The organism is Ottowia sp. (assembly GCF_047975795.1).
Taxonomy (GTDB): Bacteria; Pseudomonadota; Gammaproteobacteria; order Burkholderiales; family Burkholderiaceae_C; genus Ottowia.
On the sequence record NZ_JBKEEE010000022.1, the window covers coordinates 1 to 46361 of the forward strand.

37 protein-coding genes, 3 tRNA genes and 1 pseudogene are annotated in these 46361 nt (G+C 61.4%); 17 read left to right on the plus strand and 24 right to left on the minus strand.

Annotation, left to right across the window (positions count from 1 at the left end):
• From ACK5NW_RS02950 to ACK5NW_RS02965, 4 genes are all read right to left on the minus strand, one after another.
• Window positions 1-118 (minus strand): GTP-binding protein (locus ACK5NW_RS02950; RefSeq protein WP_416924963.1); only part of this gene is annotated, 118 nt, incomplete at its 3' end.
• 83 nt (window positions 119-201) lie between these two features.
• Window positions 202-276 (minus strand) — tRNA-Thr (locus tag ACK5NW_RS02955).
• 41 nt (window positions 277-317) lie between these two features.
• A tRNA-Gly gene (locus ACK5NW_RS02960) sits at window positions 318-391 on the minus strand.
• A gap of 138 nt (window positions 392-529) precedes the next feature.
• Window positions 530-615: transfer RNA gene (locus ACK5NW_RS02965), tRNA-Tyr, on the minus strand.
• Between the two features lie 168 nt (window positions 616-783).
• Between ACK5NW_RS02965 and dnaA the strand changes: the two genes are divergently transcribed.
• The 3 genes from dnaA (at window position 784) to gyrB (ending at window position 6184) form a co-directional block, all read left to right on the plus strand.
• Complete coding sequence (gene dnaA, locus ACK5NW_RS02970) at window positions 784-2211, plus strand: chromosomal replication initiator protein DnaA (protein ID WP_416924893.1); 1428 nt, start codon at window positions 784-786, stop codon at window positions 2209-2211.
• 163 nt (window positions 2212-2374) lie between these two features.
• Complete coding sequence (gene dnaN / locus ACK5NW_RS02975) at window positions 2375-3505, plus strand: DNA polymerase III subunit beta (protein ID WP_416924895.1); 1131 nt, start codon at window positions 2375-2377, stop codon at window positions 3503-3505.
• Window positions 3506-3601: 96 nt separating this feature from the next.
• Window positions 3602-6184 carry a DNA topoisomerase (ATP-hydrolyzing) subunit B gene (gene gyrB, locus ACK5NW_RS02980; protein ID WP_416924897.1) on the plus strand — a complete coding sequence of 861 codons (2583 nt, stop codon included), beginning with the start codon at window positions 3602-3604 and terminating at the stop codon, window positions 6182-6184.
• 17 nt (window positions 6185-6201) lie between these two features.
• Here gyrB and ACK5NW_RS02985 read toward each other — a convergent pair whose 3' ends face one another.
• From ACK5NW_RS02985 to sucC, 14 genes are all read right to left on the minus strand, one after another.
• Entirely contained in the window at window positions 6202-6753 is a 552-nt protein-coding gene (locus tag ACK5NW_RS02985) for a YXWGXW repeat-containing protein (RefSeq protein ID WP_416924899.1), read from the minus strand.
• A gap of 194 nt (window positions 6754-6947) precedes the next feature.
• Window positions 6948-7361: a YchJ family protein gene (locus ACK5NW_RS02990; RefSeq protein ID WP_416924900.1), complete on the minus strand. Its 414-nt coding sequence runs from the start codon at window positions 7359-7361 to the stop codon at window positions 6948-6950.
• Entirely contained in the window at window positions 7358-8845 is a 1488-nt protein-coding gene (locus ACK5NW_RS02995; protein ID WP_416924902.1) for a TrkH family potassium uptake protein, read from the minus strand. The genes ACK5NW_RS02990 and ACK5NW_RS02995 overlap by 4 nt, the downstream gene beginning before the upstream one ends.
• Window positions 8846-8862: 17 nt before the next feature.
• On the minus strand, window positions 8863-10251 hold the full coding sequence (trkA, locus tag ACK5NW_RS03000) for a Trk system potassium transporter TrkA (protein ID WP_416924904.1): 1389 nt from the start codon (window positions 10249-10251) through the stop codon (window positions 8863-8865).
• 115 nt (window positions 10252-10366) lie between these two features.
• Window positions 10367-11503 (minus strand): acyl-CoA dehydrogenase family protein, encoded by a 1137-nt coding sequence (locus ACK5NW_RS03005; protein ID WP_416924906.1) that lies wholly within the window; start codon window positions 11501-11503, stop codon window positions 10367-10369.
• A 144-nt stretch (window positions 11504-11647) separates the two neighbouring features.
• Window positions 11648-12025: a hypothetical protein gene (locus ACK5NW_RS03010; RefSeq protein WP_416924908.1), complete on the minus strand. Its 378-nt coding sequence runs from the start codon at window positions 12023-12025 to the stop codon at window positions 11648-11650.
• 14 nt (window positions 12026-12039) lie between these two features.
• Window positions 12040-12726 (minus strand): SDR family oxidoreductase, encoded by a 687-nt coding sequence (locus ACK5NW_RS03015; protein ID WP_416924910.1) that lies wholly within the window; start codon window positions 12724-12726, stop codon window positions 12040-12042.
• 29 nt (window positions 12727-12755) lie between these two features.
• Window positions 12756-13946, minus strand: a complete 1191-nt coding sequence (locus tag ACK5NW_RS03020; protein ID WP_416924912.1) for an acetyl-CoA C-acyltransferase — start codon at window positions 13944-13946, stop codon at window positions 12756-12758.
• Window positions 13947-14154: 208 nt separating this feature from the next.
• Entirely contained in the window at window positions 14155-14961 is an 807-nt protein-coding gene (locus ACK5NW_RS03025) for a 3',5'-cyclic-nucleotide phosphodiesterase (RefSeq protein ID WP_416924913.1), read from the minus strand.
• A 24-nt stretch (window positions 14962-14985) separates the two neighbouring features.
• Window positions 14986-17187 carry a CHASE2 domain-containing protein gene (locus tag ACK5NW_RS03030; RefSeq protein WP_416924915.1) on the minus strand — a complete coding sequence of 734 codons (2202 nt, stop codon included), beginning with the start codon at window positions 17185-17187 and terminating at the stop codon, window positions 14986-14988.
• A gap of 71 nt (window positions 17188-17258) precedes the next feature.
• A complete protein-coding gene (locus tag ACK5NW_RS03035; protein WP_416924917.1) occupies window positions 17259-17924 on the minus strand; it encodes an FHA domain-containing protein in 666 nt (221 codons plus the stop codon).
• An 88-nt stretch (window positions 17925-18012) separates the two neighbouring features.
• Entirely contained in the window at window positions 18013-18798 is a 786-nt protein-coding gene (locus ACK5NW_RS03040) for a Stp1/IreP family PP2C-type Ser/Thr phosphatase (RefSeq protein WP_416924919.1), read from the minus strand.
• Window positions 18799-18953: 155 nt separating this feature from the next.
• Window positions 18954-19850, minus strand: coding sequence for a succinate--CoA ligase subunit alpha (sucD, locus tag ACK5NW_RS03045; RefSeq protein ID WP_416924921.1), 897 nt, complete (start codon window positions 19848-19850; stop codon window positions 18954-18956).
• A 10-nt stretch (window positions 19851-19860) separates the two neighbouring features.
• The gene (gene sucC / locus ACK5NW_RS03050; RefSeq protein ID WP_416924923.1) at window positions 19861-21021 is read right to left on the minus strand and encodes an ADP-forming succinate--CoA ligase subunit beta; all 1161 of its coding nucleotides are present in this window, start codon (window positions 21019-21021) and stop codon (window positions 19861-19863) included.
• 188 nt (window positions 21022-21209) lie between these two features.
• On the opposite strand from sucC, the gene argC reads away from it, so the two are divergent.
• The gene (gene argC / locus ACK5NW_RS03055; protein ID WP_416924925.1) at window positions 21210-22121 is read left to right on the plus strand and encodes an N-acetyl-gamma-glutamyl-phosphate reductase; all 912 of its coding nucleotides are present in this window, start codon (window positions 21210-21212) and stop codon (window positions 22119-22121) included.
• A gap of 26 nt (window positions 22122-22147) precedes the next feature.
• On the opposite strand, the gene ACK5NW_RS03060 is transcribed toward argC, so the two are convergent.
• The 3 genes from ACK5NW_RS03060 to recA form a co-directional block, all read right to left on the minus strand.
• Window positions 22148-22783, minus strand: coding sequence for a hypothetical protein (locus ACK5NW_RS03060; RefSeq protein WP_416924927.1), 636 nt, complete (start codon window positions 22781-22783; stop codon window positions 22148-22150).
• A gap of 210 nt (window positions 22784-22993) precedes the next feature.
• Window positions 22994-23509: a recombination regulator RecX gene (recX, locus tag ACK5NW_RS03065; RefSeq protein WP_416924929.1), complete on the minus strand. Its 516-nt coding sequence runs from the start codon at window positions 23507-23509 to the stop codon at window positions 22994-22996.
• Window positions 23510-23560: 51 nt separating this feature from the next.
• Window positions 23561-24613 carry a recombinase RecA gene (recA, locus tag ACK5NW_RS03070; RefSeq protein ID WP_416924931.1) on the minus strand — a complete coding sequence of 351 codons (1053 nt, stop codon included), beginning with the start codon at window positions 24611-24613 and terminating at the stop codon, window positions 23561-23563.
• A 143-nt stretch (window positions 24614-24756) separates the two neighbouring features.
• Between recA and ACK5NW_RS03075 the strand changes: the two genes are divergently transcribed.
• A complete protein-coding gene (locus tag ACK5NW_RS03075; protein ID WP_416924933.1) occupies window positions 24757-25233 on the plus strand; it encodes a MarR family winged helix-turn-helix transcriptional regulator in 477 nt (158 codons plus the stop codon).
• Between the two features lie 132 nt (window positions 25234-25365).
• Here the strand turns inward: ACK5NW_RS03075 and ACK5NW_RS03080 are convergent, their stop codons facing one another.
• A complete protein-coding gene (locus tag ACK5NW_RS03080; protein WP_416924935.1) occupies window positions 25366-26439 on the minus strand; it encodes a homocysteine S-methyltransferase family protein in 1074 nt (357 codons plus the stop codon).
• Between the two features lie 98 nt (window positions 26440-26537).
• Here ACK5NW_RS03080 and ACK5NW_RS03085 point away from each other — a divergent pair, with 98 nt between their 5' ends.
• Window positions 26538-28553 carry a RecQ family ATP-dependent DNA helicase gene (locus ACK5NW_RS03085; RefSeq protein ID WP_416924937.1) on the plus strand — a complete coding sequence of 672 codons (2016 nt, stop codon included), beginning with the start codon at window positions 26538-26540 and terminating at the stop codon, window positions 28551-28553.
• A 239-nt stretch (window positions 28554-28792) separates the two neighbouring features.
• Entirely contained in the window at window positions 28793-29779 is a 987-nt protein-coding gene (locus tag ACK5NW_RS03090) for a restriction endonuclease (RefSeq protein WP_416924939.1), read from the plus strand.
• A 19-nt stretch (window positions 29780-29798) separates the two neighbouring features.
• On the opposite strand, the gene ACK5NW_RS03095 is transcribed toward ACK5NW_RS03090, so the two are convergent.
• Window positions 29799-32150 carry an ATP-binding protein gene (locus ACK5NW_RS03095; protein WP_416924941.1) on the minus strand — a complete coding sequence of 784 codons (2352 nt, stop codon included), beginning with the start codon at window positions 32148-32150 and terminating at the stop codon, window positions 29799-29801.
• A 311-nt stretch (window positions 32151-32461) separates the two neighbouring features.
• Between ACK5NW_RS03095 and ACK5NW_RS03100 the strand changes: the two genes are divergently transcribed.
• From ACK5NW_RS03100 to ACK5NW_RS03140, 9 genes are all read left to right on the plus strand, one after another.
• Window positions 32462-33955 carry a mechanosensitive ion channel gene (locus ACK5NW_RS03100; RefSeq protein ID WP_416924943.1) on the plus strand — a complete coding sequence of 498 codons (1494 nt, stop codon included), beginning with the start codon at window positions 32462-32464 and terminating at the stop codon, window positions 33953-33955.
• A 143-nt stretch (window positions 33956-34098) separates the two neighbouring features.
• On the plus strand, window positions 34099-34236 hold the full coding sequence (locus tag ACK5NW_RS03105; protein WP_416924945.1) for a hypothetical protein: 138 nt from the start codon (window positions 34099-34101) through the stop codon (window positions 34234-34236).
• Between the two features lie 240 nt (window positions 34237-34476).
• A complete protein-coding gene (locus ACK5NW_RS03110) occupies window positions 34477-36357 on the plus strand; it encodes a phosphoenolpyruvate carboxykinase (GTP) (protein WP_416924947.1) in 1881 nt (626 codons plus the stop codon).
• A 187-nt stretch (window positions 36358-36544) separates the two neighbouring features.
• Window positions 36545-37978: a pyruvate kinase gene (pyk, locus tag ACK5NW_RS03115; RefSeq protein ID WP_416924949.1), complete on the plus strand. Its 1434-nt coding sequence runs from the start codon at window positions 36545-36547 to the stop codon at window positions 37976-37978.
• 158 nt (window positions 37979-38136) lie between these two features.
• Entirely contained in the window at window positions 38137-39024 is an 888-nt protein-coding gene (locus ACK5NW_RS03120; protein WP_416924951.1) for a fructose bisphosphate aldolase, read from the plus strand.
• 14 nt (window positions 39025-39038) lie between these two features.
• Window positions 39039-39941 carry a phosphoribosylaminoimidazolesuccinocarboxamide synthase gene (locus ACK5NW_RS03125; RefSeq protein WP_416924953.1) on the plus strand — a complete coding sequence of 301 codons (903 nt, stop codon included), beginning with the start codon at window positions 39039-39041 and terminating at the stop codon, window positions 39939-39941.
• A gap of 440 nt (window positions 39942-40381) precedes the next feature.
• Window positions 40382-41416, plus strand: coding sequence for an ATP-binding cassette domain-containing protein (locus ACK5NW_RS03130; protein ID WP_416924955.1), 1035 nt, complete (start codon window positions 40382-40384; stop codon window positions 41414-41416).
• Between the two features lie 128 nt (window positions 41417-41544).
• The gene (locus ACK5NW_RS03135) at window positions 41545-42216 is read left to right on the plus strand and encodes a TetR/AcrR family transcriptional regulator (protein WP_416924957.1); all 672 of its coding nucleotides are present in this window, start codon (window positions 41545-41547) and stop codon (window positions 42214-42216) included.
• A 63-nt stretch (window positions 42217-42279) separates the two neighbouring features.
• Entirely contained in the window at window positions 42280-43446 is a 1167-nt protein-coding gene (locus ACK5NW_RS03140; RefSeq protein ID WP_416924959.1) for a phosphoserine transaminase, read from the plus strand.
• 386 nt (window positions 43447-43832) lie between these two features.
• Here the strand turns inward: ACK5NW_RS03140 and radA are convergent, their stop codons facing one another.
• Window positions 43833-45320, minus strand: coding sequence for a DNA repair protein RadA (gene radA / locus ACK5NW_RS03145; protein WP_416924961.1), 1488 nt, complete (start codon window positions 45318-45320; stop codon window positions 43833-43835).
• 154 nt (window positions 45321-45474) lie between these two features.
• Here radA and ACK5NW_RS03150 point away from each other — a divergent pair.
• Window positions 45475-46249 (plus strand): annotated as a pseudogene (locus tag ACK5NW_RS03150) (transposase).
• Window positions 46250-46361: the final 112 nt, after the last annotated feature.

Below are 46361 nucleotides of genomic sequence, written 5' to 3' on the forward strand. Positions count from 1 at the left end.
ACTTGGCCGACAGCACGGTGGCAATGGCCGCCGTCAAAGTGGTCTTGCCGTGATCGACGTGACCAATGGTGCCCACGTTCACGTGCGGCTTCGATCTCTCAAATTTCTCTTTTGCCATTTCTTCGACTCCGAAAAAATCAACACAAACAAACACAACAAAAGCGGCGCGCGAGGCTTGTCGCCCGCACGCTGCCGCATGCCTGGTGCCCTTGGCGGGAATCGGACCCGCGACCTCTCCCTTACCAAGGGAGTGCTCTACCACTGAGCCACAAGGGCAATCAACCGCTTGATCGCACACCAACCTGCGTCACCAACACTGGAGCGGGAGACGGGAATCGAACCCGCGTCATTAGCTTGGAAGGCTAAGGTTCTACCATTGAACTACTCCCGCAAAGATCCCCATCAGATGACGGATGCCTTGCGAGACCAATGACTTTGAACCTCAAAAAGTTCAAAACCCGCCTGTTTCCAAGCCTGCTCGCCGTGTCAGCCGCGTGAGACTGGCTTCGCGCTATTTTCAAAATTCCGCTGGTGGAGAGGGCTGGATTCGAACCAGCGTACTCGTAAGAGGGCAGATTTACAGTCTGCTGCCATTAACCACTCGGCCACCTCTCCGGCAGAGAACCGCAGATTATGCCACTAATTCGCCAAAGCTAACAAGTCCGCCATCCAACCCCGATCACCAGAGACCTTGCATACTTCATACGAAATTGTTGATAAGCTCTGGCAAGACTACAATTTCACCCCCGGCCAAATACGGTTTATCCACAGTCCGCTGCCAACATGTCCGCACATTTTTCTGTCGCCGAAACGACTCCAGTCGGCACTGCCTTGTGGGCGGCCTGTCTTGAGCGCCTGGCGCAACAATTGCCCGAGCAGCAATTCAACACATGGCTCAAGCCCATGGTCATTCAATGGGCACCAGACGCATCAAAGATGACACTGTATGTGGCCAACCGCTTCAAGCTGGATTGGGTGCGCGCCCAATACGTCCAAAGCATTGCATCTGTGTTGGAGCAAATTGCAGGGCACGTTGTTGCTGTAGAGTTGGCAATCACTCCTCGTCAATCACCTGAAAATTCGCCACTTAAAGCCAGCCGCAATGAGAAGGCATCGACCTTTGAGTCTATGGAGTCGCTCCACACACAAGCGGACAACGTTGCAGCGCAGCCCCTCACGCCCAGCGATCATCGTCACCGCTTGAATGCAGCGCTTACTTTTGCCCATTTGATTGAAGGCTCGGCCAACCGCATGGCCCGGGCTGCCGCCTTGCATGTGGCCAGCCACCCTGGCCAACTCTATAACCCGCTTTTCATTTACGGTGGAGTTGGGCTGGGCAAAACCCATTTGATGCATGCAGTGGGCAATCATCTGCTGGAAACCCACTCAGAGACCAAAGTTCTCTACATTCATGCGGAACAGTTCGTCTCGGATGTGGTCAAGGCGTATCAGCGCAAAACTTTTGATGAGTTCAAACAGCGCTACCACTCGCTGGACTTGCTGCTGATTGACGATGTGCAGTTCTTTGCCAACAAAGAGCGCACGCAAGAAGAGTTCTTCAATGCCTTTGAAGCCTTGCTGGCCAAAAAAAGCCACATCGTGATGACCAGCGACACCTACCCGAAAGGGTTGACCGACATTCACGAGCGCCTGGTGTCGCGCTTTGACTCCGGTCTGACCGTGGCGCTGGAGCCACCAGAGTTGGAAATGCGGGTCGCCATTTTGATCAACAAGGCTGCCGCAGAGGGTGCTGAAATGCCTGAAGAAGTAGCCTTTTTCGTCGCCAAAAACGTGCGCTCCAACGTGCGTGAACTGGAAGGCGCGCTGCGTAAAGTCATGGCTTATTCGCGCTTTAACCAGAAGGAAATTTCTATCCAACTGGCACGTGACGCGCTGCGTGACCTGCTGTCCATTCAAAACCGGCAAATCAGCGTCGAGAACATCCAAAAGACCGTGGCCGACTATTACAAGCTGAAGGTGTCGGACATGTACAGCAAAAAACGCCCCGCCTCTATCGCTCGGCCGCGCCAGATTGCCATGTACCTGGCCAAAGAACTGACGCAGAAAAGCCTGCCCGAAATCGGAGAGATGTTTGGCGGGCGCGATCACACCACCGTGTTGCACGCCGTGCGCAAGATCACGGCAGAGCGCCAACAATTGACCGAACTCAACCAGCAACTGCACTTGCTCGAACAAACCCTCAAGGGGTGACAAAGGCACTGCTTAAAAGCACTCTTTAGCATTCATTGCTGGCCTGATTTCCGGCGACAATATGAGGTTGCTCAGAGGCATCTTCATCTGAGAGGAATCCAGACCGTGGCTTTATGCTCATACAGCCACACGCGCATGATGCGCCAAGGAATTTGAGGTAGACATGATCATTTTGAAAACCACCCAGAGCCAGTTGCTGTCCGCACTGCAATCGGTCGCAGGCATTGTGGAGCGACGTCATACGCTGCCGGTACTGGCCAACGTGCTGCTGCGCAAAAACGGCAGTGCGCTGCAACTCACCACGAGCGATCTGGAGATTCAGATTCGCACCGCTGCCGATCTGGGCGGCGATGATGGCAGCTTCAGCACCACTGTGGGCGCGCGCAAGCTGATCGACATCCTGCGCACCATGCCCGCCGACCAAACCGTGAGCCTGGAATCGCAGCAAGCCAAGCTGATCCTCAAAGGCGGCAAAAGCAAATTCACGCTGCAAACCCTGCCTGCCGAAGACTTCCCCCTGGTGCAGGAGGCCCCCAGCTTCGGCACCGCCTTCAAGGTGCCGCAAAAAACCCTCAAAAACCTGCTCGACCAGGTGGCTTTCGCCATGGCCGTGCACGACATCCGCTATTACCTGAACGGCATTCTGTTCGTGGCTGAAGGCAAACAGTTAAGTCTGGTTGCCACCGACGGCCATCGTTTGGCCTTCACCAGCGCCACACTGGACGTCGAAGTGCCCAAACAAGAGGTCATCCTGCCCCGCAAAACCGTGCTGGAATTGCAGCGCCTGCTGTCCGACGCCAGCACGCCAGAAGGACAAGATGCCCCCACCATCGAAATGCAGTTTGCAAGCAACCAGGCCAAGTTCAGCTTTGGCGGCATGGAATTCGTCACCAAGCTGGTCGAGGGCAAATTCCCTGACTACAACCGCGTGATTCCCAAGAACCATCAGAACCATGTGACTCTGGGCCGCGCTTCATTGCTGGCCTGCTTGCAGCGCACCGCTATTCTGACCAGCGAAAAATTCAAAGGCGTGCGCCTGAACTTCGAGCCTGGCACGCTGCGCGTAGCCTCCAGCAATGCCGAGCAGGAAGAGGCGGTGGACGAACTCGATATCGACTACGGCGGTGATTCGATCGAGATCGGCTTCAACGTCACTTACCTGATCGACGCACTGGCCAACATGAGTCAGCAGGAAATGATCACGCTGGAGCTGCAAGACGCCAACAGCTCCGCGCTGGTCACGGTGCCCGACAACGCCCAGTTCAAATACGTGGTGATGCCCATGCGGATCTGATGGCGCTTCAGTTTCAAGAGCGCACAACGCTGACAACCCGCCCGCCAAGGCGGGTTTTGGCTTTCAAATGAGCGGAAAAACAAGCGAAAGAATTTCATGACCGATTCCAACCAGACCCCTGACACCCCTGCCCACCAGCCCGCCAGCACGGGGGGCAGCGGCTACGGCGAGGGTGCCATTCAAATCCTGGAAGGACTGGAAGCCGTGCGCAAACGCCCCGGCATGTACATCGGCGACACCTCAGACGGCACTGGACTGCACCACCTGGTGTTCGAGGTGGTCGATAACTCGATCGACGAAGCGCTGGCCGGTTACTGCGACGACATCGTCGTCACCATCCACACCGACAACTCCATCAGCGTCGTCGACAACGGCCGCGGCATTCCCACCGGCGTCAAGATGGACGACAAGCACGAGCCTAAGCGCTCAGCGGCCGAAATCGCCCTGACCGAACTACACGCTGGCGGCAAGTTCAACCAAAACAGCTACAAGGTTTCGGGCGGTCTGCACGGTGTGGGCGTGTCTTGCGTCAATGCGCTGTCCAGCACCTTGCGCCTGGTGGTGCGCCGTGACGGCAAAAAGCACGAGCTGGAATTCAGCCGCGGCTTCGTGCAAGGCCGTGTGCTTGAGTCGGTTGAGGGGGTCGAAGTCTCGCCCATGAAAATTACCGGCAGCACCGAAAAGCGCGGCACCGAAGTGCGCTTTCTGCCCGACACCGAGATATTCAAAGAAAACCACGAATTCCATTACGAAATTCTCAGCAAACGCCTGCGCGAGCTGAGCTTTCTGAACAACGGCGTGCGCGTCCGCCTGGTGGACGAGCGCTCGGGCAAAGAAGACGATTTCTCCGGCGCTGGCGGTGTCAAAGGTTTTGTCGACTTCATCAACGGCGGCAAGCGTGTGCTGCACCCCAACGCCTTTCACGCCACCGGCACCCGTCCGGCCGACAGCTACGGCGGTATTCCCGGCACCGAGATCGGCGTCGAAGTCGCCATGCAGTGGAACGACGGCTACAACGAGCAGGTGCTGTGCTTCACCAACAACATCCCGCAGCGCGACGGCGGCACCCACCTGACGGGCCTGCGCGCGGCGATGACACGCGTCATCAGCAAATACATCGCCGACAACGACCTGGCAAAAAAAGCCAAGGTGGATGTCTCGGGCGACGACATGCGCGAGGGCCTGACCTGCGTGCTCAGCGTGAAAGTGCCCGAACCCAAATTCAGCAGTCAGACCAAGGACAAGCTGGTGTCCAGTGAGGTGCGCGCGCCGGTCGAGGACATCGTCGCCAAGTCCTTGACCGAGTTTTTGGAAGAGCGCCCGGGCGACGCCAAGATCATCTGCGGAAAGATCGTCGAAGCCGCCCGCGCCCGCGAAGCCGCGCGCAAGGCGCGTGAGATGACGCGCCGCAAGGGCGTGCTGGACGGCTTTGGCCTGCCCGGCAAGCTGGCCGACTGCCAGGAAAAAGACCCGGCGCTGTGCGAAATCTACATCGTCGAGGGCGACTCTGCCGGCGGCTCGGCCAAGCAGGGGCGTGATCGCAAGTTCCAGGCCATCTTGCCGCTGCGTGGCAAGATCCTGAACGTCGAGCGCGCCCGCTACGAAAAGCTGCTCACCAGCAACGAAATCGTCACCCTCATCACCGCCCTGGGCACCGGTATTGGCAAAACCGCCGCCGATTCCGGCAAAAGCGGTGCCGACGACTTCAACGCCGACAAGCTGCGCTACCACCGCATCATCATCATGACCGATGCCGACGTCGATGGTGCCCACATCCGCACGCTGCTGCTCACCTTTTTCTACCGCCAGATGCCCGAGCTGGTCGAGCGCGGCCACATCTACATTGCTCAGCCACCGCTGTACAAGGTCAAGGCGGGCAAGGAAGAGCTGTACCTGAAGGACAATTCGGCGCTCGACAGCTTTTTGCTGAGCGTGGCACTGAAAGATGCACGCGTGCTCACAGGCGGCGGTGAATCGCGCGAAATCAGCGGCGACACCCTGACCGAGCTGGCCCGCAAATACCAGTTGTCTGAAGGCGTGATTGCACGCCTGTCGGGCTTTATGGATGCCGAGGTGCTGCGCGCCATTGCTTCAGGCGTAGCCTTGAATCTGGACGACATGGCCGCCGCTGAAGCCAGCGCCCAGACGCTCAAGGCTTATTTGCTGGAAACTGGCCAAAACGGCAGCGCCCCCGACGTGGTGAGCGAATTCGATGCCCGCACCGACAAACCAATTTTGCGCATCAGCCGCCGCCACCACGGCAACATCAAAAACAGTGTATTCACACAGGATTTCGTCGATGGTGCCGACTATGCAGCCCTGGCCGACGCCGCGCAAACCTTCACCGGCCTGTTGGGCGAAGGAGCCAAAGCGGTGCGCGGCGAAGGCGAGCGCCAGCGCGAATCACAGGCGGGCGATTTCCACCAAGCCATGCAATGGCTGCTGAGCGAAGCCGAGCGCACCACCAGCCGCCAGCGTTACAAGGGCCTGGGCGAAATGAACCCCGAGCAGTTATGGGAAACCACCATGGACCCCGAGGTGCGCCGCCTGCTGCGCGTGCAGATCGACGACGCCATCGAGGCCGACCGCGTGTTCACCACCCTGATGGGCGATGAGGTCGAGCCGCGCCGTGATTTCATCGAAACCAACGCCCTGCGCGCGATCAACATCGACGCCTGATGTGAAAGCCCGCCGCTTCAACGCGGCGGACGCCGGTCATCCGCTTGCTGTTGCTGTGGCAAGGGGCGACGGCGATCGTCGCCACGCTGCGGCGCGCTTTGCGGGCCATTGCTGCGATACGCCGTGGATCGGCTGGCGTTATTGCGGCTGGCGTTGCTGCGGCCTTGATTGTTGTACCCGTTATGGCTGTCGTAGCCACGATTCTGGCGGTGGTGCGAAGACCGTGTGCTTGACGGCGGCGTGCGACGTTCCCAGCGCTCGGGCTGGTACACCCAGCGCGGGCCGTCAGCCACCCAGGCCGGTTCAATGTAGGCGTACCCCGCACGCGCTTTCATCCAGTGGCCACGACGCCAGATGTACTGACCGTGCAGCCACTCGTAGTGCCCTGCGGCCCACACATAACCCTGCCGCGGCGGCGGCACGTGTTCAGCACGCCGCGCAGGCGGCGGGCCAATCTGCACCGAAATGGCGACTTGCGCCTGCGCAGCAGCAGGCCATAAAAATGCAGTGCTGCCACCCAGCAATGCAGCGCCAGCCAATACAGCGGCAGAAAACTTGGTACGAATCATGGTTAATCGACTCCTCAAACAAAAACGATGACCCTTTTTCAACGCGCCAGCCCGTCCGCAGGATGTGTCCGCCGTGCAAAGCTGGGGCAAATTTGCGTCACACAAGAAACCGAGTTCCGGCGCAAAGACGCCATCGGCACCGTCACACGCTTTATCCAGCTATTTGGCGCTCGCACTCAACATGGCGCTCACACTCAACAGCCCCGATCCTTCACATCACCTTCGGTATACAGCCAATGGCCGCCCTGGCGCACGAAGCGGCTGCGCTCGTGCAAGCGCACCGCGCAGCCTGCCACGCGGTAGCGGGCAACAAACTCCACCTCGCCATGGGCATCACCCAGCCAGCGCGCGCTCCTGACCTCCAGCCCCAGCCATTGCGCGTCAGACTCCAAAGTCAAATCAGCCGGGCGGAATTCGGGGTGCCAAGTGGCCAGCAGGTAGTCAGCGCGCCCATGCACAAAGGCGCTGTAGCGCGAACGCATCAGGCTTTCGGGGTCGGGCGCAGGCACGTGTGGCCAGTGCTCCACATAACGGCCGCAACAAGTCGCATAAGGCGAGGGCAAGCCGCATGGGCAGGCGGCTTCGGCAGAGGAACGGCGCTTTTTCATCGCCGCCAGAACTGTGGCGTGAACAGCACCAGCATGGAGATCAGCTCCAGCCGCCCCAGCAGCATGGCGATGGTCAGCACCCAGGTCTGAAAATCGGTCAGCACGGCAAAGTTGCCCGAAGGTCCTACCTTGCCCATGCCGGGGCCAATGTTGTTCAGACAAGCAATCACGCCGGTAAAGGCCGTCACCATGTCCAGCCCCGAAGCCAGCAGCAGCAGCGTCAGCCCCACCATGCAGCCGCCGTAAATCAGCATAAAGGCCATGATGACCCACACCACCTGCTGCCCCACCGTGTTGCGGCCCAGTGTCAACGGGTTGACCACACGCGGGTGCATGGCGCGCACCAGCTCATGCTTGGCCAGCTTGATCAGCACCAGCATGCGCACCATCTTGATGCCGCCGCCGGTAGAGCCTGCACAAGACATGAAGCAGCCCAGAAACAGCAGCAGCACCGGCCCGAACGCTGGCCACAGCAGGTAATCGGTGGTGGCATAGCCGGTGGTGGTGCCAACCGACACCACCTGGAACGCGGCCATGCGCAGTTTGTCACCCACGCTGGCTTCGTCACGACCGTGCAACGCCAAAAGCAGCCAGATGGCCAGCACTGACAGCACGATGGTTAAAAAGTATGCCCGCACCTCGCTGTCTTGCCGCAGCGGCCTGAGCGTGCGCAGCCGCCACACCATGAAGTAGCGCGCAAAACTCACCCCCGCCAGCGTCATGAAAATCACCGCCGTCCATTCCAGTTGCGGCGAATTCCAGTAGCCAAAACTCTGGTCGTGTGACGAAAATCCGCCCAGGCCCACCGTGGTGCACATGTGCATGAAGGCGTCCAGCCACGTCATGCCCCCCCAGCGATAAGCCAGCAGACAAGCCCCTGAAAGCAAAAAGTACACACCCCACAGGCCGCGCGCAGTCTCGGCAATGCGCGGCGTCAGGCGCGTGTCTTTCATGGGGCCTGGCATCTCGGCCTTGAACAGCTGCGTGCCCCCCAGGCCCAGAAACGGCAGCACAGCCACGGCCAGCAGCATGATGCCCAGCCCGCCAATCAACTGCAAAAAACAGCGCCACAAATTGGCCGCCGGGTCCAGCAAGTCCAGCCCGGCCAGTGCCGTGGCCCCGGTGGCGGTCAGGGCGCTGACGGCTTCAAAGTACGCATCAGTCCAACTGATGCCCGGCACCGCCGTCATCAACGGCACAGCGGCAAAAGCGGGCAGCACCGTCCACACCAGATTGACGAGCAAAAAACCGTCTTTCACCGACAGCTCGGCCGTGTGCTTGCGACACGCGGCCCACAGCAGCACACCGGCCGACAGCGTGAGCACCATGGCGCGCAGCCAGACATGCTCTTGCTTCAAGTCCTGATCCAGCCAGCTCCAGATCAAGGGCACTAAAAAGGCGAAGGAAAACCCCATCACCAGCCACGACAGCACCAGCAACACGTGGGCGTGGCGTCTGAAAAGCGTGCGCAATCCCTGCAACATGAATCACCCGCCACACATCACATGAACGTAGCACTGACCTGGAACATCTTTTCCACGTCGCGCAACATGCGCTTGTGCGCCATGAACACGATCACGTGGTCGCCCGCCTCGATCACCGAATCGTGGTGCGGCATCAGCACGCGGCACTCGGCCTTGGCTCCGCGCACGATGGCCCCCATGCGTGCGCCGCGCGGCAACTTGACTTGATCGATGCGCTTGCCCACCAGCTTGCTGGTGCGCGCGTCGCCATGCACCACGCCTTCCAGTGCCTCGGCGGTGCCGCGCCGCAGGCTGTGCACGGCCGCCACCGCGCCGCGCCGCACGTCGGCCAACAGCTCGCCAATCACGGCGTGCGCGGGCGACACGGCAATGTCGATGGTGCTGCCCTGCATCATGTCGGCGTAAGCGCGGCGGTTGATCAGCGCCAGCACGCGGCGTGCGCCCAGGCGCTTGGCCAGCATCGAGGCGAGGATGTTGTCCTCGTCGTCGTTGGTCAGCGCCAAAAACAAATCCATGTCACCCACGTTTTCGTCGGTGAGCAACTCTTCATCCGACACGTCGCCGTGCAGCACCAGCGCGCTGGCGTGCAGCTCGTGCGCCAGTTGCTCGCAACGCTGGCGGTCGCGCTCGATCAGCTTGACCTCGTACTGATTGGCCAGGCTGCGCGCCAGTCGCAGCCCGACCCGGCCACCGCCCGCAATCATCACGCGGCGCACGGCGCGCTCCTGCCCGGCAATCACGGCCAGCGTGTGGCGCACGTTGTCGCGGTCGACGATGACAAACACCTCATCGCCCGCACGCACCACGGTGTCAGGCGCATCGGTCAGTTCAAAGTCAAGGCGGTACACCGCCACGATGCGCATTTCCACCTCGGGGTGGCGTTCGGCAAACGCGCCGATGGTCGAGCCAGCCAGATCGCTGTGCTCAGACACGCGCACCGCGACCAGATAGGCACGGCCCTGCGAAAAGCTGACCACCTGCAACGCCTCGGGGTATTCGATCAGTTGATGGATGTAGCGCGTGACCGAATCTTCCGGGCAAATCACCCGGTCGACCGCAAAGCCTTCTTTGTCCAGCAACGGGCCTTTTTCCTTGAAGTCGGCCGAGCGGATGCGCGCCACCGTGGTGGGAATGTTGAACACGGCGTGCGCCACCTTGCAGGCCACCAGGTTGGATTCGTCCGACGCAGTGGCGGCAATCAGCATGTCGGCATCGTCAGCACCCGCCTGGCGCAGCACCGATGGCTGCACGCCATCGCCCACCACGCCACGCAGCTCCAGCCGGTCTTCCAGCGTGTGCACGAAGTCGGCATTGGGGTCGATGACGGTGATATCGTTTTGCTCCAGCGCCAGGCTTTCCGCCACGCTTTCGCCCACGCGGCCCGCGCCGAGAATGATGATGCGCATGGTGCGTTCAGCCCCTGAAGCGATTCATGATGGTCAATTTGCTGCCTTTTTTATAGCTGTTTACGCAATCCACACTTGCGTCAAACACTTATTTGACCACAAACACTGCCCCTTCTTACAGCCCTCGTGCGATGATAATTTTCTGCACATCGCTGGTGCCCTCGTAAATCTGGCACACGCGCACGTCGCGGTAGATGCGCTCGAGCGGGAAGTCCTGCACGTAGCCGTAGCCGCCCAGGGTCTGGATGGCCGCCGTGCACACGGCTTCGGCCGTTTCGCTGGCCAACAGCTTGGCCATGGCCGCTTCTTTCAGACAAGGCAAACCCGCGTCACGCAAGCTGGCGGCGTGCCAGATCAACTGGCGCGCCGCCTCCAGCCGCGTGGCGCAATCGGCCAGCCGAAAGCTCACCGCCTGGTGGTTGAAAATAGCGGTGCCAAAGCTCTCGCGCTCTTTGGCGTAGGCAATGGCCACGTCCAGCGCGCTGCGTGCCATGCCCACGCTTTGTGCGGCGATGCCAATGCGCCCGCCTTCCAACGACGACAGGGCGATCTTGTAGCCCTCGCCTTCCTCGCCAATCAGGTTCTCGGCCGGCACGCGGCAGTTGTCCAGATTGATCTGCGCTGTGTCGCTGCTGTGCTGGCCTAATTTTTCTTCCAGACGCGCCACCTGCCAGCCCGCGTTGCCCTGCTTGTGCGTGGGCACGATGAAGGCCGACAAGCCTTTTTTACCCGCCGCCTTGTCGGTGACGGCAATCACCACCGCCACGTCGCCGTTCTGGCCGCTGGTGATGAACTGCTTGACGCCGTTCAGCACGTAGCCATCGCCCTGCTTGACGGCGGTTGTCCTGAGTGCCGATGCATCGCTGCCCACGTGCGGCTCGGTCAGCGCAAACGCGCCCAGCAGCTCGCCGCGCGCAGCCGGGGCCAGCCACTTCTGCTTTTGCGCCTCGGAGCCGTAGCGCATCAGGATGGCGTTGAAGGGGCAGTTGGTCACGCTGATGGTGGTGCTCACGCCGCCGTCGCCCGCGGCAATTTCTTCCAGCACCAGCGCCAGCGTCAGATAGTCCAGCCCGGCACCGCCATATTCCTCCGGCACGCAGATGCCATACGCGCCCAGCGCGGCCAAGCCCTGATGCGCAGCAGCGGGGAAGGCGTGGTCCTTGTCCCACTGCGGCGCCTGCGGCCACAGCTCGGCCTGGGCAAAGGCGCGCACGGCGTCGCGGATCATGGTTTGGTCTTCGGTCAGCAGCATGGGGGGGTCTCCAGGGTCGTGTACTCGTGACGGTCAGGTGCGTGCCGGGTCACGGTCAACTTGCCATGCACGCACTTCCTCGCCAGAACGGGCCAGGTAGGCTTGCAGGCGTGCAAAGCGCCTGCGGGTGGCGCGCTCGAACTGTCATGCCACCCACGGCTCCAGCCAGGACCAGCGGGCCTGCAAGGTGTAGGTGTAGACCATGCGTGAGTGCTCGGCATCCATCGCTTCATGCCGCATCGACGCCGCCCAACGACGAAACGGAAACGCCTCGCCCACCATGGCGGCGGCAGCCAACCGAGGCCGCACGTACGATACGAACTGCGTGCGCATCGACAGCCCACGCAGCCAACCGCCTCCGCGGTTGGTGCTGACCACGCCGACCGACGGGCATTCATCGCCATCACCCACCGTGGTGGCGCTCACCAGCGAGTCCCAATACGGTCGCCAGCGGTGGTAATGAAACGCATCGAACACTACTGGCGCAGAGGCGGGCATGTCGAACACAAGGCGTCGATGCACGGTCACAGCAGCGCCTACCAATCGCCCATACGGGTGCCGTCAAAGTTGAAGAACGCGCCGTTGTCCTCGGCCCTGGCCGCAGCCAGCGTGGTGCGCAGGCCGGTGGCGCTGTCGGGCACCGTGATGGGCGCCTTGTCGCCACCCATGTCGGTCTGCACCCAGCCGGGGTGAAAGCACAACAGCAGCGCCTTGGGGTAGGCGTGGCGCGCCGACACCACCGCCATGTTGAGCGCCGCCTTGCTCACGCGGTACAGCCACGCGCCGCTGCCGGATACAGTGCCGATCTGCCCCATCGCGCTAGAGAAAAAGCCAAAGCGCCCACCGCCCGGCGCCCGGCTGGCTTCCACCAGTGGCGCGACCTGCGGAATCACCTGCATGGCACCCAGCACGTTGGCGTGCATGACGCGGTCAAACTCTTCCTGCGTGGGCGGTGTGGTGGCGTCGGCGCGGTTGCAGATGACACCGGCCACATACCAGGCGGTGTCGATGGCCTCGCCCTCCAGCTGCCAGGCCAGACCGCTGACGCTGGCCGGGTCGGTCACGTCCAGGCGCAGCGTCTCGCAGCCCAGCGCGCGCAGGCGGGCCAGGCCGTCGTCGTCGCGCGCGGTGGCGATCACGCGCACGCCATCGGCTCGGTACTGGCGCGCCAGCTCCAGGCCGATGCCGCGCGAGGCGCCGAGAATCAAGGTGGTGTTGGACATGTGGACGCCTCCTTCTCAAGCAGGGCCGATCAAAGCATCTCCACGGCCATGGCCGTCGCCTCACCACCGCCGATACACAGCGTGGCCAGGCCTTTTTTCAGGCCGTGGGCCTTCAGTGCGTACATCAGCGTGACCATGATCCGCGCGCCGCTGGCACCAATCGGGTGACCCAGCGCGCAGGCACCACCGTGGACGTTGACCTTGTCGTGCGGCACCTTCAAGTCGTGCATCAGTGCCATCGGCACCACGGCAAAGGCCTCGTTGATTTCCCACAAATCCACGTCGCCGACCTGCCAGCCGATTTTCTTCAGCAGCTTCTCGGTGGCACCGATGGGGGCGGTGGAAAACCACTCCGGCTCCTGCGCGTGCGTGCTGTGACCAGCGATGCGCACCAGCGGCTGGCAGCCCAGTTTTTTGGCCCTGCTCTCGCGCATCAGCACCATGGCGGCAGCGCCGTCGTTGATGCTGGAGCTGCTGGCGGCCGTGACGGTGCCGTCTTTCTTGAACGCGGGTTTGAGGGTGGGAATCTTGTCCAGCTTGATCTTGCCCGGGCCTTCGTCGGTATCGACCACGCGCGCGCCCTTGCGCTCCTTGACGGTCACTGGTGTGATCTCGGCTTTGAAGGCACCGGACTGGATGGCTTTTTGCGCCCGCTCCACGCTGGCGACGGCAAAGGCGTCCTGCTGCGCGCGGCTGAACTTGTATTTCGCGGCGCAGTCTTCACCAAAGGTGCCCATGCTGCGGCCGGGTTCGTAGGCGTCTTCCAGCCCGTCAAGCATCATGTGGTCGAAGATGCGGTCATGACCAAGCCGGTAGCCGCCGCGGCCTTTTTGCAGCAGGTAGGGCGCGCCGGTCATGCTCTCCATGCCACCGGCCACCAGCACCTCATGCGTGCCCGCCACCAGCATGTCGTGCGCGAACATGGCCGCGCGCATGCCCGAGCCGCACATCTTGCTGAGCGTGACCGCGCCCGCACTCTTGGGCAGCCCGCCTTTGAACGCCGCCTGCCGCGCCGGGGCCTGGCCCTGGCCTGCCAGCAGGCAGTTGCCGAACAGCACTTCGGTGACCAGCTCGGGCGCGATGCCGGCGCGCTCAATGGCGGCCTTGATGGCTGCACCACCCAGATCGTGTGCGGCCAAGTTGGCGAAGTCGCCCTGAAAACTGCCCATGGGGGTACGGGCGGCGGATGCGATGACGATGGGGTCAGATTCGTGCTTCATGGCTGGCCTCTAGGCTGAATTGGAAATAGATGGCTTGAGGGGCCAAATTCGAACGATCGCCTGGCAATATTCCAACGCAATGATCGCCAGTAAAGACGCATATTCCACGCGGCATCTTGTTGGTCATTCGTTGACCCAGCAGACAGTATCGCATCCCATCAACGCGAACCACTGACATTGCACACCCCGTTTCTGGGGCAAGAACCCCTCAGATGTGAAACACATGGCTGGCGCTGAGCCAGCGGATGTCGTGCGCCACTTCACGTTGGCCGGGGCGCACCTGGTCGAGTGCGGCAATCTCGCGCATGATGGTTTCGGTTTCGGCTGGTTTGGTGTGGGTGATGTAGATGGGGATGCGGCGTGTAGGGTCAAGCTGGTCCAGCTCGTCGGCCAGCACTTCGGGCGAGAGGTGCCGCGCCAGGCGCGCCAGTTCGCGCTCGCGGTTGCTGAAGGCGGTTTCAATCACCAGTGCGGCCACGTTCATCTGGTTGACGCGCGCCCAAAAGCCAGGATTGCGTTCGGTGTCGCCGCTGAAGACCCACCAGGGCGCGGCGTCATCTGCGGCGCTGCGCAGCGCATAGCCCACAGCGGGCACGGCGTGCTGGGCGGGCAGCACTTCGATGCAATGCTCATCCAAGGTGAGCACGTCACCGACAGCCAGTGGCTTGAAGGTGAGCAACGGGTAATCGGAAGAAGGCAGGCGGCTGAAGTCGGGCCAGATGACGCCGTTGAAGATGTGCTGGCGCAAGGCGGTCAGCGTTTCTGGCAGCGCATGCACACGCAGCGGGCGGCCTGCGCGCGCTGCGGCCACGGTATCGACCATCAGGGGCAGGCAGGCGATGTGGTCAAGATGGGCGTGGGTCAGCAGCACGTCGTCAATGCGCAGCATTTCGTCACGCGTCAAATCGCCGGCGCCGGTGCCTGCGTCCACCAGCAAACTTTCGCCTGCCAGAAACGAGGTGGTTTTGCAGCCCCGGGCAATGGCACCAGAGCAGCCGAGTACGCGCACCCTCATCGAGCCACCTCCCTATGTCTGTGCTTACTTGTCTTCAAATTTGGCCGTACCTGCCCAATTGGGATCGGGCGGCTGATGAAGGTACGACACTACCCGTTCGGCGTACAGACGGTAAAGGTAATAGTTGACGTTCTGTTGCTGTAATGACTCAACGATGGTTTTGCATTCTTCAAAGCGACTGGCGCGCCAGTGCGCCAGTGCGGTGTTCCACAACACCAGCTCTTGTGTCAACTCTTTCGCCTGCTCAGGCGTCGATTTCCCCGCCTGCGCCCTGACGGTGTAGATGTGCACTGCATTGGATTTACCTTTGACGCGCACGCGGTCCAGTTCTTGCCAAATATGGCCTGCCGCTGCGGCCTGCTCCACGGTGGCCTGGCTGGCAACCAGATCGACCCCGTAGATACGCGACAAGCCTTCCAGCCGGGACGCCAGATTGACCGCGTCGCCAATCACGGTGTAGGCGCGCCGCACGTCCGACCCCATGTTGCCGACCGACATCAGGCCGGTGTTCAAACCTATACCGACTTCTACCGTGGGCTGCTGCCTGGCGGCGCGCTCCACATTCATCTGACGCACCGCCTGGCGGATGTCCAGGGCGGCATCCACGGCGCGCCGGGCATGGTCGTCCATGGTGATAGGCGCGCCCCAAAAAGCCATGACGCAGTCGCCCATGTATTTGTCAATGGTGCCACCATGCGCGCGAATGACCTGTGTCAGACGGCTGAGCACGTCGTTGAGCAGATTTTGCAGCACCACAGGGTCCATGCCTTCGGACAGGCTGGTAAAGCCCCGCAGGTCGCAGAACATCACTGTCAACTCTTGTGTGCGCGCCTGCATGCTGTAGCGCTCGGGGTTGCGCAACATTTGCCGCACCAGCTCAGGTGGCACGTAGGTGGCAAACTGCTGCGCCAGCTCGCGCTTGGCCCGGCTCTCGTCCATGTAGCCCAGTACCATGTTGACCACCAGGGCCACAAAGCTCATAACCAGCGCAGATGCCAGCGGCAACACCAAGTCCGCCCCCACATACAAGGCCGTGTTGCCCACCACCAGTGCCAACATCACGCCCACGCCCAGCACCAATGCCCGCACCACAGGCAGCCGAGGCAAGCCCACCACCAGTATCACGCCAAGGCCCAGCAGCAGCAGCAGCTCAATCGCAGCCACGTCATGCGGCTGCCTGGGGATACGACCATCGAGCATGCCCGAGATCAGGTTGGCGTGCACTTCAACGCCGGGATAGGCCTCGCCCACAGGCGTGGTGCGCAAATCCATCAAGCCTGGGGCCGTGAAGCCGATCAGCGCATAACGCCCCTTCAGGCTGCCTTCAGGCAGCTTTCCCTGTAAAACATCGACAGCGGAGATGTAGCGAAACGATCCGCCATGCACGCCGCCGGGGCCACGGTAGGACACCAACGCGGCACCGCGCTCGTCCATCGGCACGCGCAGGCTGGGCCCCAGTATCACGCCTTGCACTGGCGCATCAGCACCCGTGCCTGCCCGTTCCACACGCAATGGCACCCGCCCTTGACCCAGACGCAGTGTGGCCAGCGACAACGATTCGTACAACTGCCCCTGATAAGCCGCCACCAGCGGTGCCGCGCGGACGCTGCCATCAGGGTCAGCAATGGAGTTGAAGAACCCCGCCTGCCTGGCCGCATCGGTCAACACCTCAATGTTGGCTCCATAGCCATCCCAATAAAGCATTCCCCGAGGATGCCCATCCACCGGACCCACAGGCGAAGGCAACTGCCCGGATTGGCGGGCATCGCGGTCGCTGGTGAAGTAGTAGCCCAAAGCCGTTGGCCCTTTGGCCAGCGCCTGCGCCAGCACGACATCGTGATCCAGCGTGGCGCGGTGGCGCGCCAGCCACGCCTGAAATGCCTCATCGTGCTGCAAATCTTCGCGCGCCAATTGCTCGAACTGCTGCAAGGTGGAGCTGCGGTCGGCCTCGGCAAACACCACGTCGACGCCCAAGGCCGCCACCTGCTGGCGCTGGGTCAACTCCAAGATCAACTGCGCCACCAGCGAACGGCTCCAAGGCCACTGGCCAAACCGGGACAGGCTGGCTTCGTCAATATCAATGATGACCACACGATCGTCCAGCGTACGCGGCATGGTGGCACGCAAGCGCAGGTCGTAAATGCCTTCTTCCAGACGCGTGAGCGGCGGCTGCACCCACCCGCCCGATGCATGCAAAACAGCCAGCAGCAGCAATGCCGCTGTCATCAGAGTGCGGGTTCGATGCCGCTGAAAGAAGCGAAAGCGGATCACGAACGAGCCGCGAGGCGGTTCACGCCTCAATGATCCAGGAATTCAAGGCGAATACCGCCCAGCTCAATCTGGTCGTGATTTTTCAGGGCAGTCGGCGCGCCTTGGACAGAAACGCCGTTTACGGTGGCGATGATGTCGCCTTCCACATGGCTTAACTCGCAGCCGTGCGGTTTGCGAATAATCGACGCCACGGAAAGGCCTGGCTTGCCAATGGTCGTCACGACTTTGGTGAGCAACATTTCCCGTCCGCTGGCAGTGCCGGTCAGTACACGCACTCGCGGGCGTTCAACAGCCTGTGATACCACAGCAGGCGTGGTATCTGCGCCCAAGCTCGGTGCAAGCGCCTCTGAGGTAGCAGGTATAGGCTCTGGTGGGGCTGCCAAGCCTGTTGAAAAAGATGCTCCGTCCTCATTCAGGAATTTGATTTTGTACTTGCCGACTTCAATAATGTCGTCGTGACTTAGCACCTGTTTTTTGATCGCTTTGCCGTTGACGAAGGTTCCGTTGGTGCTGCCAAGGTCTTCCAAAGACGCTTGACCAGAAGAGAGGTGGATTACAGCGTGCTCACCACTCACAGCCAGGTTATCAATGACGATGTCGTTGTAAGGTCTACGCCCAATGGTCGAGCGCTCTCTGGTAACCTGAACTTCTTTGACGACAATTCCGTCGATCGAAACGATCAACTTGGGCATGTGCGAACTCCTGGCGCGCGCTTAAGTGATGATTGGCTATGCAACATAAAAGACCTTGCAGAATATCGGCTCTTGACGCTAATTGCACCTATTTTCTTAAGAATTTTGAGATCGCTCCGGACTTTTTCGGCGCTTTCCTTGCCTTAATGACAACCACGGAGATGTTGTCACGCCCTCCTGCCATGTTGGCCATATCAATTAACCCATAAGCCAACTCAGGCAAACCCTCTGTTTCAGAAAAAAAGTCGGCTATATCAGCCTCGGCGACCATGTCCGTCAGCCCATCTGAGCACAACAAATAAATGTCATCTTGCTGCACAGGACTCTCTTGCACGTCGAGCAGCACTGCGTCTTCTACCCCCAATGCACGTGTTACCAAGTTGCGATTACTGGAGAGCGCAGCCTCTTCATGCGTAATCAATCCCATATCGATCTGCTCTTGCAACAGCGAATGGTCTTTGGTCAGTTGGGTCAAAGTGCCGCTGCGCCACCTGTAGGCACGAGAATCACCCACGTGGCCAATGATCAGTTGATGTCCATGTCGTACGGTCATGACCAGTGTGGTTCCCATACCAACGTACGCCGGATTGGTGTTCGAGGCATCAAAAATGGTGCGGTTGACGTTGTCCACGCAAATTTCCATCGCGCGGCGCACGTCGCGAACGTCCGCCTGCCAGGAAGCTTCTGTAAGCCAGCGGACAAGCTCCGAGGTAATGTCCTCCACCGCCATGGCGCTGGCCACTTCACCTGCGTTGTAGCCGCCCATGCCATCGGCCAGTACCGCCACGTCGTATTCGGCATTCACCGAAACGGCATCTTCGTTGTTGGTGCGTATGCGCCCCACATCGGTTGCGGCAGCGTACTCAAATTTCATGTGGCAGCTTGAGCGCTATGTCATCGTGGATCATGGTCTCTGACTGTTCTGGCTTCAGACCATCATGCAAAAACCTTGCATACACCACCAGACCTGCGCAGAAAAAAGACCCTTTTCGCTTCAGCCCTGCGTCGGGCCGAAGCGATCGGCAAAAGTTATTTGAGCAATGCCTTGAGCAGCTTGCCCATTTCAGACGGATTGCGCGTGACCGTAAAGCCGCACTCTTCCATGACCGTCAATTTGGCCTCGGCCGTGTCGGCACCACCTGAAATCAAGGCACCCGCATGTCCCATGCGCTTGCCAGGGGGCGCGGTGACACCGGCGATAAAGCCAACGATGGGTTTTTTCATGTGGTCTTTGCACCAACGCGCGGCTTCAGCTTCGTCAGGACCGCCAATCTCGCCGATCATGATGACGGCGTCGGTGTCCGGGTCGTCGTTGAAGGCTTGCATCACGTCGATGTGCTTCAGGCCGTTGATCGGGTCGCCTCCGATGCCGACCGCGGTGGATTGGCCAATGCCCAATTCAGTCAACTGCGCCACCGCTTCGTAGGTCAGCGTGCCAGAGCGGCTAACCACACCAACGCGGCCTTTTTTGTGGATGTGGCCCGGCATGATGCCGATCTTGATCTCGTCCGGCGTGATGATGCCGGGGCAGTTGGGGCCGAGCAGCAAAGTCTTTTTGCCACCCTTGGCTTCTTTGGTCTTCATCTTGTTGCGCACTTCCAGCATGTCCTTGATGGGGATGCCTTCGGTAATACAGATCACGAAGTCCAGGTCGGCATCCACCGCCTCCCAAATGGCCGCAGCAGCGCCTGCTGGCGGCACGTAGATCACGCTGCACGTGGCACCGGTTTGCTTGGCCGCGTCTTTGACGGTGGCGAAGATCGGCACGTCAAAAATCTTCTCGCCTGCTTTCTTGGGGTTCACGCCCGCCACAAAGCAGTGCTTGCCGTTGGCATATTCGATGCACTTTTCGGTGTGAAACTGGCCGGTCTTGCCCGTGATGCCCTGGGTGATGACCTTGGTGTTTTTGTTGATGTAGATGCTCATCTCAATTTCCTCACTTCACTGCAGCCACAACTTTTTGCGCCGCCTCGGCCATGGTGTCGGCACTGATGATGGGCAGGCCCGAGTCGGCCAGCATCTTCTTGCCCAGGTCTTCGTTGGTGCCCTTCATGCGCACCACCAGCGGCACCTTCAAGTCCACCGCTTTGGAGGCCGTGATCACGCCCGTGGCAATGGTGTCGCAGCGCATGATGCCGCCGAAGATGTTGACCAAAATAGCCTTGACCTTGGGGTTTTTAAGCATGATCTTGAAGGCTTCGGTCACCTTCTCAGGCGTAGCACCGCCACCCACGTCAAGAAAGTTGGCCGGTTCGGCACCGAACAGCTTGATGGTGTCCATGGTCGCCATGGCCAGACCCGCGCCGTTGACCAAGCAGCCGATATTGCCGTCCAGGCTGATGTAGGCCAGGTCGAACTTGCTGGCCTCGACCTCAGCCGGGTCTTCTTCGTCCAGGTCGCGCAGCGCCACCACGTCAGCGTGGCGGAACAGCGCATTGCTGTCAAAGTTGAACTTGGCGTCCAGCGCGATGATGTTGCCTTTGCTGTCGCGGTTGAGCGGGTTGATCTCGACCAGACTGGCGTCAGTGTCCATGTAGCACTTGTAGAGCTTTTGACACACGTCCACAAACTGCGGCACCGAATCGGCGGGCATCTGCACGCCCTTGGCCAGCTCCTGACCTTGAGCATCGGTCAAGCCCACCAGCGGGTCGACGAACACCTTGACGATTTTCTCGGGCGTTTTATGCGCTACTTCTTCAATGTCCATGCCACCTTCGCTGGAGGCGATGAACGCCACCTTCTGCGAGGCCCGGTCGGTCACCACCGACAAGTAATATTCTTTCTGGATGTCTGCGCCATCTTCGATGTACAGGCGGCGTACTTTTTGCCCTTCCGGCCCCGTTTGGTGGGTCTTGAGCTGCATGCCCAGAATCTGGCCCGCCATCTCCTTAACCTGGTCCAGCGACTTGGCCACCTTGACGCCGCCGCCCTTGCCGCGGCCACCAGCGTGAATCTGGGCTTTGACGACCCACACCGGGCCACCCAGCTTTTGCGCCGCTTCCACGGCTTCTTGAACGGTGAATGCGGGAATGCCGCTGGGCACAGGCACGCCAAACTGGCGCAGGATGTCCTTACCCTGGTACTCGTGGATCTTCATTGAACCCCTCTGGAATAGTTGGTGTGTGGCTATAAGGCCAATGGCCCCACAGAAAGAAGAAAGCGCGTCAACACCGCCATCACGACGCCGCAACGCTCCGCACGAAGCGGAATGTATCATGGCAAACCGTGCGAATATGCACACGGCGGCTGACGTTGCCATGACGCAGCCGTGCACAAGGATGACGGATGGCCCAAGTATTCATTGACGGCGAAGCAGGCACCACTGGCCTGCAAATTCGCGAGCGCCTGCACCAGATACCTGGCGTCACACTGGTCAGCATTGACCCCGCACGGCGCAAAGACCCGCAAGCCAAGCGGGAGATCATGGCCGCAGTCGACCTGGTCATTTTGTGCCTGCACGATGACGCGGCGCGCGAATCGGTCGTCATGATCGACCAGTTGTCCGGCAACCAACCCCGCATCATCGACGCCAGCACCGCGCACCGCGTCAGCACAGGCTGGGTCTACGGCTTTCCCGAGCTGTCGGCGCAGCAGCGCACCCTGGTGCAGTCGGCCGAACGGGTGGCCAACCCTGGCTGCTATGCCACCGGTGCCATTGCCCTGCTGCGGCCGTTGGTGGATGCAGGCCTGCTGCCGCCCGATCACCCCATCACACTGCCTGCCGTCAGCGGCTACACTGGCGGTGGCAGGTCGATGATCGAGGCTTATGAAAGCGGCCAAGCGCCCGCTTTTGAACTGTACGCGTTGGGCCTGAAGCACAAACACATTCCTGAAATCATGCAGTACGGGCGCGTCACGCGTTGCCCCCTGTTTGTGCCCAGCGTGGGCAATTTCGATCAAGGCATGTTGGTCGAGTTGCCGCTGCACCTGGACACACTGCCCACCGCGGTCAATCTGGAGCATTTGCGTGAGTGCTACCGCGCCCATTACGCCGATGCGGACAACGTGAGCGTTGAATCCGCGTCCGAATCCGGCAAGCTGGACGCCATCGCCCTAAAGGGCACCAACCAGCTCGAAATCCGGGTGTTTGGCGCAGATGATGCGCGACAAGCCGTCTGCGTCGCCCGGCTGGACAACCTGGGCAAAGGTGCCAGCGGCGCGGCAGTGCAAAACCTGCAACTGATGCTGGGTTTATAGCCCTGCGCACCAAGCTGGCATACACCTTAACGCAAGGTCACATCTCTATCCTGCGGTCGCAGGATGAACGCCGCAGTATCGGCAAACTCAGCACCTGCATCTGCTCCGGTCCGCTCAACAATGGCGTCAATCAGCGGATTCAGATGGGGTAACAGATCGTCCACACTGATCGCGCGCTCTATCTGACGACGATACACATACCCACCTTCACCCAGGTGCCGCCGAATGGACTGCACCATAAAGTCCGACAAAATACGACTCACGTCGTCATCAGAGCGAGCGTAAGAGACTTGCACAGGCGCTGAATGCACGGCCCCCAGTTCGGCGGCGGCACCACTCGTACTTGGCGGCGCAGCCACGGGCGCCGGGGTCGTGTGGTAAACCAATGCTGATCGACTGTGAGTGTCGGCTGGCTGTGTCAGTCCTCCCTCCCGAATGGTTGATTTGTAGCCATCCACCACACTGATATAGCCTGAAGCCTTGAGCCATCGCAAACCGCCCGCCACCACCGCCGACTTACCCGGCATGGTGGACACCAGCTCGGCTGCAGTACGATGCCCGTCAACCAAGCACAACAAAGCCCCCAGTTCTTTCGGCAAGACAGGGTGTGGTGCGTTGCGCTCCCTCTGGCCTTTGGCGCTCAGTACATAAACCTTGTGCATCGAGATGGTTTGAATTCAATTCCACGCTGTGGCACAAATTGACCATTAGCGATCTGGCAAGCGTCGACACGTGACGCCAACCTGATATTGAACTCAAGAACATAAGTCGATGTCAAACCCTTGCGCTACCTGCACGCACCAAAAAGGGACAAACTGCGAACTTTGTCTTGCGCTTCAAGCCCTCGCCCTCCAAACCATAAACGTCCGTTATCATTCAGGCGCTGAAGACTTTACTTCGTCATCCAGTGGCTCTCCCGCAGCTTCTGCCGCCAGCGCCCGGCGAATCACATCACCCGCAAAGCCGCGACTGGCCAAAAAGCGCATTTGTTTGGCGCGCCCTGCAGCGTCGGCGGGCAGGGTGCCAAATTTGGCGCGCCAAACTTGCCGAGCGCGGTACAGCTCGGTGGCGCGCAATTGTTCGGCGGCATCTTGCACCACGGCACCCGGCAAGCCTTTGGCACGCAGCTCCTGCAACACGCGGGCACTTCCTAAACGCGCAGCACGACGGTGCAACACCGATTCAGCCACGCGCACTTCGCTGATGAAGCCTTTGGCAGTCAACTCATCCAGCACGCGGGCCAAGTCACTCAAGCCTGACTCCGCTTCCCCATCTGCATCGGCACCCACGTGCGGAGCCAGCTTGCGCTCCAACTCGGCGCGCGAATGTTCGCGTGCGGCCAGATAGCGCAACGCGCGCCCTTTCAGCGAAAGCGGTGGAGAGCGCATCGATCCGTCATCCGCATTATTGGTCTCCAACCTTTCGGCATGGGCAGCCCATCAAGTTTCGCCGGCAGTCTCTGCACCTGCACCGGGGTGCAGCAAAGCAATGCCCAGGCTTTCGCGCACCTTGTTTTCAATCTCGGCGGCCAGATCGGGGTTTTCGCGCAGAAACTCGCGCGCATTGTCGCGGCCCTGGCCAATTTTTTCGCCGCTGTAGGCGTACCAGGCCCCGGATTTGTCCAGCACCTTGGCGGTCACGCCCATGTCGATGATTTCGCCCTCGCGCGAGATACCTTGGCCAAACATGATGTCGAACTCGGCCATCTTGAACGGCGGGCTGACCTTGTTTTTCACCACCTTGACCCGGGTTTCGTTGCCCACAGCCACGTCGCCTTTTTTGATGGTGCCGATGCGGCGGATGTCCAACCGCACGCTGGCATAAAACTTCAGCGCATTGCCGCCGGTGGTCGTCTCTGGGCTGCCAAACATCACGCCAATCTTCATGCGGATCTGGTTGATGAAAATCACCGTGCAGTTGGTCTTCTTGATATTGGCCGTGAGCTTGCGCAGCGCCTGGCTCATCAAACGCGCTTGCAAGCCGGGCAACTGATCGCCCATTTCGCCCTCAATCTCGGCCTTGGGCACCAGCGCGGCCACCGAATCGACCACCACCAGATCCACCGCACCCGAACGCACCAGCGAATCCACAATCTCCAGCGCCTGCTCGCCCGTGTCCGGCTGGCTGATCAGCATGTCTTGCAGGTTCACGCCCAGCTTTTCGGCGTAGCCCGTGTCCAACGCGTGCTCGGCGTCGATGAAGGCGCAGGTGCCGCCCTGCTGTTGCATCTCGGCAAGCACTTGCAGCGTCAGCGTGGTCTTGCCCGATCTTTCAGGGCCATAAATTTCGATCACCCGGCCACGCGGCAAGCCGCCCACGCCCAGCGCAATGTCCAGCCCCAACGAGCCAGTAGAAACGGTCTGAATGTCCGCCACCGCCTCGCCTTCACCCAGGCGCATGATGGTGCCTTTACCAAACTGCTTTTCGATTTGCGCCAGCGCGGCTTGCAAAGCCTTGGCTTTTTCGCCCTTGTCAGCAACGGCCATATCCATAATTTTCTCCTTTTTAATCAATGTGATAGCGCCGTTATCACGGCTTGCGAATACGCATGTACTGGGCGCATGAACAGGACTGTATAAGAATACATTAATTTGAGTAAAGCTATTTTTAAGTCAGTTTGCCTTATCATTTTCAAATGTATGAAACTGCTTCCTACGACGACCGCTGGCGCCAGACCCACCTGGGCCGCTTGCTGGGCCACGCCATGCGTCGTTTTGACGCCCGCGTGCTGCAACTGATGGCGGCCAGCGAACGTGCGCCGCTGGCGCTGGCCAACCTGGCCGCACGCGACAAAGTGGGCGCGGCGCACATTCACATCACCCGCCATTTGCCCCTGGAAGGCGCGCGTTTGACGGCTCTGGCGCAATCGGCCGGGATATCCAAGCAGTCCATGGGCGACTTGGTGGACCAGTGCGAAGCCTGGGGCCTGGTGGCGCGCGAGGTCGATCCGCGCGACGCCCGCGCCCGGCGCATCGTCTTCACCCCCGTCGGGCTGGACTGGCTGACGGCGTTCAAAGAAGCCGTGGCGCAAGCCGAAGCCGAATTTCACGACGCCGTGGGCACCGACGTGGCCACGGTGGTCGCGCTGGGGCTGGAGGCGTATACAGTCTGAGAGTCGCAATAGCGCCTCAAACTGCGGTATCTACTGCGCGGCATCTGCCATGCGACGCTTGCTCAATCGCTATCAAAAGAAGAGCTTATGGCGCTTGACCAGCAAGCACCGAAGGCACTTTTTACTTAAAACTCACGCCGCTTCACGGTAAAACCCCGCCGCATGCACGCCGCGCGGTGCCAGTGGGCCGACAGCGCGGGCGATGGCGCTGATGTGCTCGGGCGTGGTGCCGCAGCAGCCGCCGACGATGTTGAGCAGCCCTTCGGCGGCAAATTCGTGCACCAGACGGCTGGTGACTTCGGGCGTTTCGTCAAAGCCGGTGTCGCTCATGGGGTTGGGCAAACCCGCATTGGGGTAGCAGCTGATGAAAGTGTCGCCCGCCACCTTGGCCAGCTCCTGGATGTAGGGGCGCATCAATGCCGCGCCCAGGGCGCAGTTCAGGCCCACGGCCAACGGCTGGGCGTGGCGCACGCTGTGCCAGAAGGCGGTCACGGTCTGGCCCGACAGCACGCGGCCCGAAGCATCGGTGACGGTGCCACTGATGATCAGCGGCAGGCGCTCGCCGGTTTGCTCAAACGCTTCGTCCACCGCAAACAGCGCCGCCTTGGCATTCAGCGTGTCAAAGATGGTTTCGACCAACAGCACATCAGCGCCGCCCTCGATCAAGGCCACGGTTTGTTCAAGATAAGCCGTGCGCAGTTGCTCGAACGTGATATTGCGCGCGCCGGGGTCATTCACGTCGGGGCTGATGCTGGCCGTGCGCGGCGTGGGGCCTAACGCGCCCGCCACGTAGCGCGGATGCTCGGGAGTAGAAAACTTGTCGCAGGCCGCACGCGCCAATTGGGCTGACCGCACATTCATCTCGCGCGCCAGCTCGGGCATGGCGTAATCTTCCTGCGCCACCGTGGTGGCACCAAAAGTATTGGTTTCGATCAGGTCAGCCCCGGCGGCGAGGTACTGCTCGTGAATGGCGCTGATCACATCGGGGCGCGTCAGACTCAGCAGCTCGTTGTTGCCTTTCACATCCTTGGGCAAATCGGCAAAGCGCGCCACCATGGCCGCATCCGGCCCGCCTTCGCCCCGGTACTGCGCCTCGCCCAGCTTGAAACGCTGAATCATGGTGCCCATGGCACCGTCCAAGACGACCAAACGGTGTTTCAGGATCTCTGGCAGCGCAGCGGCGCGGGTGTAGATGGGCAAACTCATGCCTGCGATTGTAAAAAGCCGCTTTGGGTCTTGCTGCAACGTGGCCATTAACCGGCACATCTGTCGCCCACCACCGCATTGACGACAATCGGCTCTTCATGACCTTGCTTTCGCCCCGTGCCACCATCTCTGAACACCCCGCCAACCAATCCCCCCTATCCGTGGGTACCCACGTGCTGCACGAGGTGTTTGGCTACAACCAGTTTCGCGGCCAGCAGGCCGAGATCGTGGCACACGTCAGCGGCGGCGGCGACGCGCTGGTGCTGATGCCGACCGGCGGTGGCAAAAGCCTGTGCTACCAGATCCCGGCCATCGTGCGCCAGCGCGCCGGGCGCGGGGTGACGCTGGTGATCTCGCCGCTGATCGCGTTGATGCACGACCAAGTGGGCGCGCTGGACGAATTGGGCGTGCCTGCCGCATTTTTGAACAGCACCCAGAACTGGGAACAGACCGAAGCCATTGAGCAACGCCTGCTGGCGGGCCAGATCACGCTGTTGTACGCCGCCCCAGAGCGCGTGGGCACGCCGCGCTTTTGGGGCTTGCTGGACACGCTGCACGCCAACGGCAACCTGAGCCTGTTCGCCATTGACGAGGCGCATTGCGTCAGCCAGTGGGGGCACGACTTTCGGCCTGAATACCGCCAGCTCACCGTGCTGCACGAGCGCTGGCCCACCGTGCCGCGCATTGCCCTGACGGCCACGGCCGACGCCACCACGCGCGCCGACATCGTGGAGCGGCTGCAACTGCAAGATGCGCAGCAGTTCGTCAGCAGCTTTGACCGACCCAACATCCGTTACGCCATCGTTGAGAAGAAAGACCCTACGCGCCAGTTGTTGCAATTCATTGAACGCGAGCACGAAGGCGAAGCGGGCATCGTCTACTGCCAGTCGCGCAAGCGGGTAGACGAATTAGCCGCCACGCTGAACCACCACGGCGTGGCCGCGCTGCCCTACCACGCGGGGCTGGATGCCGCAGTGCGCCAGCAGCACCAGGACCGCTTTTTGCGTCAGGACGGCATCGTCATGGTGGCCACCATCGCCTTTGGCATGGGCATCGACAAGCCTGACGTGCGCTTTGTCGCCCACGTCGACATGCCCAAGAACATCGAAGGCTACTACCAGGAAACCGGACGCGCCGGCCGCGACGGCGCACCGGCCGACGCCTGGATGACCTACGGCCTGCAAGACGTGGTGAACCAGCGGCGCATGATCGACGAAAGTCCGGCCGAGGAGAACTTCAAGCAAGTGATGCGCGGCAAGCTCGATGCCCTGCTGGCCCTGGCCGAGGCCACCGGCTGCCGCCGCGAACGGCTGTTGGGCTACTTTGGCGAGGCCATGGAAACCGGCCAGAATGCCATCAAATCAATAGCTTATAGCGCAGTAACAACAAGCGATAGCGGTCAGTTTGATGACGATTGTGCACCCCGCTACCGGCCCGGTTTCTGCGGCACCTGCGACAACTGCCTGAACCCACCCGATGTGTGGGACGCTACCGACTGTGCGCGCAAGCTGTTGTCCACCATCTTTCGCGTGCAGCAAATGAGCGGCATCGCCTTTGGCGCAGGCCACCTGATGGACATCCTGCGCGGCAAGGCCACCGACAAAGTGGCGCAATACGGCCATCAGCAGATATCGACTTTCGGCATCGGGGCGGAATTTACCGAAACGCAGTTGCGTGGCGTGCTGCGCCAGTTGATCGCCACCGGCGCCGTGCAGGTGGACGCACAAGCTTTCAACACACTAAAGCTGTTGCCCGCTGCACGGCCCATTTTGCGTGGCGAACAAACTGTGCGCCTGCGTGCAGTCAGCGCCACGCCCACAGCCCGCAAAAGACGCACGCGCGATGGCAGCGCCCGCACGGCGCTGTCGCCCGCAGTGGCGGAGTTAAACAGCGCCGCGCAAACCCGCTTTGCCGCCCTCAAAGCCTGGCGGGGCGAAGTCGCGCGCGAGCACAACCTACCCGCTTACGTGATCTTTCACGACGCTACCCTGGCCGCCATTGCCGCACGTGCGCCACAAACCCTGTCGGATCTGCAAGGCGTCAGCGGCATTGGTGCGACCAAGCTGGAACGGTATGGGCAGGAAGTGTTGCGTGTCATGCACACTTTGAGCTAAACCAGCCGTCTCAACCTGCCTGGCACCGCACAGACACTGCGCCAGTAGTTACAAATGCACACTCCGGGGTGTTGTCCCGGCGGGATACACCCAAATCTGTAACGGTTGTGAAATGGCGCACAGGCAAAGCGTCCGGCTGCGTCCACAATAGGTGTCGAATTTGCCGCCTTGGGCGTGCCACAAACAATGCCATTGTTTGTCCCGTTTATCTTGTTTATCCCGCACGGCAAACCACCATCATGCCCCGCAACCCTTTGCTCGCCGCCTTCCAACGCAACCGCCTGGCTGACGGGGACAACCGTGCGCTGTGGCTCATCATCGGCTTGGTAGCCGCCGCTGTGGTCGTCGCCTTGCTGGTATTGAGCATAGGGGGGCGTTCCGACCCTTGGCGCGTATGGCCATCGGCGTTTTTGGTGGCGGTGGTGGTGGCACTGTGTATCTGGCCTGACAGCCAGCAGACCGCGCCCAAAACCTTCCGCCCCAGATCTCCTGCATCCACACCCGGGCCGGTGCGGCCGAACACGCCGACATCTGCCGTCACCCACGACTCGGCCTGGACGCAACTGTCCCGGCACGCCACCTTGTTTTTTGAAAAGCGCGGCCTGCACAGCGCCGCCAGCACCTCGGCCTGGACGCCCAATGCCGACCATTGGCTGCACAAAGGCCCGCGCAAATACCTGGTGCACGCGCGCTACTGGCAGGCGAGCATGGTCGATGAGGCCGAGGTACGCAGCTTCATCAAAACCATACGGCAGCACAACGCCAACGGCGGCGTGCTGCTGTGCAGCGCCGATGTATTCACCCCGGCTGCGCGCGCCGTGGCCAAAGGCCATTCCATCATGCTGCTGGAGCCTGCGGCGTGGATCGGAGCCTCTCGCCATGCGCAGGCTACACGAGTAGCTCAAGCTGCCGCATCACGAACAGGGCCAGCCTCTGTACTTCCTGCAGAGGCCGCCACCACCAACGCTCAACCAATCGGGCCAACATTACGTCCAGATCACGAGGTTCGTGCGCGTCGTGACTTCGAGCCGACACAACCGCTGTCGAAAGCCGAACGGGCACAGATAGGAAAACAGATGCAGGCAGCCCAACATATGAACACAGTCAGTAACAGTAAGCGTGCACCACAACGCGAATTTCCCGCTACAGAGCTAGTCACCCCGACCGAGTTTTCCGACCTGAGCGCGCTCCTGCCCGTAGCTGGCCAAACCCCTGGTCGCACCTAATAAGCGCCCATAACGAACGCTACGACACAAACCCCATCGAACGCTGCTCGCGCACCTCGGGTTTGATGCGGTGCTCGGCCTCCAGTTGCTCCAAAAACTCATCGGGGCTGAACGCCGTGGCCAAAATGTCGGTCTGGTGCTTGACGGCGGCAAAGTCACCAAGCGTCAATTGTTCCAGTTTCAAAAGCCGCTGGCGCAGCGCGGGCAGCAGCCCATCGGCATGGCCATCCAGGGCTTCGGTGATGAACATGCGTTCGCGCTGTTCGGCCGTCAGCGGCATGAACTTGATCTTGAAGGCAAAGCGCCGTAGCGCCGCCTGGTCGATGCGTTCCAGCAAGTTGGTGGTGCAGATGAACACGCCGTCGTGGCGCTCCATTTGTTGCAGCATCTCGTTGACTTCGGTCACTTCGTAACTGCGTTGCGCACCACGGCGGTCGAGTAAAAAACTGTCGGCCTCGTCCAGCAGCAGAACGGCTTTTTCCTCGCTGGCTTCGCGGAACATGGCGGCCATGTTCTGCTCGGTATCGCCCACGTACTTGCTCACCAATTCGCTGGCGGGCTTGATGATGAGCGGCTTGTCCATTTGCTGGGCGATGTATTCGCCCAGCGCGGTCTTGCCCGTGCCGGGCGCACCGTAAAAGCACAGCGCCCCGTGGCCGCGCGCTTTCAGTGCCTGAACGATGCGTGGCACCTCGAAACGGCTTTCCACATTCAGCATGTCCAGATCGTAGGTGGTGACCTGGCGGCGGCCCTTGGCACCGGCGGCATTAGGCTTGCGGCCCAGTGCGGCGTCGGCGTTCTTCAACTGGCGTTCGATCAGGGCCTCGAACGCCTCGCCACCAGCACCATCGCCCACATGCGCCAGGTCGGCAAAGCGCACCGCAGTGCGGATTTGCGCGGGTGTCAGGCCCTTGCGTTCGGTCAGTTTGGCGACGAACCCGTCGCTCACGGCCACGCCCTGCAAGGTCTTGCGCACCAGTTGCTCGCGGGCACCGGGTGGGGGCGATTTCAGCTCCAGATGGTAGGCAAAGCGACGCCTGAAAGCCGGGTCAATCTGCTCAATGCGGTTGGTGATCCAGATGGTGGGCACCGGGTTGTTTTCCAGAATCTGGTTGACCCAGGCTTTGCCGCTCACACTGTGGCTGACGGCGCTGGCCAGCGCCTGCTGCTCGGCGCGTGCCATCAGACCCGCCGCATCGACGCTGATGGAGGGAAACACGTCTTCCACCTCGTCGAACAGCAACGCAGCTTCCTGCGAGCCTTTGAGGAACACTTGCGCGATCTGCATGGAGCGGTAGCGGTCGCGCCCGGACAGGCTGTTGCCATCCCGATCGGCATATTCCACTTCAAACAAATCCAGCCCCGCTTCGCGCGCGATCACCTTGGCCAGCTCGGTCTTGCCGGTGCCGGGCGGGCCGTACATCAGCACGTTGACGCCCTGTGCCTGAGTGGCCTGCGCCTTGCGCAACAGGTTAATCAGCACTTGCACGTCGTCGCCCACGAAACTGAAGTCGTCCGCCTTCAGCCCGCTTGGACTCGCCGGGCGGGTGAACACCGCCATCAGCTCAGCGCGGTCACGATACTCGCGCATCAGCACCGGCGGCAGCTTTTCGCTGACCTTCATCAAATCGGCCAGGTCGGTGATGCTGTGCTCTGAAATCAGGTTCTCGACCAGGCCAATGCGCTCCAGCCGCCCACCGGCGCGCAGCGCCTCGCCCACTTCGTCCGCCTTCACTCCGGCCAGGGTGGCGATGGCGGCATAAGCTTCGGGCGCGTTGTTGACTTTGAACTCCACCAAAATGCTGCGCAGATCGCGCTGGTAACGCGCCAGCGTGCCGTACAGCAGCAGCGCGCGCTCGGCCTTGTTCAATTGCAACAGCTTGGCCAGCGCGTCGATGTTTTTCTGCACCAGGGTGGACTGCTTTTTCAGTGCATGCCCCAGCCACTGGCCGGTGGCGGCCAACAGCGCCAGCAAATCCTTGGGGGCGTCTTTGGCATATTCGTCCAAATAAAAGAACAACGTGCCTTCTTCGTAAGGGCCGCGCCAAAGGCCGTGCCGCGCCAGAAATTCGCGGTTGTCCAGCGCTTCATGCCCGCGCCAGAATTCGTTGTCCTTGCAGCGGCGAGCCAAAAAACCGCGCAGTCGCGCCAATACCGGCTCAGGCCATACCAGGTGGCGACCGGCCAGCGCCATCAGTCCATTGATGTCGCGCCGCACGTTGAATTTGCCGCCCTGCTGCGCGGCCAGCGTCAGCACGAATTGCGAGCACATCAAATCCAGCACCGGCGCATCCGTCAACCCAGGCGAAGCCAGCAGGCCCGCTTGCAGGTGGGAAGTGCTCAGTTGGGGGGTGGTCATCCGTTTGGCCATGAATCACATCCTCCATGAGGTTGGAAGCGAGTGTCCTGGAGCGTGTTCAACGTCTCCTCGCAAAAACTTTGAATACGCTCTTGAACATGAATCACCTTAACGCAATCGACCTCGTGGGTGAATACCAAGGGCAGCGCTCGCAGCCAGGATGGACAGGTGGTATCTACAAATAAATTCACGTATCCATGGGTCTTGGGACAGGAAGGCGCGCGAATCACGCCCGAAACCGCCCATCACGGCCTCTGCGGTTGACGCTGCCCGCTTGCGGCGTCATCATCGACTTGATACTTAACTGTGAGAGGAGTAAGCAAATGAGTAACTGGTCGACCATGTGGGAAGCGCTACAGGGTTCGATGGGCGTTCACATCCCGCAACTGCTGGGCGCGCTGGCGATTTTTGTCGTCGGCTGGCTGGTGGCCGCGCTGGTCAAGGCCGGTGCCCGCAAGGGCCTGGGCGCGCTCAAGCTGAACGAACGCTTTTCGGGCACTACCGGCAAACCCGTGGATATCGAAGGGGTGGTGGCGTTGGTGCTGTTCTGGGTGGTGCTTTTGCTCACCCTGGCTGCGGTGTTCAACGTGCTGAACCTGGCTTTGGTGTCGGGATCGTTTGCGGCGCTGACAACCCAGTTGTTTGAATACGCCCCTCGCCTGCTGGCGGCACTGCTGCTGGCCTTGCTGGCCTGGCTGCTGGCCACGCTGGTGCGCGGGCTGACGCAAAAGGCGCTGGACAAAACCACACTGGATGAAAAACTGTCACAGCACGCCAACATGTCGCCCATCAGCGAAAGCCTGTCCCAGGCGCTGTTCTGGCTGGTGGTTCTGCTGTTCGTGCCCGCCGTGCTGGGCGTGTTGCAGATGGAAGGCTTGCTTGCGCCGCTGCAAGATATGACGGCCAAGGCGGTCGACATCTTGCCAAATATCGTGGTAGCGCTGGTGCTGGGGGGCGTGGGCTGGATCGTGGCCACCATTTTGCGCAACCTGACGAGCAATCTGCTGCGCACCGCAGGCATTGACCAGGCGGGCAGCAAGGCCGGGCTGACCGAGACGGTACAACTGTCCCGGCTGGCAGGTCTGCTGGTGTTCATTGCGGTGTTCGTCCCGGCGCTGATTGCGGCGCTGGACGCGCTGAAAATCGACGCCATTTCACGCCCAGCCACCGACATGCTGGCGTTGCTGATGGATTCGGTGCCTCACATCATCGGTGCCGGGCTGATTCTGGCCGTGACCTGGATGGTGGCCAGCTTTGCCACCCGTCTGCTGGCCAGCTTGCTGGCCAATGTGGGGCTGGACGCCGTGCCCGCCAAACTTGGCGTGCAGCATGCGTTTGAGAAAACATCGGCTTCGGTGCTGGTCGGACGCATCGTGCTGGTGTTTGCCATGCTGTTTGCCGTGGTCGAAGCAGGCAACCAGTTGGGCTTTGTGCGCTTCAGCGACATGATCACCACCTTCATCGAGTTCGCAGGCGACGTACTGCTGGGCTCGGCCATTCTGATCATCGGCTTCATGCTGGCCAATCTGGCTTACACGGCCATCACCCGCGCCAGCGGCACATCCACCATGCTGGCCCAGATCGCCCGCTTTGCCATCCTGGGCATCGTGCTGGCCATGGGCCTGCGTGCCATGGGCATTGCCGACGACATCGTCAATCTGGCCTTTGGCCTGACGCTGGGTGCCGTGGCCGTGGCCGTGGCGCTGGCCTTTGGCCTGGGTGGACGCGAAGCCGCTGCACGGCTGGCCAACTGCTGGGTCAACCGCCTGCTGGGTAACAAGGGCTGCGCCGCACCCAAAGATCACGATCCGTCCTGACCGCCCGGCGTCATCACCCGCGCTGCCACCTGCGCCATCTTCCCTTGGCCGGTGGCGGCGGCACGGTAGTGGTGACACCCTTGGACGGCTAAAATGACCGTTTCATACGATTGTCATCATTGAATGTTCATGAAAGGCCCGCCATGTCTGCACATACTCAAGAAGACCACGATTCGCAAGACCCGCTGGAAGCCGTCACCCGCTACATCCCGGTGGTGTTGCCCTTGGCCGGTGCCATTTTGATTTTTCTGCTGGCCTTCATCGCCGTGGCCATGGCCTGATTTATATTGAAAAACGCCTTTAACGCATATGCATCAAGCGTTGACAGCTATCAAAATAAAAGCATACTTACTTTGGCTGGCGTAGCCAGCGCCGCTCGGCGGGCCAACCAGGTCTGTGGCCCGCCCCCACTTTTCAAGCCCCGCACCGGGCGCTTGGCTCTTTCCGGTCAGAGCAGTCCGCTTTCCCAAAACCCCCTTTGGTTTTCGGAAAGCCGATTTTTCAACTTAGGAGCCCTGCCGATGAACGCCCGACTCAACCCCAGTCTGGTCAAAAACCTCAACGTGCCCGACTATGTTCAAAACGCCCAGTTGATCGCCTGGGTGGGCGACATGGTGGCGCTGTGCAAACCCGACAACGTGCTCTGGTGCGACGGCAGCGACGCTGAATATGACCGCCTGTGCCAGCAACTGGTGGACGCGGGCACTTTCAAAAAACTCAACCCCGCCAAACGTCCCGGTTCGTTTCTGGCCTGGTCAGACCCTTCAGACGTGGCGCGCGTGGAAGACCGCACCTTCATTTGCAGCGAGAAAAAAGAAAACGCCGGCCCCACCAACAACTGGGCACCTCCAGCAGAAATGCGTGCCAAGCTGCAACCGCTGTTCGACGGCTGCATGCGCGGGCGCACCATGTACGTCATTCCCTTCAGCATGGGGCCGCTGGGCAGCCCGATCGCTCACATTGGCGTCGAGCTGTCGGACAGCGCCTACGTGGCTGTCAACATGAAGCTGATGACCCGCATGGGCCGGGGTGCCATCGAAGTGCTGGGCGAAGACGGCGCATTTGTGCCCTGCGTGCACACTGTGGGCGCGTCGCTGGCAGCGGGCGAAAAAGACCAGACGGCCTGGCCCTGCAACCCGGACGTGAAGTACATCGTGCACTACCCCGAAACGCGCGAAATCTGGTCTTACGGCTCGGGCTACGGCGGCAATGCGCTGCTGGGCAAAAAATGCTTCGCGCTGCGCATCGCCTCCAAAATGGGGCAAGACCAGGGCTGGCTGGCCGAGCACATGCTGATCCTTGGCGTGACCTCGCCCGAGGGCAAAAAATCGCACGTGGCTGCGGCCTTCCCCTCGGCATGCGGCAAGACCAATTTCTCCATGCTGGTGCCGCCCGAAGGTTTCGCGGGCTGGACGGTCACCACCATCGGCGACGACATCGCCTGGATCAAGCCTGGCGCGGACGGCAAGCTGTACGCCATCAACCCCGAAGCCGGTTACTTTGGCGTTGCCCCCGGCACCAACCTGCTCACCAACCCCAACTGCATGGCCAGCCTGCATAAAGATGTGATCTTCACCAACGTCGCGCTGACCGACGATGGCGACGTCTGGTGGGAGGGCCTGGAAAAAGACCAGGGTACATTGCCCGACCATCTGATCGACTGGCAAGGCAAAGACTGGACACCTGCGGACGGCAAAGCGGGCCGAAAGGCCGCGCACCCCAACGCGCGCTTCACGGTGGCCGCCACCAACAATCCCGCGCTCGATGCCGCCTGGGACGACCCGGCGGGCGTGGCCATTGACGCCTTCATCTTTGGCGGCCGCCGCTCCACCACCGTGCCGCTGGTGACCGAAGCGCGCGACTGGACCGAAGGCGTGTACATGGCCGCCACCATGGGCAGCGAAACCACCGCCGCCGCCTTTGGCGCGCAAGGCGTGGTGCGGCGCGACCCCTTCGCCATGCTGCCGTTCTGCGGCTACAACATGGCCGACTACTTTGGTCACTGGCTGAACGTGGGCACCAAACTACAAGCCGCCGGTGCCAAGCTGCCCGCCATCTTCTGCGTCAACTGGTTCCGCAAAGACGAGGGCGGCAAGTTCGTCTGGCCCGGCTACGGCGAGAACATGCGCGTACTCAAGTGGATGCTTGACCGCGTCGAAGGCCGCGCCCAAGGCCAGCCCACCATGTTCGGCGTAACCCCGCAATATGACGAAATCAACTGGAGCGGCCTGGCCTTCAGCCCCGAGCAGTTCAAAACCGTCACCAGCATCGACAAAGCCGCGTGGCAGCAAGAATTTCACCTGCACGATGAGCTGTTCGCGCAACTGGAGCAGGGCCTGCCCAAAGCCCTGTCCGACACCAAATTGGCGCTGCAAAAGCGACTGGAAACACAAGCGCACTGATTCAGCCCGAACAACCTCGCGCTACAGCCCGCATGTCCATGCGGGCTTTTTTGCGCCTGCTCCAGCAAGGGGCTGATTTAACCGGCGAGCCTCAAACGCCCGGCATTGTTTGGCTTCAACGCATGGTCACACAGCAATGCGAAAATCTCACCATCCTGTGCTGCCACAGCTCTTTGCCTTAAATCATATGACCTACCGCGCCACCAAAATTGTTGCCACCTTAGGGCCTGCGTCCAGCGAGCCTGCCTTGTTGGAAGAGATGATCCGCGCGGGCGTCAACGTGGTGCGCCTGAACTTCAGCCACGGCACGGCGCAAGACCACATAGAGCGCGCCCGCCTGGTGCGCGAAGTGGCCGAGCGCGCGGGCCGCGAGGTGGCCATCATGGCCGACTTGCAGGGGCCGAAGATCCGCGTGGGCAAGTTTGCCGAGGGCAAAGTTGTGCTGGTGCCGGGCGCGCCCTTTGTGCTGGACGCGGGCCGCAAAGAGCCGGGCGACGTGCAGGGGGTGGGCCTGGACTACAAAGAGCTGCCGCGCGACGTGAAGCCGGGCGATGTGTTGCTGCTCAACGACGGGCTGATCGTGCTCACCGTGAATGCGGTGCGCGGCCAAGCGGTGCACACCACCGTCAAGCTGGGTGGCGAGCTGTCGAACAACAAGGGCATCAACAAGCAGGGAGGCGGCCTGACGGCACCGGCGCTGACGGCCAAGGACATGGACGATATCAAAACCGCCATGGGCCTCAAGGCCGATTACGTCGCGGTGAGCTTTCCCAAAAACGCCACCGACATGGAAATGGCGCGCCAGTTGTGCAACGTGGCCGGGGCCGAATGGGGCCACAAGCCAGGCTTGATTGCCAAGATAGAGCGCGCCGAGGCCATCCCCAAGCTGACCGAGATCATGGCCGCCAGCGACGGCATCATGGTGGCGCGTGGCGATTTGGCGGTAGAAGTAGGCAACGCTGCGGTGCCTGCACTGCAAAAAAAGATGATCACCATGGCGCGCCAGGCCGACAAACTGGTGATCACCGCCACGCAAATGATGGAGAGCATGATTGCCAACCCCGTGCCCACCCGCGCCGAGGTGAGCGACGTGGCCAACGCCGTGCTGGACGGCACCGACGCCGTGATGCTGAGCGCCGAAACCGCCGCCGGCAAATACCCGCTGGAAACCGTGCGCGAAATGGCCGCCATCTGCCAGGCCGCCGAAGAGCACGACCCGGTAGAGCTGGATGCTGATTTCAGCGGGGCCACCTTTCACCGCATTGACCAGTCGATCGCCATGGGCGCGCTGTTCACCGCCTTTCACCTGGGTGCCAAGGCCATCGTGGCGCTGACCGATTCAGGCTCTACCGCGCTGTGGATGAGCCGTCACCGCGTGCGCATCCCCATCTACGCGCTCACACCCAAAATCACCGCCCAGCGCAAGATGGCGCTGTACCGCAACGTGCGCCCCATGCTGATGGATACCGCCGCCGAACGCGACGCCGCGCTGGAGCAGGCCGAGGCTTACCTCAAACACCAGGGCGTGGTGTCGTCAGGCGACGTGTATGCCATCACCGCAGGCGAACCCATGGGCGCACCCGGCGGCACCAACATGCTCAAGATCAGCCGGGCGGGGTAGGCTGGCTGGTGATGCGACCCAGCGATATCGTCTGAGCCATCGCAAGATTGCCTCAGACCCGCAGCCTACAATTCGCGTTGCGCCTTCAGCGCCAGTTTTTTTAATCAAAACCGCCGCACCTCATGCGTGCGACTGCATTCTTAGCAAAGGAAGTCACGGTGAATCAGCAACAACTCGACAAAGTACGCCAAGGCAAGGGTTTTATCGCGGCGCTGGATCAAAGTGGCGGCAGCACGCCCAAGGCGCTCAAACTGTATGGCGTGCAAGAGTCTGAATATTCAGGCGATGTCGAGATGTTTGATCTGGTGCATGCCATGCGCACCCGCATCGTCACCAGCGACGCCTTCAACGGCCAGCGCGTGCTGGGTGCCATCTTGTTCGAGATGACCATGGATCGCCAGTTTGATGGCATGGATGCCGCCGCCTATCTGTGGAACAAGAAACAAGTCGTGCCGTTCCTGAAAGTCGACAAAGGTCTGGCCGATGAAGCCAATGGCGTGCAACTGATGAAGCCCATGCCCGAGCTGGATGCGCTGCTGGCGCGTGCAGCCCAAAAAGGCATCTTCGGCACCAAGATGCGTTCGGTCATCAACGCCGCCAACGCCCAGGGCATCAACGCCGTGGTGGCCCAGCAGTTTGAAGTAGGCAAGCAAATTCTGACGGCGGGCCTGATGCCCATCATCGAGCCTGAAGTCAACATCAAGGCTACCGACAAAAAAGAGGCCGAGGCGCTGCTCAAAGCCGCCATCCTCAAACAACTCGATGCACTGGCGGGCGAGCAAAAAGTCATGCTCAAACTGACCATCCCCACCGTGACGGGCTTTTACACAGAACTGGCGCAACACCCGCACGTGCTGCGCGTGGTGGCGCTGTCGGGCGGCTACAGCCGCGATGAATCAAACGCACTGCTGGCCCAAAACCCCGGTGTTATCGCCAGCTTCAGCCGCGCGCTGACCGAAGGCCTGAGCGCGCAGCAGACCGATACGCAGTTCAACACCACGCTCGATCAGTCGATTGAATCGATCTATCAGGCGTCCATCGCCTGAGATATCCCGGCCCCATGAACCACACTTCACCTCTGCACACCAGCGCCTTGCACAGCCTGCCCTTGCTGGCGCGCGGCAAGGTGCGCGACAACTACGCGGTGGGTGACGACCGCATTCTGATGGTGGCCAGCGACCGCATCAGCGCATTCGACGTCATCATGGGCGAGCCGATTCCCGGCAAGGGCGCGTTGCTGACGCAAATGGCGCTGTGGTGGTTCAAGCAACTGGGCGACATCGTGCCCAACCATTTGACCGGCGATGCGCCTGAAAGCGTGGTCGCGCCGGACGAAATGGCACAGGTGGCGGGCCGCGCCATGCTGGTGCAGCGCTTGCAGCCGATTCCCGTTGAGGCCGTAGTGCGCGGCTATCTGGCGGGAAGCGGCTGGAAAGAGTACCAAGACAGTCAGTCGGTGTGCGGCGTGGTCCTACCTGCGGGGCTGAACAATGCCAGCAAACTGCCGCAGCCCATTTACACCCCCGCAGCCAAAGCGGCGGTGGGTGAACATGATGAAAACATCACTTTCGAGCGCACGGTGGAAATGATTGGTGCTGATCTGGCTGGGCGCATCCGAGACACCAGCCTCCGCCTGTACGAACGGGCCGCCGCCTTGGCGTTCACCAAGGGCATCATCATTGCCGACACCAAGTTTGAATTCGGCCTGGACGGCGCAGGCCAACTGGTGCTGATGGACGAGGTACTCACACCCGATTCATCACGCTACTGGCCTGCGGACAGCTACCAAGAAGGCGTTAACCCGCCCAGCTTTGACAAGCAGTACCTGCGCGACTGGCTGGAGCAGGCTCAGATAGACGGTAAACCGTGGAACAAAAAATCACCAGCGCCAACACTTCCGGCAGAAGTAATTGCCAACACCGCTATGCGCTATCAACAAGCGCTTGAACAATTGCTGGCGTAGGCTGACGCACCCGGCCAATGACGGCCGCACCTTGGTGGCCTCATCTGCCGTTTGATTGAAACCCCAACCAACCCAGTGCCTGCCTTCTTTATCAAGCAACGGTATTTCTTGCCCTATTTACAAAAGGGTTGTTCTGTTTCTTAATATCAATCCAAACCCACTAGCCTGACGCCTGGTGGGCGATGCACCGATTTCTTAGAGCGTGTTGAAAATCTCAGCGTGAAGGGTGTGGGATGCGGATTGGGATGGATTTGCAACGCAGCAGACCGCCCGAGGCAGCGCCCACACACCCGCGCAGAGACGTTGAACACGCTCTTAAGTCAAGAGGCATGTCCACACCCCAGTGTTGGCTGCACCTCGCAACGCTTGTTGTTCAGAGCTTGCAGGGCTGCCTCAGCCATAGGGTTGGTGTGCTGCACGCTATTACATGGGGCCATGTCATGAACACACTTTTCATCGAAGCCATCAGCGCCCAAATGGCGGGCATGACCGTGCTGGATTCAGTCACCTTCACGGTCAAGCCCCAGGAAGTGGTGGCCGTCATAGGCCCGCCAGGCTGCGGCAAGCAGTCTTTGCTGCGCGTGCTGACCGGTCAGTTGCAAGCCAGATCAGGCCGTATTTTGTGGGGCAGCGAAGACATCACCGCGTGCCCGCCGGATCAGCGGCCTTTTGTGGCCCTGAAGCCGCGTGACGCCAGCATGGGGGAATGCCACGTCATCGACCACCTGCGTGCTGCCCGCCTTGCCACCGAAAACCAGCCCCCCGACACAGAACACTTGTTGCATCTGCTCGAATTGATGCCTTATGCAAAAACGCCCATGGCATCGCTGAATGCCGACCAATACCAGCGTGTGGCGCTGGCATGCGCCTTGTTGCAAACGACCGCCATGGTGCTGCTGGACATGTGCGCGATGCTGGGTTGCGCCAGCGAGATGGTGCGATTGCAAGCCTGCTTGCGCCACATCCGGCGTGAGATCAAGCCCACCATCATCATGGTGGCTGATAACGCCTGCGACGTACTGCCGGTGGCCAACCGGCTGGTAGTCATGGCCGGTGGACGGGTGCGGCAGGTGGGTGCGGTGGATGCGCTGTACCGCTACCCTGGCGATGCGCATGTGGCCTGCTCCGTGGGGCACTGCAATCTGATTCCAGGTGAATATATGGGTGCAGGGCTGTTTCGCAGCCAAAAAGGCATGCGCCTGCCTTGCGCCAACCCTTACCAGAATGGGGCCAGCGCCACGGTACTGGCGATTCGCCCGGAAGCCATTGCCATTGGCCCGCCCATGGGCGGCATGCAGGCGCTGGTCACGGATGTGGCGTTCATGGGCGCGCAGATCGAATACCAGTTGGATCTCGATGGTCATGCCTTGCGCGCAGTGGCACCGGCCTGGGGTTCAGGCATCCCTGATCTGCAACCAGGCGCTGCGGTAGACGTGGCATGGGATGCGCACGACGCCCAGCCGCTGAGCTATTAGGGCCACCACCGCCATGAACTGCTGCACCCGCCTTGCCAGCATGGCAGACTGCCCAGAGGCAGATCATCCAGGCCCATGCTTGAGTACGCGCTGGCTCTTGCGCCACCACATTGCAGGACACTTTCACTTTGCCTGATTCCGCCGCAAAAAACACGCCGACACTCCCTCGCCGCACACAAGAAGCGCGCAGCGCTGAAACGCGCCAACGCCTGATGAACGCCGCCCTCGACTTGCTGTCCGAGCGGGGTTACGAGCAGGTGTCTACCACCATGATGGCGCGCCGGGCAGGGGTGTCCAACGGCGCGCTGACGCACCACTTCCCCAGCAAGACCGAACTGATGGGCGCGGCGTTCGAGGCGCTGATTTTCGAGTGGCACGAAGCCTGCTACCGCAACCTGCATCCTAACGAAGGCCCTGACCGGCTGGCCAACTACATCCGCTATTACTGGCGCACTGCCTTCAATCACCCGCGTTATCTGGCGGTGGTGGAACTGATGCTTACCGCCCGGGGTGATGAAGCGCTGGGCGCGCGCATGCGCCAAGGGCTGGAGCGCTTTCGCCCCACCCGCGTGCGCATCGAGCGCGCCCTGCTCGGCTTTGACATCCACGACCCGGTGCGCGGCCCGATGCTGGATTTGTGCTTGAGCATGCTGCGCGGCATGGCCTTGCCCTTCAGCGCCAACCCCGACAAGCTCAAGAACGAGGTTTTGCTGGAAACATGGTTGTGTGCGATGGCACCTCTATTGCAAAACATCGAGCAGCCCCAGCCTGCTCACCCCGCACCATCAGACAAGGGCTGAGCGGCCAGCCAGGCCCGGATCACCTAGACTCCGATTTTTGCTTTGCCACTCAGGCTGCCTGCCATGTCCCGCCCCACTGCACCACCTTCTGCTCTACCCTCTGTTCGCCCTACTGCTCGCCCTACTGTTCGCCCCCGCATTCCGCACTTTTCTTCCGGCCCCTGCGCCAAGCGCCCCGGCTACGACGTGGCGCAGCTGGATGTGTCGGCCCTGGGCCGCTCGCACCGTTCGGCGCTGGGCAAAAAGCTGCTGGGTCTGGCGTGCAGCGAAACCGCGCGCCTGCTCAAACTGCCCGCCGACTACCGCGTGGCCGTGGTGCCCGCATCCGACACCGGCGCGGTAGAAATGGCGCTGTGGTCGCTGCTTGGCCCGCGCGGCGTGGACATGCTGGCGTGGGAGTCGTTTGGCGCGGGCTGGGTGAACGACGTGCGCACCCAACTCAAACTGGGCGATGTGCGCCAGCTTGAAGCCGACTACGGCCACCTGCCCGATCTGGGCCAGGTGGACTTCAGCCGCGACGTGGTGTTCACCTGGAACGGCACCACCAGCGGCGTGCGCGTGCCCCACGGCGACTGGATTGCCGCAGGCCGCCAGGGTCTGACCATTTGTGACGCCACCAGCGCCGTGTTTGCCATGGATTTGCCGTGGCCCAAACTGGATGTGATCACCTACTCATGGCAGAAAGTACTGGGCGGCGAAGGCGCACACGGCATGCTGATCCTCAGCCCCCGCGCCGTGCAGCGGCTGCAAAGCTACACCCCACCCTGGCCGCTGCCTAAAATTTTCCGCATGACCAGCGGCGGCCAACTCAACGAAGCGCTGTTTCGCGGCGACACCATCAACACCCCCAGCATGCTGTGCGTGGCCGACTATCTGGACGCGCTCACCTGGTGCGACCACATCGGCGGCGTGGCGGGCACCATCGCCCGCAGCCAGGCCAATTTGCGCGCGGTGGAAGACTTTGTGGCCGCCCACGATTGGATTGATTTTCTCGCCGCCACACCCGACACGCGCTCCAGCACCAGCGTGTGCCTGCGGCTCGACTTGCCCGCCGAACGCGTGCGTGCGCTGGCGCAGTTGCTGGAAACCGAAGGCGTGGCCTTCGACATCGGCTCGTACAAAGACGCTCCGCCCGGGCTGCGCATCTGGTGCGGGGCCACGGTGGAACAAAGCGACTTGCAGGCACTGATGCCCTGGCTGGCCTGGGGCTACGGACAGGTGCGCGCGTAAAACAGGTGTGCGCGCAGTCCAGGCGCGATGGAACATGGGTTAACGCGCTGCTTTTTTAAGCGTCAAACCTGCCATTAACGCCCATTCCAAAAGCCCCATCAACTATCAAAATCATTCTTTTCAATCTGGATCCGGCAGTTGGACGCATCCGATGGTGCTGTGATCGGCGTGCCAGGCAAGGCGCGAGGACGCTGCGGGCTTTTTTGCTGCCTGCAAGAACGAGCAACGCCGCATGGCGCGGCGAGCGCAGTGCCAGTGGGTGCTAATGGGTGCGGTGCGCCTTGACCTCCAGGGTGAGCGTGGGAAAAAGCAGAAAGTGGTGTATTGATGCGGCTTTCAAGAAGAACCAAGCGGCCAACTGCAATGGTGAACCTCTGTCCGGCCTATCACGCATCCAGCCCGCGCAGCAGCGCCATGGCCTCATCCACCCGCTCGACGGCGTGGATCGTCAGCCCTTCAAAAGCCTTGTCGCTCTTTTTGGGCGCGTTGGCCTTGGGCACCACGGCCACGCTGAAACCCAGCTTGGCCGCTTCTTTCAGCCGCTCTTGCCCGCGTGGCGCGGGGCGCACCTCGCCCGCCAGTCCCACTTCGCCAAACGCGATGAAGCCTTTGGGCAGCGCCTTGCCGCGCAGGCTGCTGGTGATGGCCAGCAACACCGCCAGGTCGGCCGCTGGCTCGCTGATGCGCACGCCGCCCACGGCGTTGACGAACACGTCCTGATCACCCGTGGCCACGCCCGCGTGCTGGTGCAGCACCGCTAGCAGCATCGCCAGGCGGTCGCGCTCCAGCCCCACCGACAGCCGCCGCGGGCTGGGGCCGCCGGTGTCGACCAGAGCCTGAATCTCCACCAGCATCGGCCGCGTGCCCTCCAGCGTGACCAACACGCAGCTGCCCGGCACCGGCTGCGCGTGCTGGCTCAAAAAAATCGCGCTCGGGTTGCTCACACCCTTCAGGCCACGCTCGGTCATGGCGAACACGCCGATTTCGTTGACGGCGCCAAAGCGGTTCTTGATGGCGCGTATCAGGCGAAAAGACGAATGCGTGTCGCCCTCGAAGTACAGCACCGTGTCCACCATGTGCTCGAGCACACGCGGGCCAGCCAATTGGCCGTCTTTGGTCACATGGCCCACCAGCACCACGGCGCAGCCGCTGGCCTTGGCCCAGCGCGTCAGGTGCGCGGCGCACTCGCGCACCTGCGCCACGCTGCCGGGCGCGCTGGTGAGCTGGTCGCTGTACACCGTCTGGATCGAGTCGATCACCGCCACCGCCGGTTGCTGCTGGCCCAGCGTAGCCAGAATTTTTTCCAGTTGAATCTCAGCCAGCACCGCCACCTGCGAGCCGGTGATGCCCAGGCGTTTGGCCCTCAGCGCCACCTGGGCGCCGCTTTCCTCTCCGGTGACGTACAACATGGAGCTCCCACGCTGCGCGGCTTCGCCTGCTGCGCTGCCCCCCGAGGGGGCCGCACCCTGCCTTGGGAGCGGCCCAGCGGCCAGGGTATCGCCCCCACGCTGCGTACGTTGCAAAGCATCCAGAGCCTGCAACAACAAAGTTGATTTGCCAATGCCCGGGTCACCGCCGATCAGCACCACCTGGCCTTGCACAATGCCACCGCCCAGCACGCGGTCCAGCTCGCCCTGCCCGGTAGGCGTGCGCGCCACGTCCACCGCCTCGATCTCAGCCAGCGGCCGCACACCGGCAGGCGGCACCAGCGCCGCAAAGCTGGCACCCAACCGGTTCTTGCCTCCTGCCGCAGCGGGTTCAGCTATCGTCTCCACCAGCGTGTTCCACGCCCCGCAACCCGGGCACTTGCCCAGCCAGCGCGCGCTGCTGGCACCGCACTCGTTGCAGATGTAGATCGACTTGTCTTTGGCCATGCGGCGATGGTAGCGGCAGCACAGGCATCACAAGCATGTGCGCGAATGTCGTCCATAGACAACAATACAGTGATCAATCACATAGCAGCATTGGGAGCCTCTAAAAACCCCCACCCTCCAACCTCGGTCTATTTGAAACACTGCCCCCCGCATCATGCCCCAGCCGCGTAGCGCCCTGAAGTTCGACCTGTTTGCCGATGACGCCCACAGGCGCAAGATCGAGAGCTTGGGCGATCCCCTTGAGCTGATCGCGCGGCACATCGACTTTGAGCATCTGGCGGGCCTGATCGATGGCTTGTTTGCCCGCACCGACGGTGCCAAAGGCGGACGCCCACCGCAGCCCACCCAGGTGATGGTGCGCATCCTGATCTTGAAGCGCCTGTACAACCTCTCGGACGAACAAGTCGAATACCAGCTGCTCGATCGCATGAGTTTCAAGCGCTTTTGCTTGCTTGGAAGCTCAGCCAACGTGCCCGACCGCAACACCATCTGGCAGTTTGCGCAGCGCATCGGCGTCGATGGGGCCACCGCCATCTTCCAGGGCGTGGACAGCCAACTGAGTCAGCACGGCTACATCGCCCGAGGTGGCCAGGCCATCGACGCCAGCTTGGGGCTCAGCGCCCATCCAGCACTTGAGCAAGAGCGACAAAGAGCAGCTCGATCAAGGCCAGACACCAGAAGACTGGAGCGCAGCCAAGCGCCGTCAAAAAGACCTGGATGCCAGCCACACCAAGAAACACGGCAAGGCCTACCACGGCTACAAGCTCATCCGCACCATTGGACAGGCCAGAGCCACCGTGGCCATGACGATGGTGGCTGCGTGCTACAACCTCAAACGCTTGGCCCGGTTCCTGGAAGATGGGGTTGATGCCTTCTACAAGCAGATCCCATCAAAGAGCCAAGTACGCCCGCAGATGGCCAGAGCGTGAGAAAAAGGCCCCAAAAGGGTCAAAAAGAGGGATAAAACGACCAAAAATGATCAAAACAAGCCAAGGCTGCCCAAAAAATAGGCAGAACTGGATTCGACCCCAATGTCGCTGG

Coding starts and splice junctions, on each gene's coding strand:
- pyk (WP_416924949.1), top strand. CDS start 36,545: ATGACCTACCGCGCCACCAAAATTGTTGCCACCTTAGGGCCTGCGTCC.
- argC (WP_416924925.1), top strand. CDS start 21,210: ATGGCCCAAGTATTCATTGACGGCGAAGCAGGCACCACTGGCCTGCAA.
- ACK5NW_RS02985 (WP_416924899.1), bottom strand. CDS start 6,753: ATGATTCGTACCAAGTTTTCTGCCGCTGTATTGGCTGGCGCTGCATTG.
- ACK5NW_RS03130 (WP_416924955.1), top strand. CDS start 40,382: ATGAACACACTTTTCATCGAAGCCATCAGCGCCCAAATGGCGGGCATG.
- ACK5NW_RS03095 (WP_416924941.1), bottom strand. CDS start 32,150: ATGGCCAAACGGATGACCACCCCCCAACTGAGCACTTCCCACCTGCAA.
- ACK5NW_RS02990 (WP_416924900.1), bottom strand. CDS start 7,361: ATGAAAAAGCGCCGTTCCTCTGCCGAAGCCGCCTGCCCATGCGGCTTG.
- ACK5NW_RS03030 (WP_416924915.1), bottom strand. CDS start 17,187: ATGACAGCGGCATTGCTGCTGCTGGCTGTTTTGCATGCATCGGGCGGG.
- dnaN (WP_416924895.1), top strand. CDS start 2,375: ATGATCATTTTGAAAACCACCCAGAGCCAGTTGCTGTCCGCACTGCAA.
- ACK5NW_RS03075 (WP_416924933.1), top strand. CDS start 24,757: ATGTATGAAACTGCTTCCTACGACGACCGCTGGCGCCAGACCCACCTG.
- ACK5NW_RS03085 (WP_416924937.1), top strand. CDS start 26,538: ATGACCTTGCTTTCGCCCCGTGCCACCATCTCTGAACACCCCGCCAAC.
- sucD (WP_416924921.1), bottom strand. CDS start 19,850: ATGAGCATCTACATCAACAAAAACACCAAGGTCATCACCCAGGGCATC.
- ACK5NW_RS03015 (WP_416924910.1), bottom strand. CDS start 12,726: ATGTCCAACACCACCTTGATTCTCGGCGCCTCGCGCGGCATCGGCCTG.
- ACK5NW_RS03020 (WP_416924912.1), bottom strand. CDS start 13,946: ATGAAGCACGAATCTGACCCCATCGTCATCGCATCCGCCGCCCGTACC.
- ACK5NW_RS03100 (WP_416924943.1), top strand. CDS start 32,462: ATGAGTAACTGGTCGACCATGTGGGAAGCGCTACAGGGTTCGATGGGC.
- ACK5NW_RS03125 (WP_416924953.1), top strand. CDS start 39,039: ATGAACCACACTTCACCTCTGCACACCAGCGCCTTGCACAGCCTGCCC.
- ACK5NW_RS03040 (WP_416924919.1), bottom strand. CDS start 18,798: ATGAAATTTGAGTACGCTGCCGCAACCGATGTGGGGCGCATACGCACC.
- ACK5NW_RS03090 (WP_416924939.1), top strand. CDS start 28,793: ATGCCCCGCAACCCTTTGCTCGCCGCCTTCCAACGCAACCGCCTGGCT.
- ACK5NW_RS03005 (WP_416924906.1), bottom strand. CDS start 11,503: ATGCTGCTGACCGAAGACCAAACCATGATCCGCGACGCCGTGCGCGCC.
- trkA (WP_416924904.1), bottom strand. CDS start 10,251: ATGCGCATCATCATTCTCGGCGCGGGCCGCGTGGGCGAAAGCGTGGCG.
- ACK5NW_RS03080 (WP_416924935.1), bottom strand. CDS start 26,439: ATGAGTTTGCCCATCTACACCCGCGCCGCTGCGCTGCCAGAGATCCTG.
- recX (WP_416924929.1), bottom strand. CDS start 23,509: ATGCGCTCTCCACCGCTTTCGCTGAAAGGGCGCGCGTTGCGCTATCTG.
- ACK5NW_RS03025 (WP_416924913.1), bottom strand. CDS start 14,961: ATGAGGGTGCGCGTACTCGGCTGCTCTGGTGCCATTGCCCGGGGCTGC.
- ACK5NW_RS03105 (WP_416924945.1), top strand. CDS start 34,099: ATGTCTGCACATACTCAAGAAGACCACGATTCGCAAGACCCGCTGGAA.
- gyrB (WP_416924897.1), top strand. CDS start 3,602: ATGACCGATTCCAACCAGACCCCTGACACCCCTGCCCACCAGCCCGCC.
- ACK5NW_RS03110 (WP_416924947.1), top strand. CDS start 34,477: ATGAACGCCCGACTCAACCCCAGTCTGGTCAAAAACCTCAACGTGCCC.
- recA (WP_416924931.1), bottom strand. CDS start 24,613: ATGGATATGGCCGTTGCTGACAAGGGCGAAAAAGCCAAGGCTTTGCAA.
- dnaA (WP_416924893.1), top strand. CDS start 784: ATGTCCGCACATTTTTCTGTCGCCGAAACGACTCCAGTCGGCACTGCC.
- ACK5NW_RS03035 (WP_416924917.1), bottom strand. CDS start 17,924: ATGCCCAAGTTGATCGTTTCGATCGACGGAATTGTCGTCAAAGAAGTT.
- ACK5NW_RS02995 (WP_416924902.1), bottom strand. CDS start 8,845: ATGTTGCAGGGATTGCGCACGCTTTTCAGACGCCACGCCCACGTGTTG.
- ACK5NW_RS03140 (WP_416924959.1), top strand. CDS start 42,280: ATGTCCCGCCCCACTGCACCACCTTCTGCTCTACCCTCTGTTCGCCCT.
- radA (WP_416924961.1), bottom strand. CDS start 45,320: ATGGCCAAAGACAAGTCGATCTACATCTGCAACGAGTGCGGTGCCAGC.
- sucC (WP_416924923.1), bottom strand. CDS start 21,021: ATGAAGATCCACGAGTACCAGGGTAAGGACATCCTGCGCCAGTTTGGC.
- ACK5NW_RS03060 (WP_416924927.1), bottom strand. CDS start 22,783: ATGCACAAGGTTTATGTACTGAGCGCCAAAGGCCAGAGGGAGCGCAAC.